Raw genomic sequence first — 57,671 nt, forward strand, 5'->3', positions numbered from 1 at the left:
AAGCGGCTGGCACTTATAGCTGTGGCAAACAAACTCATAAAGCAGGCTTTTGCCATCGCTACCAAAGGAGAGTATTACATGGAAAAATCATAAGCAAAATATTGCTTTTAAACACAGTTCATTTCGAACGCAGTGAGAAATCTGAAACATTGCGGGTACATGAAATAACCCAGATTTCTCACTGCGTTCGAAATGACAGTTTTAGTTACTGTTTCCCCTTAAGTTGACGGCATTGGGGGTTAGGGGTGGTTTGACCCGGAAAAGCAGAAACGAGAATGAGGATGTATGACAGTTTGAAGCTTAAGCAAGTTGTTGGTGAGAAACACCTACAACGGCGTCTACGGCAGCGTTGTCACAGTTTGCATTTTATTTTGACGGCATTGGGGAAGGAGTGATTAGACATTTTCAGGCAGAAACTCCTAAACATAAAAACTTTTAACCTAAACCTCCTCCTAAACCTTCGAAGCTGGCGAAACACTTTCCTTTACAAACTGCTCCTTCTTCAGGTTCAGCCATTCCAAAGCACTTCCATGTAACATGCGGTCTTTGGAGGCGCGGTCGTAGGGCATGGACTCAATGAGCTTGCCAGGTTCCAGTTCGCCCAGCGGGAAAGGGTAATCGGTGCCGAGGGCGATGCTGTTTGCCCCCACCAAGTCAACCATGTACTCCAGCATCTTTGGCTCATGCACCAGCGAGTCGAGGTAGAACTTACCCAGGTATGCGCGGGGGTTAACGTCATTGTCGACGGCACACAGGTCCGGACGAACCTCAAAGCCGTGGGCAATCCGGCCGATAGTAGCGGGAAAAGAACCTCCGCCATGTGCAAAAGCCACGCGCAGTTTTGGCAGGCGCTCAAACACTCCTCCGAAAATCATGGAGCAGATGGCCAGACTTGTTTCGGCGGGCATGCCCACCAGCCAGGGCAGCCAGTATTTGCTCATCTTCTTCTTGCCGTACATGTCCCAGGGGTGCACGAAAACAGCGGCACCCAGCGCCTCTGCCGCCTCAAAAACAGGGAAAAGAAGCGGGGAATCCAGGTTATGCTCGTTGATGTGCGTACCGATTTGAACACCGGCTAGGCCCAGTTCTTTTACGCATCGTTCCAGCTCCTTTACTGCCAGATCCGGAGCCTGCATTGGCAGGGTGCCTAAACCTACAAAGCGGTCGGGGTAATCTGCCACTACGCCTGCTATGTGGTCGTTCAGCATGCGGGAGAGATCGTACGTGTGTTCTGGCTTGGCCCAATAGTTAAACATGACCGGCACCGTGCTCAGCACCTGTACCCCCACCTGGTGCTGGTTGCATTCGTGCATACGCACCTTGGGGTCCCAGCTGTTATCCTGTATCTCCCGGAAGAACTTGTCATCCATCATCATGCGGGCACAGCAGGGCTTGTGGTGCTCCAGCCGAATAAAGCCGCCATAGCCGTAGCGCTCTCGCAGGTCCGGCCACGTGCGCGGCAGAATATGCGTGTGGATGTCGACCTTAAACAGGTTGGCACCAGCAGTAGATGAAGCATGAGACTTGTTCTTTTGCATGTTAACGAACAGAATGGAAACGGCCTGAATGCTGGCAGCGCAGCAAAGGGCAATCCATCAATATACAGATTTTCTCCTTTTTACACATGTTTAACAGCAAAAGCTTTTGGCAAAAGAGATGGGGCACGGCAAAATACTTTAAAAGCTACCGTTGGGCACTTACCCGCCAGATGGTGTTGCTGGTATCGTCTGCCACGAGCATTGATCCGTCGGGCAGCACTGCAATGCCTACCGGGCGGCCATACACTTCATCTTCTCCGCTATCGGCAAAAAAGCCTGTCAGAAAATCTTCCGGAGGACCGGCAGGCATACCGTTTTGATAAGGCACAAACACCACCTTATACCCCACCAGCTCTGAGCGCCTCCAGGAGCCATGCTGCCCCACAAATGCCCCGCCATGGTATTTCTCCGGAAAAGTGGCCTTATCGTAAAAGGCCAAACCCAGTGAGGCGGAATGCGACACCAGCGGTACATCCGGCACAATGGTTTGCTCTACCAGCTTTGGCTGCTGGCCCAACCACTCCGGGTCTTCGTTCGGACCGAAGTAGGCGTAGGGCCAGCCATAAAAGCCTCCGTCCTGCACACTGGTCAAATAATCAGGCACCAGCTCATCGCCTAAATCGTCGCGCTCATTCACCGATGTCCAGAGAGTGTTGGTGCCGGGTGCCCAGCCCATGCCCACCGGGTTACGGAGGCCACTGGCATACACACGCTCGCCCGTACCATCCGGGTTTATCTCCAGAATATTCGCCCTTCGCTCTTCATACTCCATTCCATGCTCCCCATGGTCGCTCGCGGACCCGACAGCCACATAAACCTTTGAACCATTCGGGTTGGCGATGATATTGCGGGTCCAGTGGTTGTTATAACCTCCTGCAGGCAGGTCCAGAATCTTTTCTCCCCTTGCTGTAATATTCGTCTGCCCCGCCTGGTAAGGGTAGCGCCATATGCCATCTGTGTTGGCCACATAAAACATATCATTCAGCACCAGCATACCCAGCGGCTGGTTTAAGTCGCTCAGAAAAGTCTCCCTGACATCCGGCTTCCCGTCCTTATCGGTGTCTCTGAAGAGCGTAATCCGGTTGGCGCTGTTACCTAAGGCCATGGACTTGGTGATGCCTACGATCTTAGCGCCGAGCCGCTTCCAGAAGCCCACCTCAGTGTTCGCCTCTGCTACCAACACATCACCGTTTGGAGTAACATACAGCCAGCGCGGGTTCTGTAGCCCATCGGCATACTTAGTTACAGTAAACCCTGCTGGTGCTTTCGGTGTTCTGCCGTCTTCCCAACCGATGACGTTGCTGAAGTTGCGGCCAGACTCTGTGGCATGTGGGGGTGGTAAAGTTACCTGCTGCCCTGCAGGCGTTTCTATTGTTTTAGGCTGTTCCTGCACCACCGGATGCTGTGAATTACAACCTAAAAGAATGATGGTAGCAGTGACAAAAGAGGCTATGTAGGTGCGGTTCTTCATAAAAGTATAATGTCTTATACTTACTAAAGCCGGGGGGTGATGGTTTTGTTCGGCGGCTGTACCTCTACAAAGCAAACACCCTCACGAAGATGCCTTCTTGTAAAGCGACCTTTGCGAGGGTGTTTCTGTTGATAAAATTCTTACTGTTTCGCCTCAGCAGGCTGCGCTGGCGGCTGCATTACTTCGCCACAGTTATTGCAGGTGCGGTGTTCCTCGCTCTTCCAGAAGTTGTCCATAATCACAGGCAGCTGTCCTACAATATCTGTAACATCAGCATACTCCTCATACAACTTATTGCCACAGTTCTCGCAGAACCACAGGAAACCATCTTTCTCCCCTGCTTTGCGGTAGCGCTCCACTACCAGGCCTACGGTGTTCGCAGGACGGCGCGGGGAGTGTGGCACGCGCGGGGGCAGCAAGAAAATTTCTCCTTCCTTTATAGGAATATCCACCGGCTTGCCGTCTTCTATTATCTTTAGTACAATGTCTCCTTCCAACTGGTAGAAAAACTCCTCGCCTTCATCGTAATGATAGTCTTTGCGGGCGTTCGGCCCACCTACCACCATCACAATAAAATCGTCGTTGCCTTTAAAAACCTGCTGGTTGCCCACTGGTGGTTTTAGCAGGTGGCGGTTTTCTTCAATCCACTTTTTAAAGTTGAAAGGTCTGCTTATAGCCATCGTTTTGTATCATTAGGTTAATAATGTTATTGAATTGAAGGTACGCAAAAGAGGTTAAAAATGGTAATGCCACTTGCACCCGCGGCGGGATTGCCCGGGCAAGTTTACGCTGTTTTCCGTACATTCAATTTATGAACTTAGACTTGAAAGACAAACGCGCCATTGTATGTGGCAGCACCCAGGGCATTGGTAAAGCCATCGCCATAGAGTTAGCCGCTTTAGGAGCCAGCATCACACTGGTAGCCCGAAACGAGGAAAAGCTAAAAGAAGTAACTCGGGAGCTTGACCAGGCAAATGGGCAGCAGCATGATTATTTAGTGGCTGATTTCTCGAATCCGGATGAAGTATACCTGCAGATTAAGGCCTACGTGCAGGAGCTGGATGAAATACACATCCTGGTTAACAATACGGGAGGCCCTCCGGGCGGCCTCATTACTGAGGCAAAGCCAGAAGAGTTTTTAAAAGCCTTCAACATGCACCTCATCAACAACCACCAGTTGGTGCAGGCCGTGGTGCCGCTCATGAAAAAAGCGGGCTATGGACGCATTATCAACATCATCAGCACTTCTGTAAAGGAACCCATTCCAGGCCTAGGCGTTTCGAACACCACCCGCGGCGCAGTAGCCAGTTGGGCGAAAACGATGGCTAATGAGTTGGGACAGTTCGGCATTACGGTCAATAATGTGCTACCTGGTTCTACTAAGACAGGTCGCATCTGGTCGCTGGTAGAGAGCAGGGCAGAGAAATCGGGGCGCAGCAAAGAGGCTGTGCAGGAAGAGATGGAAGCCGCCATACCAGCCCGCCGCTTTGCCGAACCGGAAGAAGTAGCCGCCGCCGCTGCCTTCCTGGCCACACCCGCCGCCGCTTATATCAACGGCATTAGCTTAGCGGTGGATGGGGGCAGAACGGGGAGTATTTAATTGGTGGTAGCTGGACATGTATTGTTCTGTAGAAGTAATCCAACCACCCCTAACCCCTCCTGGGGGTGCTGGGCCCCCTTTAGAGTCTAAGGCGGGGAATCTGCTTTTGCTTGAGCAAACCTATAGTTCTATAGTTGCTTCTTCAAAATCAATAGTAGTTATAGTGATAACATTATCTATAATGAACAAAGCTGGCATAAGAAAAGAAACTCCCCGCCTTAGACAGGAGGGGCTGGGGGTGGTTGGACCCGGAACTGATTATTCTTCTACCATATATAATTACAAACTCTAACTATTAGAGCAGTGAAGCAGCTACAAAATTACATCAACGGCCAACTAATAGCACCGGTGGCGGGGAAGTACATCGACAACTACAACCCAGCCGCTGGCGAAGTATACTCCCTTATCCCCGACTCAGATGCGCAGGATGTGGAGCTGGCGGTGCAGGCAGCACAGGCGGCTTTTCCAGCATGGGCAAAAACTCCGGCTGAAAAGCGGGGGCAGCTTTTGATGCGCATCGCTGACCTGATTGACCAGCACCATGAGCGTTTGGCCGAAGCTGAATCGGTGGACAATGGCAAGCCGCTGAAACTGGCGAAGACGGTGGATATACCACGAGCCAGCAGCAACATGCGCTTCTATGGCACCGCGATTCAGCACTTTGCCTCTGAGGCACATTATATGGAAGGCACGGAGGCCATTAACTATACTGTCCGGCATCCGCATGGCGTGGCTGGCTGCATCTCGCCATGGAACCTGCCGCTGTACCTGTTCACCTGGAAAATTGCTCCTGCGCTGGCAGCCGGCAATTGTGTGGTGGCAAAGCCTTCTGAAGTTACACCTATGACAGCTTACCTGCTCTCGGAGTTGTGCCAGGAGGCGGGGCTGCCGGCGGGGGTGCTGAACATTGTGCATGGCTACGGGCATAAAGTGGGCGCGGCCATGGTGGCGCACCCGAAGGTGCCGGTTATTTCCTTCACAGGGGGTACCGCAACCGGACGCTCCATTGCCGCCACAGCTGCGCCTATGTTCAAGAAGCTGTCGCTGGAACTGGGCGGGAAGAACCCAAATATCATCTTCGCCGATTGCGACTTCAACAACGCCCTTCATACTTCCATCCATTCCTCATTTGCGAACCAAGGGCAAATCTGCCTTTGCGGCTCCCGTATCTTTATAGAGCGCCCGCTGTACGATAAGTTTAGAGATGCTTTTGTAGAAAAGGTAAAGGTTCTGAAAGTTGGCGACCCGCTGGAGGATGCCACAAAGCAAGGGGCTGTGGTATCAGCGCAGCACATGCAGAAGGTGCTGTCTTATATAGAACTGGCAAAGCAGGAAGGTGGTACTATTCTGACTGGCGGACATCAGGTACAGGTAGAAGGCCGCTGCGCTAAAGGCTGGTTTATCGCTCCCACTGTTATCGAAGGATTGCCCTACAACTGCCGCACCAACACCGAAGAAATTTTCGGCCCTGTCATCACACTCACTCCTTTCGACACCGAGGAAGAGGTTATACAATACGCCAACTGCACCGGCTACGGTCTTTCCGCCACTATCTGGACGCAAAACCTCACCCGCGCCCACCGCATGGCGCACCAGGTGCACAGCGGCATTATCTGGGTTAACACCTGGCTCCTCCGCGACCTGCGCACGCCCTTCGGAGGCATGAAGAATTCCGGTGTTGGACGTGAGGGTGGTTTCGAGGCGCTGCGTTTTTTCACTGAGCCGCAGAATGTATGTGTGAAGCTTTAATCTAAAATTTTGGAAACAGAAAAGCTATCTTGCAGCATAAGACAAACTTAGAACTTGCGACCTCCCATTATAAAAAAAGACACTCCTGCCCGCAAAAAAAAAGCAAAGACCTACCTTTTCGGGTAGGCCTGTGCAGATAGATATTTACAGAAGCTTACTGATTTACTGAAGTTTCCTCTGGATTTATCAGCTTACGTTCCAGGAAATTTGTCATCATCTTAAAGCGGTGCATGTAAGTATTACCGCCGTAGATGCCATGGTTGCGGTTTGGATAGTAGAAACTCTCAAACTGCTTGTCTGCATCAATCAGGGCGTCCTGCATCGCCACCGCATTCTGGAAATGCACGTTGTCATCGCCGGTGCCATGAATCAGCAACAGGTCGCCCTGCAACTGGTCAGCGAAGGAAAGCGGTGAATTCTGGTCGTAACCGGCAGCGTTTTCCTGTGGTGTTTTCAGGTAGCGCTCGGTGTAGATTGAATCATAGAATCTCCAGTTAGTAACCGGAGCCACAGAGATACCGGCACGGAAGATACCATCGCCTTTTGTCAGGCCCAGCAGCGTCATGTAACCTCCAAAGCTATGGCCCCAGATACCGATGCGGTCTTTGTCTACGTAAGGTTGGTTTCCCAACCACTTAGCAGCCTCAATCTGGTCTTCAATTTCATACTTGCCCAGGTTGGCGTAGGTCACTTTCTTAAACTCAGCACCACGGGCACCTGTACCACGGTTGTCTACACTCACTACCATCACGCCTTTGTCGGCCAGTGTCTGGTACCACAGGTAGTTGTTGCCGCCCCAACTGTTGGTTACCGTTTGGGAGCCTGGCCCGCCATACACAAACATCAGCACCGGGTACTTCTTGTTCGGGTCGAAATCGGTTGGTTTGATCATCCAGCCATTCAGTTTTGTGCCATCTGCCGTGTTCATGGTAAAGAACTCCTGCTCTGCTATATCATACTGGGCTAGCTTGTTCTTCAGTGCTTGGTTATCCTCCAACATCTTAATCAGTTTACCGTCTTTGGCGGTATGCAAACTAACAGTTGGTGGCACATTGGCAGCTGAGTAATAGTCCAGGTAATACTTAAAGTCATTGCTCATGTTCACGCGGTGCGTACCGGCTTTCTCTGTCAGGCGCTTTTTATTCTTGCCTTTGCTGCTGATGCTATACAGGTGGCGGTCCAGCGGCGACACCTCCGTAGACATATAGTACAGGCGGTCGTTCTTCTCGTCGTAGCCCACATAGCTGCTTACCTCCCATTTCCCGTTCGTAATCTGGCGCACCAGCTTGCCGTTCATGTTGTACAGGTACAGGTGATTGAATCCATCCTTTTCAGATGAGTGGATAAAATACTTGCCGTCGTTCAGGTAGGTCAGGTCATCTGTAATATCTATGTAAGCCTTGTCTGTTTCTTTCAGCACTACATCCGCTTTACCAGTAGTGGCATTTGCGTGTAGAATCTCCAGGGTGTTCTGCAGGCGGTTCATCTTCTGGATAGACAGCAGGTTCGGGTTGTTTGTCCACTTGATGCGCGGGATGTAGATATCTGCCTCGTTGCCAGTATCCATTTTGACCGTTTTGCCGCTGGCTACATCATACACTGACACTTTTACCGCTGAGTTGGCCTCACCAGCTTTCGGGTATTTAAACTTGTTGTCCTGCGGGTAGAGCTCGCCCCACATCTGCATGTTAAACTCGGGCACGTTAGCCTCATCAAAGGTATAGAAGGCAATCTTCTTGCCGTCCGGCGACCAGTCAAAGCCTTTTGCAAAGCCAAACTCCTCCTCATACACCCAATCCGCATACCCGTTGATGATGGAGTTGAATTTGCCATCAGCGGTAATCTGCGTTTCCTGCATGTTGCTCAGGTCCACCACAAACATGTCGTTTTCGCGGGCAAAGGCAACACGCTTCGCATCCGGAGAGAAAGAAGCATATAGCTGTTTGCCGCCGTCGCTGAGCTTGGTCAGCTTCTTTGTCGGGATGTCGTAGATGTAAAAGTCTGCTTTGGAAGAGCGGCGGTAAATCTGTTCACTCTCTGTTGCAAACAGCACCTTCTGCTCATCAGAGCTGAAGGTATAATCGTCGAACTGGATAGGAGCATTGCCGCCAGCCGGTATAAGGTTTTCGCCTTCGATGATGGTGCTGACAGGCTGGCCGGTGGTGACGTTATACTTTACGATGTCATAGACCTTGTTTTTCTCGTCAGGCACCTGCGAGGTATAATACTGGCCGTCTTTCATCCAGTTTACCCCATATACCGACTCTGCCCGGAAAGTACCGTCACGGTAGATATCCTCCAGCGTAATATCCTTCTTCTGCTGCGCCTGCACCACAAAGGCGAAGCAAAAAAGCACGGCAGCTAAAAGGTTTGTCTTTAATTTGATTTGCATGCGATTTATTTATTGTTTTTTCCTTCCTCTAAATTATAGGAATAATATCGTTTCACCATACATCATAGCCAAAACCATACCTATACCTCCTGCAGTGGGCATAAAACCAGCCATAAACAATAAAAAAACAGGCAGCTCTTTATCAGAGCTGCCTGTTTTTTTGTTGTTTATGCTTTTGCTTAGAAGTTATACCCGATGGTTAGCAACACAGAGTTTTGTGTGTTGCTAATGTCTACCACAGGCTCACCACTGCCGGAACTAAACTGGTATGGCGAGTAACGGCTGTCGCTTGTGCTTCTTACATAAGCCATGTCGGCATAGTAGTTCAGCAAGCGTACTCCTGCTCCTACTGAGACAGAGTTAACGGCACCATTTAAGTCTGAGCTGGCATATGGGTCTCCTGTGTGTGCATATCCTGCACGCACCCTGAACGCCTCATAGCGGCCTTCAGCCCCTATTCTATAGCTCATAGCTGACTGGTACATATTGGAGATGCTGTTGTTCAGGCTTGAATAGAAATTACCTGAGCCATTTCCAAAATTGTCATCTGCTGAAAAACGGGTGCCTGCATAATTTACATATTCTATATCGCCGCTTACAAAGCCATATTTACCCAGGAAAACACCTACGCCACCAGACGCCCTGAAGGGTGTGGTAAGGCTATAGGAAAAATCTCCTGGCAGCTCAGAGGCACTAAAGTTTTCCGATGCTCCTGTATTCGGATTAATGGAGGTAGAATATAGGGAGCGCTGGTAAGTATCTGTAAGCGTATATGCTGTTGGCGTCTGCACAGACACTCCAATACGCAACGCATCAACTGGCCTGGCAATAACCCCAACTTTCAGGTTTACGCCTGCCCCGCGTGTAGTAAACTGGTCAAACAACTCTAGACTATAATTTCCATCTGCAAGCGGGTTGCCATTTTCATCATAAATGGGTTCACCATATTCATCCAAGCTTGCTACGTGATAACCAGATTCAAGAAATGTGCTTTCCTGCGTCAGATTTGTTGTTACGATACCAACAGATGCACCTACATATATCCTGTCACGGTAACTGGTACCCACACCAATATCAATTTGATTTTGTGAACCTCTGCGCTCAATCGTTTCGCTTTGGGCTACATCACCTAAATTATAAAGTGGAACTGCATACCGTCCTAAATCATTATCCAGTATATCGATGAGATAGTTGCTAAAAGCTAAACCTTCTATGCTAACTTCCTGCCCAAACTCGGCATCTAAGCTTTCTTCAAGCGTCTCGCCACCAAGCAGGGTTCTGTTATTTGCCTGATCCGCAAAGTAGTCGACAATTGTATTGGGCGGGGTATTGATATTGTTGTAGCTGATGCGCTGATTAAAGTTGTTAAGCCTTGTGAGGCCTATGCCAAAGTTAAGGCCGCGCCAATCACTTAAGTCCTCGTCTCCTTTGCGATTAGAGAGCACTATACCTGCCTGCGGAATGGTGAGCAGGTTGCGCTCATCTGACTGCCGTGCCCCGTTTATATTGGTATCTGTTGTGTTGAACTGTAATGCCGGTGTGAAACTGAACTCTGACCGGCGGAACATACCCAAACCGGCAGGGTTAGCTGAAAGGCTGGAAATATCAGCACCTAATGCGGTTTGTGCGCCTCCTAAGCCTTGTATACGTGCAGAGCCTGTTACGCCCAGTTGAGTGTAGCGCAGGGCATCCACCTCGGTTTGAGCAAAAGCAGTTCCGCTCCAGCCTAGCGCAAGCGCCAGACTGGCCAAAACTATCTTCTTCATGTTATCTTGGTTTTTGCTTTACTGATTAATTAATTTCCCCCTCTTGGTGGACGACCGCCTCCACCGCTGCTACCAGAGGAACCGCTGCTACGTGGCATTGGAGAGCTACGTACCGGGCTCTCGTAAGTACGGGTCGGACGACTTTCATACGTACGGGTCGGGCGGCTTTCAGTTGGGCGAACGCGCTGTTGCTGCTGCTGTCGCTGTTGTGGTTGTCTGTATTCCTGCGTACGGGTACGACGCTCAATTCTTGCTGGCGCAGCGCGTTGCTCCTGCTGGTTGTTGATGGCAGGTGTACGTCTGGTACGGCTTGGGCGATTTGGCAGTGCTCTTTTTTCTCCTTCAGTAGCCCTTACTCCTTCTGTTGTCCTCACGTTACCTTCTGTCCGTATCGGAGTAGTTACAGTTTCACCTCTGCGGGAAGGACGACCAACACTCTCTGAGCCTATGGCTTGCCTGCCGATGCTCTCTCCCTGATTCACGCCACCTCTTGTAGGTCTGCGTAAAGCCGGGTTGTCTGTTACCACCGCACTGCGGGAATTTCGTGGGCTATTCTGTATTCTCACAGGGTTTCCGATTATAACCGGACGGTCATAGAAGCCGCCATAGTAAGGGTTTCCTCCATAAAATCCGTTATTGAAGCCATTACGGAAGCCATTGTAGTAACCGTACCCGTAGCTGTTAGGCCACCAACCGCCCATGCCCATCATGGGTCGGTTATAAAAACCACCACCCCAGGCCATAGGCATACCCATACCCATTCCCATACCATAGCCGATGTTAATGTTTAGGCCGCGGTTCCAGCCCCCCCAATATGGGCTGCGACGGAATGAGTTGTAGTAAAACGGGTCATCAAAGAATGGGTCGTAAAACGGATCATGAAAAGCGTAACTGGACATACGAGGAGTAAAAGCTGTACCCCAGTATGGGTCTACAAAAGAATAGCTTGGCTGATACCAGTTATTACGGGCATCATATTCGCGTCCGTCGTAGTATTCGTCACCAACATAATCATCTGTTCTGGCGGTGCTACCTGAATATTCAGGGTTTATCACCTCTCCTTCGCCAAATGCCTCGTCTACGGTAAGGTCATCATATCTTTGAGATGTTGTCGCCTCTGGCGCCACATACTCGGTTTTATCTGATGAACTGTAGTACATATCATCATACTCCGTAGATTGCATGGCAATAGGAGTGCTACATCCTGCTGCCAATAGTGTGAGCATGGGGGCTATCGTAAGTAACTTATATTTTTTCATGGCCTGCTGCTGTAAAAGATTGTCTATTTTCAAGCTATATCAAAGATAAACACACAATGGTGCAAAACCTTATCTATAGTACAATATATTAACGTAATTTTGAGCCAGAATGATATGTGGCTTTTGTCTATAAAGATGCAAATTCTGTTCCAAAAGCCTTAAGAATAGGCTATTTATAATAAAATTAGTTTAAAAGATGAGTAAAGGGTTACCTAAAAGAAGCGAAGACTACTCCTTGTGGTATAATGAACTGGTAAAAAAAGCTGGCTTGGCCGAAAACTCTGCCGTCCGCGGGTGTATGGTCATTAAACCATACGGTTTCGCTATCTGGGAGAAAATGCAGCGCGTGCTGGACGATATGTTTAAAGCAACAGGGCACCAGAACGCTTACTTCCCGCTATTTGTACCCAAGAGCCTGTTTGAAGCCGAGGAACAAAATGCAGAGGGCTTTGCGAAAGAGTGCGCCGTGGTTACCCATTACCGTCTGCAAACTGACCCCGACAACCCCGGCAAGCTGCGTGTTGACCCGAACGCTAAACTGGAGGAAGAGCTGATTGTGCGCCCTACCTCAGAGGCAATTATCTGGAGCACGTACAAAAATTGGATCCAGAGTTACCGCGACCTGCCCCTGCTGATTAACCAGTGGGCGAACGTGGTGCGCTGGGAAATGCGCACGCGCCTATTCCTGCGCACAGCCGAATTTCTGTGGCAGGAAGGCCATACGGCGCATGCCACTGCCGAAGAGGCCATTGCCGAGACAAAGCAGATGATGGAGGTATATGCCACTTTTGCCGAGCAATACATCGCGCTGCCAGTAGTAAGGGGCGTGAAAACACCAAGCGAGCGCTTTGCCGGCGCCCTCGACACCTACTGCATTGAAGGATTGATGCAGGATGGCAAAGCACTGCAGGCCGGCACATCGCATTTCCTGGGGCAGAACTTTGCCCAGGCGTTTGACGTGAAGTTTGCCACAAAAGAAGGAGGCCTGGAGCACGTATGGGGTACATCCTGGGGCGTGAGCACCCGCCTGATGGGTGCGCTCGTTATGGCCCATTCCGACGACGAAGGTTTGGTACTGCCTCCAAAGCTGGCGCCTATACAGGTAGTGATTGTGCCGATTTACAAAGGAGAAGAGCAACTGGCCAAAATCAGCGAAAAGGTAAATGCTCTGAAAAAAGAACTGGAAAGCAAAAGCATCAGCGTGAAGTTTGATGACCGCGACACCGAGCGTCCGGGCTTTAAGTTTGCCGAGTGGGAGCTGAAGGGTGTACCGGTACGCTTAGCCATCGGTGCCCGCGACCTGGAGAACGGCACGGCCGAAGTCGCCCGCCGCGACACAAAAGAGAAGAGCACGCAGGCGTTTGACTCACTCGCCGACTATATCCCTGCCCTGCTGGACGAGATACAGGAGAACATCTACAACAGGGCCTTCACTTACCGGGAGGAGCATACCACCAAGGTAGTTTCTTATGAGGAGTTTAAGGAGGTGCTGGAAAGCAAAGGAGGTTTTGTGCTGGCGCATTGGGATGGCACCCCGGAGACAGAGGAGCGCATTAAAGAAGAGACAAAGGCAACTATCCGCTGCATCGCCCTAAACACGGAAGAGGAAGAAGGCGTGGACATGCTGACAGGCAAGCCAAGCAAGCAGCGCGTATATTTTGCTAAAGCATACTAATTTCGTTGTTCATAATCTGCCGTAGCAACAGCTTTGTACAAACGCCGCCTCCCTTACCCGGAGGTGGCGTTTTACTTTAGACTGAGTTCAAAATACTAGCTGCTTCATCTCATTATATTGACAAACTTTTTGAGTCTCAAGCGGTTCAACAATATCAGCTTGTAGCGCAAGCAGCCTCGTGAACAGGTAGACATTCTTAACTTAGCTAAAAGCAAGGCTTACCCATAAATATTCCCTCATCCTTATGAAGAATTCCCTATATTTACCTATATAAACGCACCGCACGATGTTACTGGACTGGGTTACAGTTGTATTACTCATTGGTATTGGCTTGCTCCTCATTATTGTGGAGTTAATTTTTGTGCCCGGCACTACCATTGTTGGTATAATAGGGCTTGTACTTGCTGCCATTGGCATCTGGATCGGCTATACTGCGCTGGGCTCCACTATCGGGCACATCATACTTGCATGCACAATATTAATAGGCGCATTGGCTTTTGTCTACAGCTTCCGCTCCGAAAGCTGGTCTCAGTTTGCTTTAAAAAACCAGAACCGCGGCCATGTAAACGAAGATAACCCCCATCTGCTGGAAGTAGGCGAGGTTGGCAAAACGGTATCAGCGCTGCGCCCACAGGGCACTGCGCTGTTCGCAGAGCGCCACCACGAGGTCCAGACCCAGGGCGAGTTTGTAGCGCCAAACAAGACAGTCCGCATCATTGTATTAAGTCAAAATAAGATTGTAGTAGAAGAAGTCAGCTAAACTAACACGCATGGAAAACCTATCGGTATTATTAATTATTGCAGGGGTCATTGTTGCCCTGATGATATTCCTGTACTTTGTGCCTATCAGCCTTTGGATCACGGCGTTGTTCTCCGGTGTAAAGGTTGGCCTGGCGGAGCTGGTATTCATGCGCATCCGCAAAGTACCGCCCAGCCTTATTGTCAACTCCATGATAAATGCCACCAAAGCGGGCATCGACCTGACCACCACTGAACTGGAAACACACTACCTGGCAGGCGGCAACGTACCTACCGTTATCAAAGCGCTTATTTCTGCTGACAAGGCGAATATTCCGCTTTCTTTCAAGCAAGCCACCGCCATAGACCTGGCCGGCCGTAACGTATTTGAAGCCGTAACCACCTCTGTTAACCCGAAAGTAATCAATACGCCTAACGTGGCCGCTGTGGCACAGGATGGCATTCAGCTAATTGCAAAAGCCCGCGTTACGGTGCGTGCCAACATCAACCAACTGGTAGGTGGTGCCGGCGAAGAAACCATTCTGGCGCGTGTGGGTGAGGGCATTGTCACTTCTATCGGTTCTTCTACCTCTCACAAGAGCGTTCTGGAGAACCCTGACATCATTTCTAAACTGGTTTTACAGAAAGGTCTGGATGCGGGCACAGCCTACGAGATTCTTTCCATTGATATTGCCGACATTGATGTGGGCGAGAACATTGGTGCCAAGCTGCAGATTGACCAAGCCGGTGCCGATTTAAAGGTGGCTGAAGCAAAAGCCGAAGAGCGTCGTGCCATGGCCGTAGCCGTAGAGCAGGAAATGAAAGCCAAGGCACAGGAAGCCCGCGCCAACGTTATACAGGCGGAGGTAGAAGTGCCGCAGGCCATTGCAGCAGCTTTCCGCAGCGGCCAGTTAGGCATCATGGACTACTACCGCATGCAGAACATCCAATCCGACACCGACATGCGCAACTCCATCGCTAACCCAGGGCAGGGCGGCCAGAACAAGCCTAAAGAATAGCAGGGAATTTAAAGACTTAAAATAAGCGGCTACACTTCGTCATGAGGTGTAGCCGCTTATTTTATAGGACTGGCAAGAGTTAAGGTTGTTTTTGGAAGTTTGAGAAGGAGATGCTTCTTAGTTAGCCTATAAGCCCGATTATGAACTGTGTTAAAAAGCAACTGTATTAGTGCTTATTTTTAGGTGCTGCGCTTAACAATTTTCAACATAAACCTCTCCGGATTTTACCATACCAAAGACCTGCTTTATGAGCTTGTTCATCACCGCTACCAAGGCTACCTTCTTTGCTTTTCCTGCCGCCACCATCCGATCATACAGCTCCTGGCAAGCCTTGTTGTGAACTTTTGCCGCCATGGCACACATGTAGAGCATGGCCCTTATGTTTTTGTCCCCGATCCTGCTGATCCCCCTATAGCCGCGGATGGAGGTGCCAGACTCATTGATGCAGGGGCTGATCCCGATAAAGGCGCTGAACTGCCTGGCTGATGTAAAGTTTCTGAACCCGCCAGAGACAATAATAAGCTCTATGGCAGACTTGGTGCTGATGCCGGGAATGGTCTGCAGCAAGGTAAACAGCTCCTGGCAGTGCTCTTCTGCCAGCTGTTGCATCTGTTCCTCTAGTCTCCCGATTTGTTTTTCTATGCTTGTCAAGACCGCTTTACAGGCCTTTAGAGCAGCTTTATCCGCTTCCTCCAATTGGGACAGGGCATGCAACTGGTTCAGGAAAGAGCGCTTGCTCTTGACAAGCAATTTCATTGACATGCGCTGTTGCTGCAGTTTCCTCATGAAGGGAGCTGGCGGCTCGTAGAGCTTTGGCTGCATGCGCTCCCCGTACTCTGCGATCAGCACCGCATCGACCTTGTCTGTTTTCGTCCTCTTTAACTTGGTCTGGGCAAAGCGCTTGATCTGCAAAGGATTCACCACCGACACCTTAATGCCTTTTTCATACAAGGCAATGGCCAGCTGCAGGCTGTAAACCCCTGTTGCCTCCATAATGCACCAGGAGTAATCTGGCAGACTTTTAAGAAAGCTGTTAATACCCTTCTTGTCGTTTTGGTGCAAGGAGGTGGCTACTTTGCCTACTAGTTTTGTAGCCACCACAAAACTATCTTTGGCCACATCGATACCGGTGTAAGTTTGTTCCATCATGCTGTGTTTATCATATAACTTTTGACAAAAGGTAGCTTCTCTTTCACTTAACATCCTGATGCAGGCTCTGAGCCTAATGAACTGTTCAAGGTAAAGAAGCCGGGTAAGGGGATTGTCATAAGGCGCGGGTTTAGCTAACCCTTGATAAATAGGAATCTTATTCCTTACCCAGTTTTCTTGTCTACAGCTTAGGTACTTGTTTTATCTGTTTTAGATAATTTTTTCTCTGATTAACAAAAGGGAAAAAAGAGTAGCTAAAACATTGAGAACAAACATAGGATGATAAATAGGAGTAGCTAATTTAGGCTCATTAGGCTCAGCTCGCAGCTAGAAGAAAATGATCAACTGAGGAATAAAGAAACTAATATTATTTACTTTGATAGTTGCAACTTACATACCCATAGTTAAGTATAAGGATATTTATATATAACGTAATTTATTGAGATATTAATTCTAGTTTCCTCTCATTCATACCTGATAGTAAAACCTAAGTAGATCATATATGAAAAAACTATTTCTGTTGCCTGTTCTATTAACTTTATTCCTCTTCGTTGGGTGCGATAAAGAAGAAGCGGAAGAACCCGACTCAATGGCTGAACTTGTGAAGGGGGAATGGGTAAGGAATTTAGTCACAAATGTGTATTACAATTCATCGGGTGCTGTAGAATACAGCGATAAAGAGGTAGGGGTAATAAACTATACAATAACTGAAGGGAACATAACTACTTTATATAAAGCAGCTGCCAATCAGGTAGCAAATTATACCTATACAATAAGCAAAGAGGATGGCAAGAGGCTTATAAACCTTACTAATCAGAGTGGTAGAACTGAGACCTACGAACTTGTCTCCGTCACAGAACAAAAGATGGTTTGGCGGGTAGAGGAAACAGACCATACGTATACTAAAGCAGGCGGATGGAGGCAAGCAGCAAAGTATGTTAGAACGATTGAATTTGAGAAATAAGCACATAAGCAAAAAATGAATTCTTTTAGAAGGGAGGAGTCTTTCCGAAAGAGCATTATAGCATGTTAGCCTCTCCAGAAACGGAGGGGCTTTTAACTTTCTCTTCAAGCAAGGCTTTACCACAGTAGAACAGCAGCGAACACAAAAGAAAAAGTTATATCAGCTTATACCTGTTACACCCTTACGAGTCATTAAATCTTCTAAAAATATTAAGTTTTTTCAGAAGGTATTTTTCTGCACCCCGTGAAAGTACCAAAACCCCTACCCCCTCCAGGAGGCTCTTGAGCGTGTTTCTCTTATAACCAATGATATGTTAAATAGCAGCCATTTCTGGGAAGAGTTCAAATTGACTGCAATGAAATATGGCACAAACTTTCTTAGCCTTAAACTACAATTCTAAGCTAGTCACAATTGCTTATACCTTGCCCCAAAGAGTTACAATTAGTAATACCGCCCTACTTTCTCCACTATCGTTTTCTTCATCTCAGCAGGTACGATAGTGCCTTGCTTACGGTACAGCACCTTGCCACCCGGCTCAATTAAGAGCGTGTAAGGCAGCGCTCCCTGCCACTCTGGGTCAATGGCCTCTATCAGTGCATACTTGTCTTCTGAGTTGAAGAGGTAGTTGGTGTTGGATGCTTCTAGCTTCTTCAGAACAGCCAGGGCTTTATCTTTTTTATCCGGCTTATCAGCACTGATGGTGATGAACTCAAAATCGCGGTTGCGGTACATGCGGTTGATGTCCACAAAATCCGGCAGCTCCTGCACGCAGGGGCCGCACCAGGTGGCCCACACATTTACCAGGCGCACTTTATCTGTGTCATTCTTCAGCAGGGCTCTCAGCGCCGGCTCGTCAATCAAACTCAGCGACACTTCTTCCTTTGCCCATTGCGCCCTTGCCCGCTCCGCCATTTCTTTCTTGTCGGCCCATTTAATAGAGCAGCCAAATGTTTTTGTTTTGGCAACAGGCACCGGTTTACCTGCCAGCAAAGCGTCTATGGCATTCCGTGCGTCTTCCGCATTAGCAGATCCTGGTTTCTCAGAGGCATCGAGCCTACCGTTATATTGCAGTTTACGCTGCTTATCGAAGATGAAAACATGCGGCGTAGCGGCCGGCCCGTAAGCCATCGACATTTCCTGAGTATCGCCGTCGTAGAGGTAAGGGAAGTTATAGTTCTTCTCTTTCGCCCGAGTTTTCATTTCCTCAAATGTGTCCCCCATGTCGCTGTAACCCAGCTCGTCCAGGCTTACTGCCTCCGGATCGTTAGGGGAAACAACTACCACCGCCACTCCTTTATTTTTGTAGTCTGCCGCTAGAGCCTTCATACGGTCTTCGTAAGCCTGCGCCGTTGGGCAATGGTTACAGGAGAAAATAATCGCCAGCACTTTGGCGTCCGCAAAGCTCTTCAGCGTATAGGTCTTGCCATCAGTACCCGGAAGGCTGAAATCAGGTGCCGGTGCTCCAATCTCCAAGGGCTTGGGATCGGCTGCAAAGCCTTGGGTAGCCAGCAAAAGGAGGAAGGACAGCAGGAGGCTTCTTTGTAAAATAGTTCGTATCATAATCATTCTCGTTTAGGAGTCTTTAATTCAGGCAAATCTTTAATTTTCAAATGAATATATCAAAATTATACCCTGCCACCAAACTCCTGCAGGTTTAATATCTTCTGTTATGGTATGTATCTGTGTAGAGAACTCCCCTTTTATAAACAAAACGCCCGCGCCAAGTAGTATGGCGCGGGCGTTTTGTTGTTGATTAGCGAACAGCTATGCTGCCGGCTTGAGTGTAAATGTACGGGTTACGGTGTTAAAAGGACCCGGAATGACGTTCCCGTTGTTGTCTATCAGTTCCAACTGAATGGTATTCTCTCCCATAGGAAGCCCTTCCATTATATACGGCAGCCATCTGTTCAGCACAAACTCAGTACCGTTGATGGTAGCGCGGACCTTGTTGCCATTGGCAGAAAGGTCAGTATTCACCAGGTAGAAGTCCAGCATCACCTGCTCTGTATCTGCTCCTGTATACTCCCCTTTCGGACGGCTGTAGAACATGTGTGGAGCGTTGGTATCAAAATCCATTCGCTCTGCAGGTTTGCCTGCTGTCACAACACGCAAATCATAGGCACCTTTGTGCTTTAAGCTCTCATGGTAAGAGCGCGACAGGAATGACAGGATAACATGGTCGCCTTCCTCCAAATCCTTCATAAACTCCGTTTCATAGTGCGCCGTGTACGGTTCGTTGTCCACGATGTTATGGATGTGCTGCCCCTGCCCGGAATTTGCCAAATGCTCCGAATTGGAGTGCGGCGTCATGCGAGTCAGCTGATAATTCGAAAGGTCATAGTCAAACTGCACCGGACCTGGCTCTACCACTCCTCCTGCAGGCGGCACATTCAGGCGCAGCATCGACTCCGGGTAATTCTGAGAGTTGTCGAAAGCAAACACGCGCAAGCCGCCTTTGCTCATTACAGGCCCTGCAGGCACTGGTCCTGCTCCTCTGATCGGTGTTGTAGTTGCTTGTGTATCGGTGTCTTGTGTCTGGCGGGCAGTATCACAGGCTGTAAAGCCTATCATAAGGGCTGATGCCAGCAGTAAGTACGTTTTTTTCATCTAATTGTAGTTTGGTTTAGCAATTGAGCTAATTTAGCGATTTTATTTTTTCGTATATTGCGAACTACGTAAATATCACTAAAAAGTATACAGTTATTACTATATGAGCGAAATTTTGTTTGATGAGGTTCCCTCACTGGATTTGGCGGATTTTACATCAGGTGATGCTGAAAGAAGGGCGCGGTTTGTTAACCAACTGAGCGATGCCTACCAGAATATTGGCTTTATCGCGCTGCGCAACCATGGTTTGAGCGATAAACTGACCCAAAGGCTGTATGCTGCCACTAAGGCCTTTTTTGCGCTGCCTGACGAGGTAAAGCAACAGTATGAAGTACCTGAACTGGCAGGCCAGCGCGGCTATGTGGGTAAGGGAAAAGAGCACGCAAAAGGCCGCAACACCGGCGACCTGAAAGAGTTCTACCATGTAGGCCAGGAAGTAACGGACAACGACCCAATCAAAGAAGAATACCCGGACAATATTTTCCCGAAGGAGATAGCAGAGTTCAGAGAAGTAACACTGGAGGCATATCAAAAGCTGGAAGCAGCCGGCAAGCAGGTGCTGAAGGCCATCGCCATCAACCTTGGCCTCGACGAAAATTACTTTGACGATAAGGTGCACAACGGCAACAGCATTCTGCGCCCTATCCACTATTTCCCTATCGAAAACCCGGACAGCGTACCGGCTGATGCCGTTCGCGCTGCCGAGCACGGTGACATAAACCTGATTACGCTCCTGATGGGTGCCAGTGCCGATGGCCTGCAGGTGCTGCGCCGCGATGGCAAGTGGATTCCGATAACAGCGCTGCCGGAGCAGGTGGTGGTAAACGTAGGCGACATGCTGGCCCGCCTGACCAACAACAAGCTGAAGTCTACTATCCACCGTGTGGTGAACCCGCCGCGCGAGCTGATGAACACTTCCCGCTACTCTATTCCGTTCTTTATGCACCCGCGCTCCGAAATGGACCTGACCTGCCTGGAGAGCTGCATTGATGCGCAAAACCCGAAAGCATACCCTGATGCCACTGCAGGAGAGTACCTGAACGAGCGCCTGATTGAACTCGGCCTGAAGAAAGCATAAGCGGTTGTAACATTTTGTTTTGAAAGCGCGCTTTTGCAGCTCAAAAACAAAGTTCAGACAAGCTTTAAAAGTAAAAAGCAATATTAAAAAAGAGAGATAGTTAAAACCTGTCTCTCTTTTTTTACTTTTATGCCCACATGAGTTTGCGCTACTACATCTTTCTCAGAGACGTTCTGACGCTGGCCCTCACTGCTTTCGGGGGGCCGCAGGCGCATATTGCACTTATGTTTAAGCTGCTGGTGGACAAACGCCGTTATTTAACAGAGAAGGAGCTAATAGAGCTTAATGCGCTTTGCTCCATTCTGCCAGGCCCCACCTCTACCCAAACCATCACCGCCATTGGGTTTAGAATTGGCGGCCCTAACCTGGCATACCTCACCCTAATTGTCTGGGTAGCACCTGCCGCCACTATCATGGCGCTGGCTGCCTTGGGCATATCATACCTGCAGGAGCAGGGCATATCGCTGGACTTCCTGCGGATTATCTTACCCATGGCCGTAGGCTTTGTGGCTTATGCCGCCTATGTCATCAGCATAAAGGTGGTGCACACGAAAACAGCTATTGTGCTGCTGGTCATCTCTTCAATACTTGTTTATTTTTTCTCCTCTCCCTGGGTGTTTCCCGCTTTGCTGCTTGCTGGAGGCGCTGTTACAGCGCTACGTTTTAAACAGCAACCCATGGAGGAAAACAAGCATTTGCATATACAGTGGGCTAACTTTATACTTTTTGTGGGAGTGCTCATAACGGCGGCAGTGTTAGGCGCTACCACTTCTTCACTGCCTGTCAGGCTCTTTGAGAACTTTTACCGGAACGGCACCCTAGTATTCGGCGGCGGTCAGGTGCTCATCCCCCTGCTCTACACGGAGTTCGTTGATTTTAAAGGCTACCTTACCGGCGAAGAGTTCTTATCTGGCTACGCGATTGCGCAGGCACTGCCAGGGCCGACTTTTTCTTTCTGCTCCTTTGTTGGTAGCCTCGCAATGCGGCAGTTTGGCTTGCCTGGGCAGTTGTTAGGTTCTTTTGTAGCCACGGCAGGTATCTTTCTGCCTGGCACCTTTCTCATTTTCTTTGTTATCCGGTTTTGGGACGAGCTGAAGAAGTACAGAGTAGTTCGGGCCTCATTGGAAGGCATCAGCGCCGTAAGCTCAGGCATGGTAGTGGCCGCAGCCATACAGCTGTATCACCCCATCGAGAATACTCCCCTGAACTTCGGCATTGTGGTAGCAACTTTCTGCCTGCTCCTCTTCACAAAGATACCGGCCCCTGTGCTTATCTTTACGGGGCTGGTGCTGGGACTTATTATTTACTAAACAGAAACGTCCGGCCAGGTTTCCTCAGCCAGACGTTTCTGCTAAAGTATGCTGTTGCTATCTACTTTATGAGTCGCAGCAGGTATTCGCCATAGCCACTCTTAACAAGCGGCTCCGCTACGCGCTGCAACTGCTCTGCATTGATGAAGCCCATACGGTAAGCCACCTCTTCTATACTACCGATCTTCAGGCCCTGCCGCTCCTCTATTACCTGAACAAAGGTAGCAGCCTGCATCAACGACACAATGGTACCTGTATCGAGCCAGGCAGTTCCCCTATCTAGGATACCAACCTTCAGCTTACCTTGCCGCAGGTACTCTCTGTTCACATCCGTTATTTCGTATTCGCCGCGGGCGCTTGGTTTTAGGCTCTTGGCTATCTCTACTACATCATTGTCATAGAAATACAGGCCCGGCACCGCAAAGCTAGACTTTGGCTGCTTCGGCTTTTCTTCTATAGAGATAGCCTTGTTATTCTCGTCAAACTCTATCACGCCGTAACGCTCCGGGTCGTGCACGTGATAGGCGTATACCACACCGCCATCCGGATTGTTGTTGGCCTGCAGCAACTTGCTCATGCCCGAACCATAGAAAATATTGTCGCCTAATATCAGCGCTGCTTTGTCACCACCAATAAACTCCTCCCCAATTACGAAGGCCTGCGCCAGTCCGTTTGGCTCTTCCTGCACGGCATAGCTGAAGTTACAGCCAATCTGGCTGCCGTCGCCTAGCAGGCGCTCAAACAACGGCAGGTCATGCGGTGTGGAGATAATCAGGATATCCCGGATGCCGGACAGCATGAGCGTAGACAGCGGATAATAAACCATCGGCTTATCGTACACTGGCATCAGCTGCTTGCTCACGGCAATGGTTAAAGGGTGTAAACGGGTGCCGGAGCCTCCGGCAAGTATGATTCCTTTCATGCTTTTATTGTTGGTTGCTGATAGTTGATTGTTTTAAAGCCATCAACTATCAACATTTGTATACTTATATATTCTGCTAATTGCTTTTCGAACAATCAACAATATAACAATCCCGCTCTTATGCGGCTTTAGCGGCTGGTATACTGCTCTTCGTAATAGCTTTGGTAATTACCCGACGTTACGTTCTCAAGCCATTCCGGGTGCTGCAGGTACCAGTCCACCGTTTTGCTTAAGCCTTCCTCGAAAGTTACAGACGGTTTCCAGCCTAGTTCATTCATCAGTTTAGAAGAGTCGATGGCATAGCGCAGATCGTGGCCGGCACGGTCTTTTACAAAGGTGATGAGCTTACGGGAGTGCCCCTGCTCACGGTTCAGTTTTTCATCCATCTGGTCACATAGCAGCTCGATCAGGTCGAGGTTCTTCCATTCGTTTACGCCACCGATGTTATAAGTCTCCCCAACCCTTCCTTCATGGAAAATTACGTCAATGGCGCGTGCGTGGTCAATAACGTACAGCCAGTCGCGCACATTCTCGCCTTTGCCATACACCGGCACAGGTTTCTCGTTGCGGATGTTGTTTATGGCCAACGGAATCAGTTTTTCAGGAAAGTGATTCGGGCCGTAGTTGTTGGAGCAGTTTGATATTTTTACCGGCAGGCCATAGGTATGGTAATAGGCACGCACAAAATGATCAGAACTTGCCTTGGAAGCCGAGTAAGGCGAGCGCGGATCGTAGGTTGTCTCTTCTGTAAAGAGGCCTTCTTTGCCTAACGAACCATACACTTCATCTGTGGAGATGTGGTAGAATACGTGATCCTGCAGGTTATCTGCCCACTGCTTACGGGCCGTGTTCAGCAGGTTTACCGTTCCAATCACATTGGTGTACACAAACGCCAGGGGATCGGTAATAGAGCGGTCCACATGCGACTCCGCCGCCAGGTGAACCACGGCATCAAACTGATGTTCGTTAAAGATGCCATCCACGTATGCTGCATCCACTATATCTCCTTTCAGGAAAGTATAGTTCTCCTTGTCCTCAATATCGGCCAGGTTTTCCAGGTTACCGGCGTAGGTCAGCTTATCGAGGTTAAAAATCTGGTAATTCGGGTACTTGTTTACAAATAGGCGTACCACATGCGAGCCGATAAAGCCGGCGGCGCCTGTAATCAATATTTTCATGCTTATTTTTTTGATTTGTCTTGAAGGGAAAGTTGCCAATCCCAGGCGCTCTTCATGGCTTCATCGAGGGTACTGGTGGTTTCAAAGCCTAGTACTTCGGTGGCTTTGGTTACATCAGCATAAATCTTCGGCACATCACCAGCACGGCGGGGGCCAATCTTGTAGTTCAGCTTTTCGCCGGTAGCACGCTCAAAAGCCTGCACCGCCTCCAGCACAGTGTTTCCCCGGCCGGTGCCTACATTAAAGAACTCTATCGCCTCTACCTTGCCTCCTATCATTCTTTCTACCGCCACCACGTGCGCTTTGGCAAGGTCCACTACGTGCACATAGTCGCGGATGTTAGTGCCATCCGGTGTATCGTAATCATCGCCAAAAACAGTTAGCTGCTCCCGGATACCGGCAGCTGTCTGGGTAATGAACGGCACCAGGTTACTTGGCACGCCCAGCGGCAACTCCCCTATTTTAGCAGATGGATGTGCGCCAATCGGGTTGAAGTAGCGCAGTGCAATGCTCTTGATACGGCTGCCACTGTTGGCCAGGTCGGTCAGAATCTCCTCACAGATTTTCTTTGTGTTTCCGTAAGGGGAATTTGCTTTCTGCACCGGCGTCTGCTCTGTTACCGGCAGGCTTTCAGGTATGCCATATACCGTGCAGGAAGAAGAGAACACCAGGTTAGTTACTTTGAACTCGCCCATCACCTGCAGAAGCGCTACAAGAGAGCCCACGTTGTTATGGTAGTACTTTAGCGGCTGTTCCACCGACTCACCCACGGCTTTGTAGGCCGCAAAGTGAATGACACCCGCAATGTTCTGCTCTTGCTCAAACACACCTCTTAGTGCGGCCGCATCCGTACAATCGATGCGGTGGCACGGTACGCTGCGGCCCACTATTGCCGCGATGCCTGCCAGTGCGCTTTCTTCAGAGTTTGAGAAGTTGTCTATAATTATAGGCTCATAGCCTGCTTCTATTAACGCTACCACCGTATGCGACCCGATATAGCCAGCACCTCCGGTAACCAGTATTTTTTCTTTTGCCAAAGTTCTATTAAGTTTATCTTGAAAATTATGTTCTTAAAACCGCTGTATATTTAATAATAAATATATAATATTAATATTATATATACGCTGTTCTAGTTATAAAGGTACAAATTCTGTTTTTTTATGCAACTACCTTAAATACAGCAGCTTCAAACTCTCAATTACTTCACCGCCCGCACCATCCGGTCTTTGCCAAACAGGTCCTGCACCACAGCAGCATCTGTAAAGCCAGCCTCCAGCAGCAGCTCCTGCACTTGCTTTCCGTAGCGTTCGTTTATTTCAAAGTACAATTTACCTGTTTCCTTTAAAAGCCCCTTTGCTACCGCTGTTATTCTTCTGTAATATTTCAGCGCATCCGTGTCGGGTACAAACAACGCGAGGTGCGGTTCATACTGGAGCACGTTTGGGCGCATCAACTCTTTTTCTTCTTCCAGCACATAGGGCGGGTTGCTGGTAATGATATCCAGAGAACCGGCCGCTATGCCTTGCACCGGCTCAAAAACATCCTGCTGCAGCCACGCTATCGACAACTTATATTTTTCGGAATTGGCCTTTGCTACCTCCAGTGCTCCTGCTGATACCTCCAGCCCATACGCTTTTACCGCCGAGAGGTTAGCCGCCAATGCCAGTGGTATACAGCCGCTTCCGGTGCAGATGTCCAGCACCTGCAGCCCCTGCTGCCCCTTGTGCTCCTTCAGCACAAGGTCTACCAGTTCCTCCGTCTCGGGCCTCGGAATCAGCACCCGTTCATCGACCTGCAGCTCTAAGCCATAAAAATGGGCCACGCCCAGCACATACTGCACCGGCTCCTGCTGTTGCAGGCGCGCTATTGCCTCCTGCACCTGCGCCTCTTGTGCGCTGCTTACTACCTCCTGCTGCTGCAGGCTCAGTTGCATTCGCGACTTCTGCAGCACATGCTCCAATAACAGCTGTGCAATAGCTCCTGCTTCCGGCTCCGGGTAGGCATCGCGTATACTTTGCCGAATAAGTTGCTGAATTTCCTGGACTGTGACCACAGATATGCTTTCTTTAAATTTTAGGTATCTTTGCAAAAGTAACTCTTTTGAATCAGAGAGATAAGCTCTAGTTAAAAGTTAGAGGGTTAGAAAGTTAAAAAGTGAGTACCATCATGGTATATCCCATAGTATTAATTTGATTCACGCACTTTTTAACTCTCTAAATATCTAAATTTCTAACTTAAAACATGTCCGACGAAAGATACATGCGCCGTGCTCTGGAACTGGCCCAATTGGGCAGCGGCTTCACCTATCCGAATCCAATGGTGGGCTGCGTGGTGGTATATGAAGGGCAGATAATAGGCGAAGGGTGGCACAGGGCTTACGGAGGTCCACATGCGGAAGTAAATGCCATTGCCGCTGTGAAGGATAAAAGCCTGCTGCCGAAGAGCCAGATATATGTTACCTTGGAGCCTTGCTCTCATTTTGGCAAAACGCCTCCCTGCGCAGATTTACTTGTGAGCAGCGGTGTAAAGGATATAGTCATTTGCAATACCGACCCAAACCCGCTGGTGGCTGGCCGTGGCATTAAAAAGCTTTTTGAGGCAGGGGCGCAGGTAAAAGTGGGTGTGCTGGAGGAAGAGGGCCTGGAGCTTAACAAACGCTTCTTCACCTTTCTAAACCAAAAGCGGCCGTTCATCCTCCTGAAGTGGGCCGAGACAGCAGACGGTTTTATAGCCGCAGCCGATTATAAGCAGGAGCAGATTAGCGGTAAACTGGCACAGCGGCTGGTGCACAAGTGGCGCTCCGAAGAGCAGGCTATCCTGATCGGCAGCCGCACGGCTCTTTACGATAACCCACGCCTGAACACCCGCCTCTGGACCGGTAGAAGCCCACTGCGTGTGGTCATAGACAAGAACCTGCTACTACCCAGGCACCTGCACCTGTTTGACAAAAGCCAGCCAACGGTAGTATATAATTATCAGAAGCAGGAGGAGCAGGAGAACTTATACTATGTCCAACTCCAGGAACAGGAACTTATGCTTCCGCAGATAATGCAGGACCTGCACCAGCGCAATGTACTGTCGGTGATGGTGGAGGGGGGAACGTTTCTGCTGGAAAGCCTGCTGCAGGCAAACCTCTGGGACGAGGCACTGGTTTTCAAGAGCCTGCACAAAACGCTTCCTGCTGGCATAAAGGCTCCGGGTATGGCTTATGGCCAGCTACAGGACATTCAAACTTTAGGCCCTGATAAGTTGTTCCACTACCGCAACAATAAATTTAGCAGTTAACATTTGTCAGTTATCAGAAGGTGAAATCACTTCACATTTCTAATTATTCAGTCATTCAAAATTCAGTTATTCAAGATTCACTTATGGCAGAATCACTTTTAGTTGATGCAAACCTCAGCAAAGAGGAAAAGTATAAAGCCCTTGTACCACAGATAGAAGCGTTGGTAACAGGCGAGACAGACCTGATTGCAAACTTATCTAACATGATGGCGGCCCTTCGGCAGGGTATGGGTTTCTTTTGGGTAGGCGTGTACTTTAACAAAGAGGGAGAATTGGTGCTGGGGCCGTTTCAGGGGCCGGTGGCTTGTACCCGCATTCCGTACCATCAAGGGGTATGCGGCGCCTGCTACACCCGACAGGAAACGATTCTGGTACCAGATGTAGAAGCCTTCCCCGGCCACATCGCCTGCAGCAGCGATTCCAAATCAGAGATTGTGGTTCCCGTTATCAAAAACGGTGAAGTAAAACTGGTGCTGGATGTAGACAGCGACAAACTCAACGACTTTGACGAAGTAGACCAGAAGTACCTGGAGCAACTGATGAAACTGGTGGAAAGCTGGTATTGATTTTTGATGAAGGACGGTTAGACAAAGGATAAAAAACTTTTTTTGCCTGTATGCCAGTTGAAAACCGGCTCTATGAAAACCATAAGACGAAAGCTTGTGGTGGTGAAAACAGAGGGGCCGCTGCAGTTAACATCTGCAGCGGCCCCTCTGTTTTCACAAATCTTTTGTCCTTTATCAAAAAGTCCTTTGTCTTTCAACTTACCCAAAGAAAGTCGGTGTCTGTGTTTTCAACTGAGCGATAACGGTCTGGCCACCTTTGGTCTTCTGGCCGAGTTCTACTTTGATAACGGTATCCAGGGGCACAAACACATCTACGCGGGAGCCGAACTTGATGAAGCCGAACTCCTCGCCCTGGCTTACTTCATCTCCCTCGTTTACATACCATACAATGCGGCGCGCCATGGCTCCGGCAATTTGCCTGAAAAGCACCTCCGGGCCGGCAGTAGACTCTACCACCACGGTAGTGCGCTCGTTCTGCGTGCTCGACTTCGGGTGCCAGGCCACGAAGTAGTTGCCGGGGTGATACTTGAAATACTTTACGATGCCTGAAACCGGGTTCCGCGTGATGTGCACGTTAATCGGCGACATGAAAATAGAGATTTGCTTGCGCTTGCCCTGAAAGTACTCCGGCTCCTCCACCTCCTCAATCACCACTACTTTCCCATCGGCAGGGGCCGTAATTAAATCTTCGTGCAACAGCAGGTTACGGTAAGGGCTTCTGAAAAACTGAAGAATCAGGAGAAAGAGCACGACAGAAACAGCTGAGAAAATTCTGTTAAAGGTTCCGTTCTCAGCGTTGAAGTAGTAGAGCAACAGGTTGAGCACCAGCAAAACCAACAATGTAATAAATAAAATTCTCCGTCCTTCTTTATGAATCTTCATCCGTGTTTTGGGTTATCCGCAGGTACTATCTATTTAACAATAGCCCATCCATTTTGATGGACGGGCTATTATCCTGCTTCAAAAATAACAAACTTACGTTTATTGTTACAATAATTTAATATTTAGAATCCACCACGGTACTTATACGTCATCGCTACTTTATCGATTGCCACGATATAAGCCGCAATACGCATAGGTACGTTATATTTTTGTGAAGCTGCATAAACACGCTCAAATGCCTCGTTCATGATGCGCTCGGCACGCTCGTTTACGCGCTGCAGGGTCCATTTAAAACCCATACGGTTCTGTACCCACTCAAAGTAAGAAACGGTTACACCACCCGAGTTCGCTAGGATATCCGGCACCACCATAATGCCTTTTTCGTTGATAATGCTGTCGGCTTTGTAGGATGTAGGGCCGTTGGCACCTTCCACAATCAGGCGTGCCTGAATCTTATCCACATTATGAATTGTGATAACATCTTCCACAGCGGCAGGCACCAATACATCTACTTTGGCTGTCAACAGCTCATTTGGATCCATTAGTTCAGCGCCTTTGTAGCCTTCCAGACGGCCGTTATGCTCGTTCTTGAACTCAATTGCTGCTTCAATGTCAATGCCATTGTCGTTCCAGTAGGCGCCGCTCACGTCGCTGATACCCAGAATCTTCACGCCGCGTTCCGCCATCAGTTTAGCAGCCCAGGCTCCCACGTTACCAAATCCCTGCACCACGGCTGTAGACTTATTAGGGTCCATACCCAACTTGTCCATGGCAGCCATAGCAGACACCATCACCCCGCGACCAGTAGCCTCTACACGGCCGAGGGAGCCACCTAGCACCAGCGGCTTTCCCGTTACCACCGCATGTTCTGTAGAGCCTCTTGTTTTAGAGTATTCGTCCATCAGCCAGGCCATTTCGCGCGGGCCGGTACCCATGTCAGGCGCTGGAATGTCACGGTCCGGACCGAAAATATCGATGAGCGAGTTTGTATAAGCTCTTGTTAAGCGCTCAATCTCACCTGCAGACATCGAGTAAGGGTCGCAGATTATACCGCCTTTGGCACCGCCATAAGGGATGTCAACCACAGCACACTTCCATGTCATCCAGGCAGCAAGGGCTTTCACCTCATCCAGGAACACGTCCGGTGCATAGCGGATACCGCCTTTAGAAGGGCCCAGGATGTTGGAGTGCATCACCCGGAATCCTTCGAACACACGTACTTTCCCATCATCCATTGTAACAGGAATATTAACAATTACCTGGCGGGTAGGCGACTTCAGGACGTTGTACACTTCCTCATCCAGCCCCAGTACCTCAGCTGCCACGTTAAAACGCGACATCATCGATTCAAAAGGATTTTCTCTGTCCTTGATCGGTGCAGGCTCTTTATATAGCATCATCTACTATGTATAATTTATAGTGAGTAATCAATTATTCGGCAAAGTTGATAATATTAGTTGCAACCTCCTAAAGGCCGCACGCAATTTTTTTAGAAGACTTTAAGGAAGACAACGATGAATGGAATTGCCATTAAAAGACTATCAAAGCGGTCTAACAAGCCTCCATGGCCGGGAAGCAATGTTCCGGAGTCTTTTACCCCCAGGCTGCGTTTCAGCATAGATTCCGTCAGGTCTCCCAGCACCCCGAACACCGAGACAATCGTCGCTACCCCAACCCACTGATACACCTGCAGGTCTAAAAGAAAAAACGATAGCACATACCCTACTGCTATAGAAAACAGGGTGCCGCCCAACCATCCTTCCCAGGTCTTACCCGGTGAGATGCGTTCAAACAGCTTGTGCTTCCCAAAGTTTTTTCCGGCAATATAGGCGCCCGTATCAGCGGCCCAAATCAGCAGCATCAGGCCCAAGATAGGTTGCCAGGTATATACCCCCTCCAGATAAGCCAGCAGGTGCAGCAGACCAAACGGACCAGCCACGTACACCATACCTAATATAGTAAAGGCTATATTTGTGAATGGCTGCGGCCGTTTGCGGTAAAGTTCATTGATGAAAATAAAAAAGAGCACCGGCAGCGACAGGTACAGCAGTTCGCCGGGCATTACCTCTGCCTGCACTAAAAACATGGACACGAAGAACAAGCCACCCAGCAGAAACCCGACTCCCCGGTTTGCGTGAATGCCCTGCTCATGCACCATACGGTAGAATTCGGCTATACCCAGGAGCGTAAGCCCCAGGAAAAGCAGGAAATAAGTCCATTCGCTAAAGCAGATACTCCCGATGAAAACCGCGGCACCCAGCACCCCGACAATGATACGTTGACTTAAATTACTGAGGGTGGATACTTTTTTTCTCATGGATTGCTTTTGTGTCGGCAGGGCGACAGCTCGTGTGTTTTTTAGGAGTTAAAGTGGCTCTGTTCTTCTTCTATAGCCTCTGCTGCACTTTCCGGGCGCACCGGCAAGGCGGCAAACTGCTGATAAAGAAAATAAATAATAGCTGCACTCAAAATTAAGGAAACTGCGATAGCGTACAAAGGCATCGCCTCCGTACTTTCTATATCCGTTTCAATGGTCCGGGTTTGGTGCAGGTACAGCATAAACACTGTAAAGCCGTTGTTCACAAAGTGCGCCACCATTGGGATGATGATTCGGCCTGACCAAAAATATAAATACCCGAACAAGGCCCCAAGCAAAACCCTCGGGAAGAAACCGAAGAACTGCACATGAATAGCACCAAAGATGATAGCTGCCAGCCAGATGGCCAAATGCTGATTATCTAACCAGCGGAAGAACTGCCGCTGCAAAATACCCCGGAACACCAGTTCTTCGCCAACAGCAGGTATAAGGGCAAACACCACCAAACCTATCATCAAGCTGCCAACTGTATCGAACCGGGTGATGAGCTTCATAATCTCGGCCAGACTATCTTCCTGCTCCCGCGCCCAACGCTCAAACCCCTCCATAAAGTCAGGGAAATCGAGGTTGGCATTCCAGTTAATGATAGCGGAGTTGGCGGGCATGATGGTGATGATCAACAGGCCACTCAGCAGCACCAGCAATAAAGTCGCCCGTATTTTCCAGTTTAAGTAATTACCGATGTTATAACCAAGCACCCGGAGCAGTATGAGCGGGCCAATAATAAAAGAGGTGAACTGCAGCACCGCCTGCAGCAGAATCATCACGTTCGGCCCCTGCGGATGCGAGGCAGGGTTAGCAGCCACATCCATCAACTCAAAAATACCAACTCCAAAAAGCCAGTCAGCCAGTAAAGTAACTATAAACGTGGCCACAAAGTAGCCCCCAAACATAAACGCCAGCAGCAGCAATACTACCCAAAATGGGTGCAGACCTTTGGAGATGAAACCTTTCATACAGAAGATTAGGTTTAATTGACGTAAATTTACGCGAAAAAATAGATTTAGCTGTGGTAAAGATAGCGAACATAGAGTTGGGGGAGTTTCCGCTGCTGCTGGCACCGATGGAAGACGTAAGCGATCCGCCGTTCCGGAAGGTGTGCAAAGCGAATGGCGCAGACCTGATGTATACTGAGTTTATCTCGTCGGAGGGCCTGATACGTGATGCGGCGAAAAGCATTCAAAAGCTGGATATTTTTGATTACGAACGCCCTGTCGGCATTCAGATTTTCGGCTCTGACATTGATTCAATGCGGGAGGCGGCCATTGTCTCTTCGCAGGCCGGCCCTGATTTAATTGACATTAACTATGGCTGCCCAGTTAAGAACGTGGCCTGCAAAGGAGCCGGCGCCGCCTTGCTGCGTGACATACCGAAAATGGTGAAGATGACGGAGGAGATAGTGAAGGCGACGCACCTGCCGGTAACGGTGAAGACTCGCCTGGGTTGGGACGAGAGCACCAAATACATTGTTGAAACAGCCGAGCGGCTGCAGGACATTGGTATTCAGGCCCTCAGCATACACGGCCGCACCCGTGTACAGATGTACAAAGGCGAAGCCGACTGGAGCCTGATTGCCGAGGTGAAGAACAACCCGCGTATGAAGATACCTATCTTCGGAAACGGCGACATTGACTCACCGCAGAAGGCGCTGGAGTATCGCAACCGCTATGGCGTAGACGGCATCATGATTGGCCGCGCCAGCATCGGCCACCCCTGGATCTTCAACGAGATCAAGCATTTCATGAATACAGGTGAGTTACTGGAGGGGCCAACACTGGAGGAGCGTGTGGAAATTTGCCGCCAACACTTCACGCACTCGCTGGAGTGGAAGGGCGATAAGTTGGGCATCTTTGAGATGCGCCGCCACTACACCAACTACTTCCGTGGCCTGCCGCACTTTAAGCCACTGCGCATGCGCCTCGTGCAGTCCGAAGACATAGCCGAAATCTACGACACGCTGGACGAGATTGCCCAGACGATGAGCTATGTTTGAGTTTAGGAGTTAGAGGGTTGAGGAGTTTGGGAGTCTATTGAGTTAGAAAGTTAAAAAGTTAAAGAGTTTTAAAATTCTGAAGTCGGAGTTACTGATGTTCGATTTCAAAGCTCCCATTCTTTTAATTTCTCAGCAATCTGATTTGCTTTGGTGCCAATCAATTTTAACCCTCTAACTCCTAAACTCCCAAACTCTCTAACTGAAGAGACTTTCTAACCTTCTAACTCTTTAACTTTCTAACTTATCAAGACCGAAGCTGCTCCCGCGCAGGAAAAAACCGCTACCCCGGCGCTGACCTGGCTGTTGATTGTGGTACTCACGTTTATCTGGGGTACTTCTTTTATTCTTATCAAGAAAGGGCTAGTTGTCTTTCGTTCTGATGAGCTGGGGGCACTGCGCATTGTAATTGCCTGCCTCTCACTCCTGCCTTTTGCTATTGCCAACCTCCGGAAAGTGGAGCCGCACCGCTGGAAGTTTTTAGTGGCCAGCGGCCTGCTCGGCAACCTGTTCCCGGCTTTTCTGTTTGCCTACGCCGAAACTCAGCTGGCAAGCGGACTGGCAGGTGTCCTTAACTCGCTCACAGCCCTGTTTACACTTTTGATTGGCGCTATTTTCTTTCAGCAGTCGATCACCTGGATGCGCATGGCAGGCATACTGGTAGGCATAGCAGGTACTGCCATGCTGATTTTTACGGGTAATGGCAGTGCTGATTTCAGCAATGCCTTTTATGGCTTGTTCATCGTGCTGGCTACTATTTGCTATGGCGGCAGCGCCAACATCATCAAGTATCGCCTGCGAGGCATCAAGCCGATTGTGATGTCGAGCCTGGCGCTGCTCACAGTGGGGCCTATGGCCGCAGTATACCTAGCTACTACTGATGCCATCCAGAAGCTGCAGTATGCACCTGGCGCGTGGGAGGCGCTGCTATATATTGCGCTGCTGGCTGTTTTCAGCACAGCCGTTGGCCTGATTCTGCTCAACAAGCTCATCCATATTTCCACCCCCCTTTTTGCCAGCACTATCAATTACCTCATCCCGATTGTGGCCCTGATGTGGGGCGTACTGGACGGTGAAACCATACATCTGTGGCACTATGTGGGTATGGTGGTGATATTGGCAGGTGTGTTTATCGTGAATAGGGCCAAATAACCCTTGCCTGAACTTTGGTTGTAAAAGAGCCTCTTTGCCAGGAGAAGCAACTCCCAAAAACCAATCACAACTCTGGATACTTCCCAAAGCTTCCAGCTCGCTGGCACCATGGCAAATTTCCGTTTGTCCCCTTTTTTTGCTTACTTGAGAGTTTTTAAAATACGCTACGCCCAATAAATGAAGCTATATAAGTCCCTGCTGAGCCTGATGCTGCTCCTGCTGCTAAGTTTTCAGACTCAGGCTCAGGAAGCGATAGATAAGGCCGCTATTGAAGAGCTTACCCTGCAGGCCATTAACGATACTGCCTTCACCCTCCGCACGACGAATGAGGCCGGAAACTTAGTTAAGTACACTGGTACACTGCCGCTCCGGGTCAACGGAGAGCTGCAGGAAACTACACTTGTTGATGGTGAAACTTTGCTTGCATTACCTGAAGCGGCTGCATTGGTACAGGTAAGTGCTAATTTAGGGACACACACGCTGGCGCGCCTTTACCGGCTTGATAATGAAGCGGAAGGCGGTTTGCGTGAATTTCCGATGTGGCTCTCTATTCTCCCGCCGCTCATCGCTATTGTGCTGGCACTCATTTTCAAAGAAGTGTTACTGGCACTTTTTGCTGGCATCTGGGTTGGCGGCTTCGTTATCTATGGCTTGTCTTTTAAATCCCTTTTCACGGGCCTGCTGGCTGTTGGCGACACCTACCTCGTGTCGGCGCTCACAGACGCAGACCATGTTTCTGTTATACTTTTTTCGATGCTGATTGGCGGTATGGTGGCTATTATCTCTAAAAACGGGGGTATGGCCGGCATCGTGAACCTGCTCTCCCGTTATGCAAGATCGGCTAAAAGCTCGCAGGTTGTAACATGGGCGTTGGGTATAGCCATCTTCTTCGACGACTACGCCAACACCCTAATTGTAGGAAATACCATGCGCCCTGTTACAGACGGGCACAGGATATCCCGCGAAAAACTGGCTTACCTTGTAGACAGTACTGCTGCCCCGGTAGCGTCCATCGCTTTTGTGACAACCTGGGTGGGTGCCGAATTAGGCTATATAAAAGATGCAGCCGCCTCATTGGGTATAGAAGAAGGCGCTTATTCGCTGTTCTTTCACTCGCTGGAGTACGCGTATTACCCGGTGCTAACGCTGGTGTTTATGCTGATGCTCATCCTCATGAACCGCGATTATGGAAGCATGCACCGCGCAGAAGTACGCGCCCGCAGCACCGGCGCCGTCACTTCTGCCAGTATGGACCCGAAAGGGGAAGCGAGGCAACAGCAGGAGATGGCCGAGTTTGAGCCTGTTGACATCACCCGCACGCGTGCTGTAAATGCGCTGCTGCCGGTACTGGTGGTTATTTTCGGCACGCTGGTGGGGCTGCTTTATACCGGTTACAACCCCGACACATGGGCAGATACCAACCTCAGCTTCGTTCGCAAACTCTCTATTACCATTGGGGATTCTAACTCTTATACTGCCCTTATCTGGGCTTCGCTTTCCGGGGTAATTGTGGCAGTTATACTTACGGTGAGCCAGCGCATTATGAGCCTGACGGAGACGATGGAGTCGCTGGTGACCGGCTTTAAAACCATGCTGCCGGCTATCCTTATCCTGGTGCTGGCCTGGTCGCTGGCAACGGTAACGCAGCAGCTTTATACCGCCGAGTACCTAACATCGCTTTTTTCAGGTAATATCTCCCCGCACTTCCTGCCGGAGATTACGTTTTTCCTGGCCGCAATCATTGCATTCTCTACAGGCTCCAGTTGGGGCACCATGGCGATTCTATACCCGCTGATGCTGCCTGCTGCCTGGTATGTATGCCAGATGCAGGGCTTCACGCTGGAAGAAACAATGCCGATTATCTACAATGTCATCTCCGTGGTGCTGGCAGGTTCTGTGTTCGGCGACCACTGCTCACCTATTTCCGATACCACTATCCTAAGTTCGCTGGCATCCGGCTGTAACCACATCGACCACGTGAAAACGCAGTTGCCCTATGCTGTTACAGTAGCTCTGGTTGCCAATGTAGTCTGCACGAATTTATCGACACTGGGTGTACACTGGCTGTTGGTTTACCTCATAGGGGCGGGCATACTGTGGGGTTTTATAAGGTTGTTCGGCAAGAAAAACGAAGTGGAAACGGTACCTGCCGCAGAAGCAGAAGTAGCTTGATCAGACAGAACACAAAGAAAGGCTGCTCCGGATAAGAGCAGCCTTTCTTTTGGACTACATAAAGCTAGAACAACAGCTCATAAAAGTCATGCACCACCGTGCGGGCACCATAGCTTTCCTTGTTCCGGACCAGCCCCTCATTCAGGTACTGCCCCTGCTGCTCCGTAGAAATGCCAAAGTCGAAGTATTTTTTGTGAGGGTATACCTTGGTGATCAGGAAGTTTGTTAAAGCATCCAGTGCAGAGATACTTCTGCCATGAGCTGTTGATGCCGTATACTGGCAATGCGCCACTGTTTTAGTCTCATAAACGATAATGCCCGCATGCATTTCGCCAGCCTCATACGCACCATAGAGCTTGATTTGCTTTGGAAAAGCAGCCGCCAAATGCATCATTTCTGCTGCGGTATGCACCGGTAGTTTGTAGTACTTCTCCATCAACAGCGCACGCTCCATCTCCATAAAGAGAACAAAGTCATCAGACTGCCTAAGCTCAAGATCTGCGTTTAATACTTTTGCCAGGCGCCACCTTCTATCGCGGTCATAGTTTACAGCCTGCTGCAACTCCACCACCGAGCTCACATCACGCCTATACATCTTGGCACCGCAGCGGAACAAAGCATACAGGTCCTCCTCTGCCGGCACCTGGTGGTATATGTGCGGTATGGTTTTATACAACATGCGCCGGAAACCTTGATCTTTAAAGTAACCCTTCATCGTCTCGAACACCTCCAGCATCACCGAAGCCTTTATGCGGCTGTCGCTGATGATGCCTCCATACGTCAGGCCGCCGTGCGAATGCACCTCCTGCCCCACCTCGTTGGCTGGCAGCAAAGCAAGCAGCTTGTTCTTGCGGTAAAAAAGCAGCGAATGATCCGTGAACCTGTCGGCGTGATATTCCATATAGTCGCGGTGCAGCAGAAAGGTGCCGTTCCTGGAGCCTGCCACAAAGGCATCCCAAACAGCTTTCTGCGCTAAGCTATACTTTACCACTTCTACCATTTTTCAGACAAAGGATTTTTTTGATGAAGGACTACTAGACGAAAGACTTTTAGATGAAGGACGAAAGACAAAAAGAACAAAGGAGGAAACCTGTCACTAAAACATCACTTTCTAATTCCCTAACTTTTCAACTTTCTAACTTTCATCTATTTAGCACAATCCTGAAAGTCGTGCCCTTTCCTACCTCCGACCATTTCACGTAAAGCCTACCTTCGTGGTAGTTATCGATAATACGCTTGGCCAGCGCCAGGCCAAGGCCCCAGCCACGCTTTTTAGTGGTAAAGCCTGGCAGAAACACAGCGGCCATTTTACTTTTAGGAATACCTTTGCCTGTATCGGTAATATCCACGGCTATACTGCTTTTACCGAGCAACGACAACTGAATGTCTATATTTCCCTTTCCCTCCATAGCATCCACAGCGTTCTTGCAAATGTTCTCAATCACCCAATCGTAAAGTGACACGTTCACCTTCGCTGTAATATCCGGAGAGAAATTAGAGGTGACAGAAAAAATGACCTTGCGCGAGATACGGTTCTGAAGGTAGTTGATGGCGTTTTCCGTTACCTGCAGAAGGTTCTCGTCGCGGAGCAGCGGCACAGACCCGATGTTGGAGAAACGTTCCGTAATTATCTCCAGCCGCCGCACATCCTTGCCTAGTTCATCTATGATGGGCTCATTCTCAAACTTCGGGCTCGCTTTGATGTACTCGTACCACGCCATTAAAGAGGAAAGCGGCGTGCCTAACTGGTGCGCCGTCTCTTTGGCCAGGCCCACCCACACCCTGTTCTGCTCGGCACGGCGGGAGTAGCTGAAGGCAAAATAGGCCATAGACACAAAGCACGCGATAACGATGAGCTGCACGTAAGGGTAAAACCGCAACTGGGAGAGCAGAGCAGAATCTTTGTAAAATACATAATTAACAGATCCTTCGGCCCAGGGCACCACAATAGGCGCGTGCTGCGTTTTCATCTTTTCTATCTCGCGCTGCAGCAATTGATTGATTTTATCTGTGTCTCCCGAAATGTTTTCTGGAATATTTATGTTCTTAGAATCAAGGATGTTCTCATTCTCATCAGTAAGTATAACAGGAACCGTATGATTGGAAGAAAGTATTTCTTCTTCAATAAACACAATATTGTCGTCGCTGGGCGCATTAATCATATAGCGAAGGCCTTTGGCATAGAGTTGGACAAGTTCCTGCTCCCGCTCAGACAGCCTGCTGACTAATATATTAGTGTAGGTGATGGTGGCAGCCCCAATAATCAGGGCAACAATAACAAAAACGAGTTTTATCCTGTTCTTTTGAGAGTAAATGGGAATCATGCAGTTTACACGAATTTTATTTGAAATTAGTATAAATTAAACAATGAGCGCAAGTAAGTTTTATTTTAGTAAATTGAAGCTTACCTTTGCACTCCAGTAGACACACGTTACTATGCTTCAGAATTTCAAAGCAATCAGCTTGTCTTATAAGAAAGCACCGCTGGATATCAGGGAACTGATTGCCTTAGATGAAACTTCCTGCAGGCTATTCCTACAGACGCTCAAGAGCTTTATTCAGGCTTCTGACATACTGGTGCTTTCTACCTGCAACCGCACCGAAGTTTATTATAATGCCGACGATGACCACAGCACAGAGATTGTAAAGCTGCTGGGCATTACCAAAGGCATGGAAAATATCTCCCAGTACTTAGACTATTTTACCATCCTGACGGAGCACGACGATGCCGTACAGCATCTGTTTGATGTATCGATGGGGCTGGAGTCGCAGGTGGTGGGCGATATGCAGATTTCTAACCAGGTGAAGCAGGCTTATCAGTGGGCAGCCGACAACGAGACTGCTGGTCCGTTCCTGCACCGCCTGATGCACACCATCTTCTTCACGAACAAGCGCGTAGTGCAGGAAACTGCCTTCCGCGACGGTGCTGCCTCTACCTCTTATGCTGCTATTGAACTGATTGAGGAGCTGACAGCGGAGGTAATGGAGCCTAGTATACTGGTGGTGGGTTTGGGTGAGATTGGTGCCGATGTGTGCCGTAATCTAAAAGACAGCGGCTTTAAGAACGTAAAAATCACCAACCGCACACAAGCCAAGGCAAAAGTGCTGGCAGAAGAGTGCGGCATGGAAGTAATTCCGTTTGAGAATATTGTGCAGGGCATGAAGGAGGCAGATGTTATTATATCATCTATCGCCCACGAAACACCTTTCTTCACAAAAGAGATGGTGAAGCGCCTGAATGTGCTGTCGTTCAAGTTCTTTATTGACTTGTCAGTGCCGCGCAGTGTAGAGGCAGAGGTAGAAACAGTACCTGGCGTACTGGTTTACAACATCGATACAATCCAAAACAAAGCTTCTGAGGCGCTGCAACTTCGCATTAGCGCTATCCCGAAGGTAAAGGAGATTATCACCGAGTCTATTGACCAGTTTAACGACTGGTCTAAGGAAATGATGGTGTCGCCGACTATTAACCGCCTGAAGAGCGCGCTAGAAACAATCCGTCAGGAAGAAATGGCGCGCTACATGAAAAAGCTCGGCCCGAAAGAAACTAAGCTTGTAGACAACATTACGAAGTCTATGATGCAGAAAATAATCAAACTCCCGGTGCTGCAACTGAAAGCCGCCTGCAAACGCGGTGAGGCTGATACTCTGATCGACCTGTTGAATGACCTGTTCAACCTGGAAAACCAGCATATAGACACAAATCATTAAATTGGGTGAACGACCCTTTTTTCTTAGTTAAAATAAAAGCCTAAGGCCTCCGCGGAATTCATTTAGAAACAAAATGCGGGGGCCTTAGGCTTTTATTATACATACCATGGCTGCAACCAGGCAGAGCAAAAGCTACTTAAATATCAACGCAGCACTCTTCCAAGCAGTCAATCACATCGATTAACTTTGGGATAGCCAGGGAATAATAAATCTTTGTTCCCACTTTAAACGAGGACAAAACGCCCTTGTCTTTCAGTGTAATGAGGTGTTGCGATGCGATGGCCTGAGGGAGATCTAACTGTTTATATATCTCAGTAACAGTCATTTTATCCTCTTTCCCAAGCAAATCCACTATCGCCAATCTCTTCGGGTGGGCCAATACCTTCAGCATGGCCGCTGCCTTATCTATCTTCTTAGATTCTACTCTTGACAACAAACTTTTCATAATTAATAATTATACCTTACAGTTTCTACAAATCAATTTACATTCCTAATCTTATTCATATTCAGATATATACGAAGCCTACACTATTTGGCTGACATACAGTGTCTAGTATTTAGTAGTATTTACTATTTTTGGTAATGGACACTTCATATCATGTAATCGGCCTCATGTCGGGCACCTCTTTAGACGGCCTCGATATAGCGTATTTTAGACTTACGTATACAAACGAAAATTGGATATATAAAATACTACATACTAATACATTAACATATTCAGATATTTTAATTGAATCCCTCCGTGATGCCGAAACTTCTAACGGTATGGAACTCATCCGGCTACACCATGCTTACGGCAAGTATATAGGACAACAAGTTCATACTTTCGTACAACAACACGATATCCGACCTGATTTTGTTGCCTCCCACGGACATACTATTTTCCATCAACCGGAAAAGCACGTTTCCTTTCAACTGGGAGACGGGGCCTACATTGCGGCCAGCGCTAAATTTCCCGTAGTCTGTGACTTCCGGACACTAGACATTGCCTTAGGAGGGCAGGGCGCTCCACTCGTGCCTATTGGAGATAAACTGCTCTTCCCGGAGTACGACTACTGTATTAACCTTGGAGGTATTGCCAATGTTTCCTTCTCGCAAAACGACAAGCGGCTGGCGTTTGATATATGCGCCTGCAATATGCTCTTAAACACATTGGCCAACAGCGTGGGAAGCGCCTATGATAACAACGGAGAAATGGCAAAGTCTGGTTCCCTGCAGCCGGACCTGCTACAGCAACTGAATGCACCGGCCTATTTCGCTGCACCAGCGCCCAAGTCCTTGGGCAAAGAGTGGGTACTGGAACACAGCCTGAAAGCTATCGCCGCACATCAATCCAGTGTGCCTGATAAACTCCATACTACCTGCCATCATATTGCCTTTCAGATAAGGCAGGCGTTGCCCAAGCTGCATGATGGGCAGCACCGGGTACTGCTAACAGGCGGCGGCGCCTTTAACCTATACCTTGTCCAGCTGCTACAGGAGTATCTTGGGGAGCAGTATAGCGTAGATGTTCCGGAGCCGGAGCTCGTATCATTTAAAGAAGCGCTTATTTTTGCCTTTTTAGGAGTACTGCGCTGGCGCGGAGAGCACAACTGCCTCCGCAGTGTAACGGGTGCTGCGCAGGATAACATCGGTGGATCCATCTACCTTTGTTAAGTTTCCTTTGCCTGCACGCTCTCATCTTTTTTGTACCTTTGCGAAACGTTAGCAAAGACGAGCAGAACAGATGAAAGAGTTACTTGAAAAGTTTGAAAATAAACGACCTGAGATTGTTTTCGAGTGGAAAGACTCTGAAACAGAAGCAGAAGGCTGGGTAGTCATCAACTCGTTGCGGGGAGGCGCCGCAGGTGGAGGCACCCGCATGCGCAAAGGCCTGGACAAGCGCGAAGTAGAATCGCTGGCTAAAACAATGGAGGTAAAGTTCACTGTGTCCGGGCCTGCTATCGGTGGTGCCAAATCAGGTATTAACTTCGACCCTGCCGACCCGCGCAAACGCGGTGTGCTGGAGCGCTGGTACAAAGTTGTTATTCCCTTGCTGAAGAACTATTACGGCACCGGCGGCGACATGAACGTGGACGAGATACACGAAGTGATTCCTATTACTGAAGATTACGGCCTCTGGCATCCGCAGGAAGGCATTGTGAACGGGCATTTCCACGCCACCGAACCACAAAAAATAAACAAGATAGGGCAGCTGCGCCAAGGGGTAGTGAAGGTAATCGAGGACCCGCATTACTCCCCCTCCACCGCACGCAAGTATACCATTGCCGATATGATTACGGGCTACGGTGTAGCGGAGTCTGTGTGCCATTTCTATGCTATCTGGGGAGGGCAGTATAAAGGTAAAAGAGCCATCATACAGGGCTGGGGCAACGTAGGCGCCTCGGCAGCATACTACCTTGCCTCCAAAGGCGTTAAAATCGTCGGCATCATCGACAGGCCCGGTGGACTGATAAAAGAAGAAGGCTTCTCGCTTGAAGAGGTAACGGAGCTATTCATGAACCGCCAGGGCAATACTCTTAACCCAAATGGGCTGCTGCCCTTTGAGGAGGTAAACGAGCGCATATGGTCGCTCCCAGCCGAGATATTTGTACCTGCCGCTGCTTCCCGCCTCATATCCCGGGCACAGGTAGAGCAGATGATCAATAGCGGCATGGAAGTGATTTCCTCCGGTGCCAACGTACCGTTCCAGGACCCCGAGATTTTCTTCGGCCCTACCGGTGAATTCGCTGACAGTAGACTAGCCGTAATCCCGGACTTCATCGCCAACTGCGGCATGGCCCGGGTGTTTGCGTACCTGATGGAGAGCGAAGTGGAAATAACGGATGAGGCTATCTTCACCGATATCTCTGCCACTATCCGCGCAGCGTTGGAAAAGGCACACGAAAAGAATGCACAGAAAACAGCTATCGCCAAAACGAGTTTCGAGATAGCGCTTAGCCAGCTGCTATAAATAGAGCATATGAACTGGAGAGATATCTTCTATATGAACTGGAGAGAAGTCCTCGCCTATGAGTTTTTAGGAAACACAGTAGCAGAGTTCCTGATATTTGTAGGCATTCTGCTGATCGGTCTCCTCTTTAAAACTATATTATCCAGGCTGCTGTCCCGGCTCCTGTACAAGCTTATAGACCGCTTTACAGAGGGAGACGACCAGGCAGCTTTTAAACGCCTGCTGCTACAGCCACTGGAGGTGTTGCTCCTGCTAGTGTTTCTGTACTTCGCCTTCCTGGTGCTGAACTACCCTTTAGACCCCACCGAGATACGTGAAGGCGACCACTTCCTGAAAACTTTTGCCTTCCGAACCTACCAGGTATTCGTAATTGTGGCCCTGACGTGGGTTATCCTGCGCTTCGCTGATTTTGTCGGAATGGTATTCAAAATCCGCACTGAGAAAACCACCTCCAAGCTGGATGACCAGTTGGTGCCTTTCTTTAAGGATTTCGCAAAAGTGCTCATCGTCATATTTGCCTTCCTGACGATGCTGGGGGCTGTGTTTGGCGTGAATGTTGCTGGCCTGGTGGCAGGTTTGGGAGTGGGCGGCTTAGCCATTGCCTTTGCCGCCAAAGAAAGCCTGGAGAACCTGCTGGCATCGTTTACCATATTCCTGGATCAGCCCTTTGTGGTAGGCGACCTCGTGCAGGTAGGCGAACTGATAGGCGTGGTAGAAAAAATAGGGTTCCGGAGCACCCGCATCCGGACACTGGAGAAAAGCTTCGTGACGCTGCCCAACAAGCACATGATTGATAAGCCGCTGGACAACCTGACACTCCGCACTTTCCGGCGGGCAAAGTTCGACATCAACCTAACGTATGACACTACCTCTGAGCAGATACGTGCCATCACCCGTGATATTCAGGATTTCATTGACCAGCACCCCCGCACGAACCAAGACGGGCGCATTCGTTTCCTGAGTCTTGGCGCACACTCCAAAGATGTGATGGTGCTGTACTTTGTAGACACTATGGACTGGAACGAGTATATCGACATCAAAGAGGAAATTAACTATAAGATTGTGGATATCGTGGAAAGGCATGGGGCAGAATTCGCCTTCCCTACTCAGACGCTACACCTGCAACGTGCAGATCCAAAAAGACTACAAACCACTGATAACGATACCTACTTCAGTGAATCAGACCTGAAATAAAGGGAAATAAAAAAGCCGGGGAAGCCCCGGCTTTTTTTCACCCTTATATCATTAAGTTCTTTCAATTAATCCAATTTCTCAAAACACTTTAGTATAATTCTTAAACAACGTTTAGTTCTTCAAGCCTTAATTATTTTTAGCTGCACATCCTGTTTCTTGCAGTTTTGATTTCTTTAACGACCTAACAGTGTCACAGTTACAAGTAAACACTGATTTCCATTGACAAGGCATCAATTTTAACGTGAACGACCTATAACAGCAAGTGTAGGTTAAATGCAAAATTCAAGATATAATAACATCTCTGCCGGATAGGATATAAAAAAGGAGAAGCTGTTTCAGAAAGTAAGCTTCTTTTAATTTAGCAGGCCTAGGACAGCCTAGTTAAAATCGAAGTACTCCCCCTCCTGCAGCTCCACTTTTTTCTCTTCTTTTGATTCAGGCTTTTTGCCCCGCAACAGGTCTTTTAATTCCTGCCCCTCGTCCTTCAGGTCTGCTTTCACTTTCTGCCGCACCCGCGCATTGTCATATGCAATTTTGAAGTCGTCTTCGTTGCCTTTCAGCGTCAGAAACAGGCTGCTGTTGCCAGCATCCGGATCATCCGCCACCACTCCGAATACAGCGTCTTTGTCCGGTCGGCGGCTACCGAAGAGCGGCAGCTTTATCTTGTAATCCATCAGCTGATCAAAAGTGTGGGTACCGGAAATGGATACCACAGGGGCAGCCGATACGTTGGAGCGGATGTCCATTTCAGGAATGTAAATGGTGCGCTGCTGTATCCAGAAACTATTGTGCAGCTCTGCAAAACGCATATTAGCCAGCTCAGAGCGCTTTACGAACGCTGACATCTTCTGCATAGGGGCAAAGTTCACAAGCTGCCCGTTGCGCACTGTAGCGTCTATTTCTGCCTGCAGCAGGTTCGTCTTCGGGTTGAGCTGGCTGTCGAAGAACACATCAGACACAATACTGGCAGTTAGCTGGCCCCGCAGGTGGCGTTCTTCTATAAAGTCCTGATGGAAGTTCTCAAAGACATAAAAGAGGCTGTCCACGCTCATATTGTTGAGCTTTGTGGCCGTGCTAACCTTTATATGGTCTCGGGCCCGGGCATCGAGAGTGCCGCGCACGGCAAAATCACCGCCGATGGCCCTGAAAGAGATGTTGGGAGTAGACAGCACCTGGTTGCGCAGCTTTACCTCTCCTTGCACGTTCTTGCCCCTGAAGCGTCTGAACCGGAGCCGGTCGATAGTTGCGCTCAGGTCAAAGGCGATGTTCGGGGAGATGGCAAATTTATAGCTGTCGCTACTGCCTGTCCGGTCAGCCTCGGCTGTGTTAAGTTCCTCGCTCAGCAGTTGATTAAAGTTAAGGTAATTGCTTTTAAAATCGGCCTCCACCAACAGGCGCTGCCGCTCCAAAAGCAGCCAGGCCATCATGTTCTTAAACATCCCGTTCACCACGAAGTCAGACTCGCCCAGCTTGCCCTTGAAATCAGATACGGCCACATCGTTGCGCTTGAACATCAGGTTACCACTCAGGTTCGTGACTGGCATCGGCAGGTCCTGCATATTAAGCGACACGTTGTGCAGGGTAATGTCTCCGGTCGTGTTGAGGGTGCTGTTGCCCGGGCGGGCTTTAAACTCGTTCAGGTTACCAGCAAAGGCAATGCGTACATCTGCCAGCCCGCTACCGCTGCGCAACTGTTCTATTTTCGCCAGACCCAGCACATACCCCACATCCAGCATCCCCTGCACGTCAAGCGCTATGTTGGGGTTGTCGAAGTTACGGTAGGTCAGGTTTCCTTTAAAAGGCCTGCCGTTAAGCACACCGCTCAGGCTTTTCAACTCCAGTGCCGACGTGCTGGCATTCTGTTTTTCGCCGTTTGTAAAGCTGCCTGTCAGGTTTATCTTCTCTACCCGCTGCTTTACATCGGGGTGATAGAAAGAGGCGTCGCGGGCACCAAAGCTGAAGCTTATCAGTGGTGTTTCCTCTGCTGACATACTTCCTTTAACCGTTCCGTTAAAATAAATGTCGCCTTCGCTGCGGTACTGCCGGAACTCCTGCGTGATGTCGTGCGGCAACAAAGACAGCAACGATTGAATGTTGGTGTTTTTCCCCTCTAAGTTCAGGTCTAAGGTTGTGGTGCCGGCGTAGCCAACGGTGCCGCCCACTTCGTATGCCGCGCCTTCTATGAGCACCATAGACGGCTGTAGCAAAACGGTCTCTTCCGCACGGTTTATTTGTAGCGCTGTGGCTATATCTACCTTCTTGCCTTTGAAGTACTCCCCTGTGCCTACTTTAATTGTGTGGATGGTGGTATTGCCACTCGCTTCAATGTCTATCGTCTCAGAAGAGATGGCCAGAGCTGCCTCCATCTCGTGGGCATCTACTTCATATGTTTGCTGCAGTTGCTGATCGATGTAATGCACGGCTACTTCGCTGAGGCTGATCTTCTCAAGGTCGAAGGAGAAATCCTCTTCTTCTGAGGAGGTGGTATCTGAATTGATAACCTGGTAATTCACACTTCCGTCTGGCAGCACTTTCACGTATACCTCGCCCTTCTCCATATAGAACTGCTTTACACTGTACTTGCCCCGGAGCACATCCAGCAGGCTAAAGGTAAAGTAGAGTTTGTCGGCCCGCGCCAGCGACTCCTCGCTCTCCGGCAAGCCCTCGTGCACGTTTACCTGATCGAGGCTGACGGCCACATGCGGAAACTTATCGAACAGGGAGAGTGAAATCTGCTCTACCTCTACTTTTGTTTTGATATGCTTATTGGCCTCCGTTACAAAAAGTGCGATTATTTTATCTTGATAAGTGTACACCAACGCCAACGCCATGCTCATAACGGCCACCACTCCGATAAGCGAATAAAATAGCACTTTTTTAACAACTCCTTTTCTCACCAAGCGAAAGTTCAGATTTATAGCACCTTATAAAAAGCTAAAGGTACTGCAGTTATAATAGACGAACAATAGGCGCTACACGCAGAAAAATTTTTTAAGATTTTTTTTGCGAATGTTTTGCAGTTAAAAAAATATGCCCCATATTTGCATCATCAAACGGGGACAAAAGGTCTTCAGAAAGAAAAAAAGGGGTGTTAGCTCAGCTGGTTCAGAGCACCTGCCTTACAAGCAGGGGGTCACTGGTTCGAATCCAGTACGCCCCACAAAAGGACAACTGCAAAGTTGTCCTTTTTTTATGTCTATACTTTTTGTGCGAACTCCTGCACACTCCCTCTTTCCCCATTCTTTTACCGCAGCCCTACTTAGGCAACGCCGGGACGAGAGCATTAGTATTCTACTCCGCTAATACCTTAGCGGGTACAGAAGTCATGAATCCGAAAATCTTACCTGGTATTTTGTGTTGCGGTTAGCTGCTCATGCAACTTCAGCACCTGCGGGATGACAAGCTGCTGATCGTTGTTAAAGATGATGTGTTCCGCGCGGGACATGCGTTCCTCCTCGCTCAGCTGTTTACTTATAATATTGCGGATGTCTTCCTCTGTTCGGTGGGTATCGCGGTGCAGTAGCCGCTTGATGCGTATCTCCATGGGTGCAAACACGGTAATGATTTGGTCCATCTGCTTCCAGGCCTCAGACTCATACATCAGGGCTGCTTCTTTTAGTACATAGGGCTTGTCAGCATGCAAGGTGGCCCACTTTTTAAAGTCGTTATGCACGTGCGGATGCACTAGTGCGTTCAACTGCTCCAGGCGCTCCGGGTTGTTGAAAACGACAGAGGCCAGGTACGAACGGTTCAGCTCTCCTTCTGCTATGAAGGCTTCCGCTCCATAGGCCGTTATAAGCTCCTGCCGAAGCACCTCATCATGCCGCATGACCCATTTGGCACGAGCATCAGAATCATAGACAGGCACACCCAGAAGCGCAAATACACGGCTAACCACTGTCTTGCCTGTACCTATTCCACCGGTTATACCTATCTTCAGCATGTTTTATCTTTCTACCTCTACCACCTTAAAACGATCTGGCCACACCAACAGGCGGCGGGTGCCTATTGGCTTTTGCACCAGTTCTGGTACAATGGTAGAATCCTGCGGGTTAAGTTTGCTATAGTTTAAAATTACTCTGAAAAGGTTCCGGTTTAGCAGCGGCACAGAGTCCTGCAGCACCTGATAACGCACCATGGCGAGCGGTGGCCTTATTGAGACCCGTACACCCTCCGGCACATTTATCAACTCCGGTGTCAGCTGCCGCTCCTGTTGTACAAGGGTTTTCACCGTTACGGCTACTTCCGCTTCCTCTACACTTGAGTTTATCAGCGACTCATAGTTATAGTCAATCGGCACAGAGATGCTGGAAGTCTCCGTAAGTTCTTCACCCTCTGGCAGGCGCAGTGTGAAAGGGTTTGGCAGACTATCTACAAGGGAGGAGGGCCCTGTGAAAGTGACGGAATCCGGGGTGATGCGCACCGGCCCGACAACAACATGATTTTCATCTGTCAGGGTCTGGTTAGGTTCCAGGCGCAACGGAATACGCTCACTCACCTTAGCATCAAAGTTAAAGTAGACTGTATCCGTAACCACAAAGTTCAGCTGTAACCCATCAAGCGCGTTTACTAAAGCAGGGCGCAGTGCAGAGCCTAGCAGGAAATTGTTCCGAGGCACACTGCGAATATAGATCTCAGCCGGCTGCAGTTCCAGCCGCAGCGTCTTGCGCAGCAGCTTCCAGCCTGTGCCGGTAACATTGATGTTTACCTCCTGTGGCAGTGGCGTTACAGGAATGAGCCTCCTTTGATCATACACAAACCGGATAGGGTAAGAGGTTTGTGTGGAGTAGCTTTTATTTAGCGCGTTGAGCAGCCAAAAGGTAGAAGCCGCCACAAAACAAAGCAATACTATTCTCCAGTATTGCTTTGTCCGTGGCTGAAATGGCCTCATAAACCATCCAACTATATTTTTTGCTTTCTCAACCGGCAATGTCTTTAGGTTTTTGCATCTTCATGGTGGCTTCCATAGAGATAGAAGCTTTGTCAAACATTAAACGTACACCTCTGTCTACCTCTAACGTTACGGTCTCGCCCTCTATTGCTACCAGTTTACCGTGCATGCCGCCAATCGTGACAACATACATGCCTTTAGTGAGCTCTTCTCGAAATTTTTTCTGGTCACTTGCTTTCTTTTGCTGTGGCCTGATCATGAAGAAATAGAACACGAGAATAATTGCTCCGAACATGAGCAATTGTGGCAGCATACCCCCATCGGGTGTCTGCAATAAAATATTTTTCATATAATAGCGTGTGTCGCTGAAATCAGCGGTGCAAAGTTTAGTTGCGGCGTACAGGTCCGTTGGCACCGGCAGTTGGTATACTGCTGGACTCAACGTTACCTTTCATGGATACTTTAACAATATCCGGCTGTGTATTGGCACGCACCGTAACAGTAGGGTTTTGCTGTCCCATTTTGCCTGTGGTGTTAAACTGAACAGCAATCTGCCCTATTTCGCCTGGCGCCACTGGCGTACGTGTCCAGTCAGGCACAGTGCAACCGCATGTTGCAGAAGCGTTCTCAATAATAAGCGGTGTACTGCCGGTATTCGTAAATTCAAACGTATGGTTTACCACTTCGCCCTGCTTTACAGTACCAAAATCATACTCCGTCTGCTCAAAGCTCATAACCGGCGCATTTGCTGATGGCGCTGCTGCTCCCTCACCCTCTGTGGCAACATTAGGGTTTAAAACCGGCTGTGCCGCCGCTGGTTGCTGCTGCGTAGCTGCAGTTTCATTGTTGGTTACTACTGCATCGTTTCCTGCAGTGTTATCGCAGCTTGTTGTGAAAACAGCTACAGCAAAACTTGCTGCTAAAATCAGGCTCTTTTTCATATAAATTAAATGTAAAGTATTCAGCAATTATAATTTCGCAATGATGTTCTGCGCAAACTGCATGGTATTCGCTTTACCACCCAAATCGCCAGTGCATTCTTCTTTGTTCGCCAAAGTTGCCTCCAGGGCCGCTTCAATGCGGTTTGCCTCGTCTTTCAGGCCCAGGTGGTGCAGCATCATAATGGCAGAGCGCAGTAACGCTGTAGGATTAGCAATTCCCTTGCCAGCAATGTCCGGAGCGGATCCGTGTACGGCCTCAAAGATTGCCATCTCATCCCCAATGTTGGCTCCGGCCACTACACCAAGACCACCTACCAGACCAGCGCAAAGGTCTGACAGGATATCACCGAAAAGGTTCGTGGTGACAATCACATCGAACTGCTCTGGCTTCACTACCAGTTGCATGCACATATTGTCGATGATGATGTCGTCGGCTTGCAGATTTGGATAGTCTTTGGCAATTTCTCTGAACACGCTCAGGAACAGAGCACCTGCGTGCTTCAGGATGTTTGCCTTGTGCACAGCAGTTACTCTTTTGCATCCGTGCCTGGTGGCATACTCAAATGCGGCACGCACAATTTTCTCGCAGCCTTCGCGGGTAACGCGGGAAATAGAATCCGCTATCTGCAGGCGCTCATCAAATATCTCCAGGCCGGAATACAGTCCTTCGGTGTTCTCGCGGAATAATACGGAGTTCACGTTCTCGAAGCGCGTGTTCACGCCTGGTGTGGTTTTGGCTGGCCTTACGTTTGAGTACAGGTCGAACATCTGGCGCAGCTGCACATTTACGCTTTTAAAGCCTTTCCCAACTGGTGTGGTGATCGGTCCTTTTAAAGCGACTTTGTTCTTATTAAGAGAGGCGATCAGCGTTGATGGAATCAATTCACCGATAGCATCAAAAGTAGTTTGCCCAGCATTTTCTTCTTCCCAAGTTATGGGCACGTTGGCTGCATTAAAGATAGTTTTTACAGCTTCTGTAATTTCAGGGCCAATCCCGTCTCCGGGTATAAGGGTAACTTGTTTCATGCTTTATAGTTCTTTCCGGCTGTTAATCTCGTTGATAAGTGAATCTACATCTCCAAGTAACTTTTCTGCTTTGTCTTTCGCGTCTTGTATTACCCGCTGGCCTTCTGATTTAGCATTGGTTGGCAGGTTATCACTTTTAGCCATTAACTGCTGCGTTAGATCAGCCAGGGTATCACGGTATTTCTCTAAGCGGTAGCTTAGCCAGTAACGGGTTTCTCTTCCTTTTTCGGGGGCAAAAAGGATACCAGCTACGGCCCCTACGGCCGCACCCGATGTAAAAGCCATTAGTACGGTTGTCTTTTTACTCATAGTTTGTATATGCTTGTTAACTTCAGGGACGAATTCTCCTTTACTTACGGCAATTCCGGCATAGAGGTCACTCTAGCCCAATCTGCGTTATTTATTATCGATCAGGCCACGGCCTGATTTACGAATTTCACCTTTAGTGGTCAATTCCTGTGCCATTTTATCCAGCACGCCATTAATAAACTGTTTGCTCTTCGGGGTACTGTACAGCTTCGAAATCTCAATGTATTCGTTGATGGTTACCTTTACCGGTATGCTGCGGAAAATGTGCATTTCGCAAAGCGCCATCTTCAGAATGATCTTGTCCAGCATCGCCACACGCTCCACATCCCAGTTCTTCACGCTTTCGGAGATCATGGCTTCATACTTCGCTTCCTCCTGCACTGTCTGAAAATACAAATCTTCAAAAAAGGCTTTGTCGTCTTCCCAGTTAGCTGACAGGTCCAGCAACTGCACCTCTTCTTCTGCCTCTTCCCCTAAAATCTTGATGGTTTTGTTTACAAGGCTTTTTACGATTGTTTTGTTTTCAACCCAGTTCAGATCCTGCTCTTCAAACAAAGATTGTAAGTTTTTTTCTTTAAAGATAATGTTTTTGAAAATATGTTTCACTACCTCCAGGTCGTCCTCGAGGGTTGAATTCGGCAGCGCCAGGTAGTTCAGAAAGGCCTCATCCTGCTTCAGAATATTCTTGTAAACGGCCCTGATCTCGCTGATGTCGGAGCCCCAACTGATGTTGCGTCGAATAATGTGCTGCTGGTATGATTTGTTCTGGAGCAGGCGCTGCACCACACGGTTCTGCAGAAATTGCTTCACATCAGGGCCACTTGCAGCCGTAAAGCGCTTCTCTTTTTTTTCTTCCTCCTCCTTTATCAGGCTTACCAGCACCTCCAGTATCTGCAGTGTGCCCAGATAGTGGTCGTAAATACGCTCCACAGCACTCAGCATCTGGTTGCCGTAATACGTGTAATCCTTTTTAATGAGGTTCTTATAATATACGATGGCTCTGTTAACCGCATCAATCGTCTCCTTGTCTGACTCTTCTGTTTCGAACTGCTGAGTCTCGTACCACTCCTTAAAGAGCAGCGTGGCAATCTGCCTTCTGCCTTCCAACAGCTTCCTGTCCTGCACCTCCATGGAATTCAGGTCCGGAGCAAAGTCCTCGCCTATCTGGTCTAAGGCCAGTAAATAATCGGAACCTACGGCTTGTTTATAGGCATAAATTGCCTGCATCGCCTTAATTCGTAGTGTTCTGCGGTTAAGCATATTTGAAAGAACGTATGTTGGGTAAAAATCTCTTTTAAATCAGGCGCATCAAGCCTGGCAATTTTATTTTGACAGCTCTCCTTTAAAGAAAAGAAAGCCCGCTATAGTTCCGCAAATGCCGGAACCAATGTAAATGCATTTTTAAACGAAGCCTTGAGCTGCAAATTACGTCTTGCACTTAGAAAGTAGAACGCACTCTGCCGATGCTCTCAATGCGTTTTTCTGCCAGCCTCATAGCTGCCTGCTGGTTGTGGATGCCTTCTTTCTCGGCAAGGGCGAAGACATCTAATGTGTACCCGTAGATACGCTCTGTCTGGGCATAGGCGCTGTCGCGGTTATAACCTACCAACTCAGCGTAAACATTGATCAGACCACCGGCATTAATCAAAAAGTCAGGCGCATATACAATACCTTTATCCGCCAAAGCCGGCCCGTGCACCTGTTCATCACGCAGCTGGTTATTAGCGCAGCCGGCAATTACCTTACACTTCAGGCGGTTGATGGTGTTGTTGTTGATGGTGCCCCCAAGCCCGCATGGCGACAAGATATCTACATCAAGTTCATATATGTCCTCCATGCTGACCACCTTGGCGCTAAACTTCTTTGCCACTTCCCGCAGGCGGTCTTCGTATATATCAGTAACAAATAGTTCGACGTTCTCTTTCGTCAACAGTTCTACCAGGTAGGCGCCCACATGGCCCACGCCCTGCACCGCGATTCTCTTGCCTTCGAGGGAATCTGAGCCGAAAGCCTTCTTTGCAGCCGCTTTCATCCCCATATAGGTGCCATAGGCCGATACCGGAGATGGGTCGCCACTACCCCCCCTAGACTCAGGCAAACCGCATACATGCTCCGTTTCCATACGGATAAATTCCATGTCCTTAGTGGTCATGCCCACGTCCTCGGCTGTGATAAAACAGCCATTCAGGTTTTTAACGAAACGACCAAACCTGCGAAGCAGGGCCTCATTTTTGTCTTTTTTGGCGTCCCCGATAATCACAGCTTTCCCTCCGCCCAGGTTAAGGCCGGAAATAGCCGCTTTATAGGTCATTCCCCTCGAAAGGCGCAGTACATCATCCAGGGCTTCTGCCTCCGAAGCGTAGGACCACATCCGCGTGCCGCCTAAGGCCGGCCCCAGCACTGTATTATGGATTCCGATAATGGCCTTCAAACCAGTATCTTTGTCGTGGCAGAAAACAACTTTCTCGTGGTTGTGTTCTGAAACCAGATCAAAGACTGACTTGTCTTTCTTCCGCTCAACTTCTTTTAATGCGACCATTTATAGAGTTTGATTATGGGTTGTTTTATCTTTGCGAATGAGGCACCTAGTACCCCCTCCCCTTTTCGCGCTGCGAAATTAATTCTTTTTTTTTGTAATTCAATTTGTACTTTGTCAGACTACGTAAAAGCCCTAAGGCTTTAAATCTATACTGTGAAATCATTACGTTACATAAATAAATACTTACTCCGATATAAATACAGGCTTCTCCTGGGTATTGTATTTACTATTATTTCTAACTTTTTCCAGATTTTACCTGCCCAGGTGGTGCGCCACGCCTTTAACCTGATCAAGGAGGGTATTAACCTGTACGGCCTGTATGAGGGGCTGAGCCAGCAGGAACTGGTATATGATATTTTTGCTAACAGCATTCTGGTATACGGCCTTATTATTTTAGCCATGGCTTTGCTGCGCGGCATCTTCCTGTTTTTTGTGCGCCAAACTATTATTGTGATGAGCCGCCTGATTGAGAACGACCTGAAGAACGACATTTACGCGCACTACCAGAGCCTGCCACTCAGCTTTTACCGCAAAAACAACACAGGAGACCTCATGTCGCGCATCTCGGAGGATGTGAGCCGCGTGCGGATGTATGTTGGCCCGGCCATTATGTACGGCATCAACCTGATTGTGCTGTTCCTGATGGTGATTCCATACATGCTTTCTGTGAACGTGAAGCTGACGCTATATACCCTGATTCCGCTGCCTGTGCTGGCTATCAGCATTTACTACGTCAACAACATTATCCAGCGTAAGTCAGACGAAATACAAAGAAGCCTATCCGGCATTACCACGTTTGTGCAGGAGGCCTTCTCCGGTATCCGGGTGCTGAAATCCTTTGTGCGCGAGGAGGACTCCCACAATAATTTCACTACGGCCAGCAACAAGTACCGGGACAAATCATTGGAGCTAAACTTCGTGAACTCGCTTTTTTTCCCGCTCGTACTGTTCCTGGTGGGCCTCAGCACCATTATCACAGTCTACATCGGGGGGCAGGAGGTCATCAACGGCAGCATCACGACTGGTAACATCGCGGAGTTCATCATTTACGTGAACATCCTCACCTGGCCGGTTACCTCCCTAGGCTGGACAGCCAGCCTGGTGCAGCGGGCGGCAGCATCGCAGCAGCGTATCAACGAGTTCCTCAACACCAAAAACGATATCGTTTCCCGTAAGAACATCAGCAAGCCTATTGAAGGGGATATCGTGTTCGAGAACGTAGATTTCATTTACCCTGACACAAACATTCATGCGCTAAAGGGCGTGTCGTTTAGCATTAGCCATGGCGAGACACTGGCCATTATCGGCAACACCGGCTCCGGGAAGAGCACTATTGCCAACCTGCTGCCGCGCATGTATGACACCACCAGTGGCCGCATACTGATTGACGGAGTGGATGTGCGGGACTATAATATCAAAAACCTCCGCAGCCAGTTTGGCTATGTGCCGCAGGACGTTTTCCTGTTCTCCGACACCATCAGCAACAACATCGGCTTCGGCTTGCCGGAAATTACGGAAGAGCAGATGCTGCAGTCTACCAAAGACGCTGACGTGTATGAGAACATCAAACGCTTTCCGGAACAGTTCGAGACAAAGCTGGGGGAGCGGGGCATTACCTTGTCTGGCGGACAGAAGCAGCGGGTGTCTATTGCGCGGGCACTGGTGCGCGAGCCAAGCATCCTCATCCTCGACGACTCCCTCTCAGCAGTAGACACAAAAACGGAGAATGCTATCCTCAACAGCCTGCGCCGCATTATGCACAACCGCACGAGCATTATTATCTCGCACAGGGTGTCGTCGGTGAAACTGGCGGATAGTATCCTGGTGATGGAAGACGGGGAGATAGTGCAGCATGGTTCGCATGAGGAGCTGATAAACCAAGAAGGCCTGTACAAGGTACTGTACGAGCGCCAACTGCAATCAGAGGATACAGCATAGTTTTGCCATTTTTTTCCTGCCGTTTACCCTAGCAGGAGCATCATAGGCTACGGAAATCGGTTCGAGGGATTTTTTTGGGACAAATTCTGTTATATCCTCGTATAGCAAGTTTAAAAACTAAAATAACCCCTTTACATATGGCTGTTGACCTACAACAAATCGGTAAAAGATTCCGATTTTACACCAACCTGAAAGAGCTGGAAATGGAGCAATTAAAATCTATGACCGGCAGCGACGAGGAAACTCTTTCGAACATAATTTGCGGTAAAAATTACGCTTTAGATGAGTTGGTGGCCATTGTGAAGCATTTCGAAGACCTGAACCCGCAGTGGCTCATTTACGGCGAAGGCAGCATGTTTAAGCCGATGAGCGAAGACGGCACCTGCCAGGATGGCCAGAAAGGCTGCTTGAAGAAAGACAAAGCTGCTTACCTGGGCCAGATGAAGAACATGCTGCAGGAGCTCGATGCCGCCGAAGTAGCCAAAGGGCATCATGCCGATGTAGAGGCGCTTAAAGCAAAACTAGACGCGTATAAGGCGACACACTAAATGGTTGAATGGTTTAATTGTTGTGGGTTTAATCTCTCAACAATTAAACAATTCAACAATCAACTCTGCTGCTGATACCGTTGAGGACAAGTCCTATCGTAAACAGGACATCCCGCTCTATTTTTCGAAAGTCGATGGAAGGCAGTTTATGAAAATCAGCCCGCTGGAACTCCTCGAACTGGATAAGGTCTTTCACGACCATAATGGAATAGCCCACGCGATCTGCCTCGCATGGCAGAAACATTCCGTTGCTGATGCCTTCCTTTATCACGGAGGCATAGTAGTTTGACTCTTTGCCTCTCGACTCCCGGAACAGCTCCTGGAAAGTAACACGCGTCTCGATCAGCACCCGGATAGAAATAGTGTGCTGCGTCACAATTTCCTGGTAGTAGCGCAACGAAGATCGGATGTACAGCAGCAGGCGCTCGTGCGGGTTTGGCTCCTGGTCGGCAATACGCTTGATGCGCGACAGGCTATCCCGCCATTCCTGCGAGAAAGCTTCTATAAACAGCAGCTCCTTACTTTTGTAGTAATAGTACAGCGAAGGCTTCTTCATGCCAATGGACTCGGCAATATCGTCGAGTGTGGCTTTGCTGTAGCCTAGCTTGCCAAATACTGCTTTCGCTGACTGCAGTATCTGTTCTTTTTTAGCCTCTGCTTTTTTGCTCAAAGTATATTGTTCCTGTTGTGGCCGGACGCAATAGCCGCATGGCTACTCCTTCCCTCAAAGATATACTTTTTCCTTTATTGGCAAGCTCAAATATTACTGCCTCACCGGCACC

Annotated in this window: 50 protein-coding genes and 1 tRNA gene (1 of these 51 running past the window's edge); 20 read left to right on the forward strand and 31 right to left on the reverse strand. The window is 49.0% G+C overall.

The window, feature by feature from the left end:
- Positions 1–452: 452 nt before the first annotated feature.
- The 3 genes from E1919_RS13585 to E1919_RS13595 all read right to left on the reverse strand — a co-directional run bounded on the left by E1919_RS13585 (position 453) and on the right by E1919_RS13595 (position 3,689).
- Positions 453–1,538: an amidohydrolase family protein gene (locus E1919_RS13585; protein ID WP_162053952.1), complete on the reverse strand. Its 1,086-nt coding sequence runs from the start codon at positions 1,536–1,538 to the stop codon at positions 453–455.
- Between the two features lie 145 nt (positions 1,539–1,683).
- Positions 1,684–3,009: a PQQ-dependent sugar dehydrogenase gene (locus tag E1919_RS13590; protein ID WP_162053953.1), complete on the reverse strand. Its 1,326-nt coding sequence runs from the start codon at positions 3,007–3,009 to the stop codon at positions 1,684–1,686.
- A 140-nt stretch (positions 3,010–3,149) separates the two neighbouring features.
- Entirely contained in the window at positions 3,150–3,689 is a 540-nt protein-coding gene (locus tag E1919_RS13595; protein ID WP_162053954.1) for a 3-hydroxyanthranilate 3,4-dioxygenase, read from the reverse strand.
- A 131-nt stretch (positions 3,690–3,820) separates the two neighbouring features.
- Between E1919_RS13595 and E1919_RS13600 the strand changes: the two genes are divergently transcribed.
- Both E1919_RS13600 and E1919_RS13605 read left to right on the forward strand, forming a co-directional pair.
- Positions 3,821–4,609: an SDR family oxidoreductase gene (locus E1919_RS13600; protein ID WP_162053955.1), complete on the forward strand. Its 789-nt coding sequence runs from the start codon at positions 3,821–3,823 to the stop codon at positions 4,607–4,609.
- Positions 4,610–4,912: 303 nt separating this feature from the next.
- Positions 4,913–6,358, forward strand: a complete 1,446-nt coding sequence (locus E1919_RS13605) for an aldehyde dehydrogenase (RefSeq protein WP_162053956.1) — start codon at positions 4,913–4,915, stop codon at positions 6,356–6,358.
- Between the two features lie 154 nt (positions 6,359–6,512).
- On the opposite strand, the gene E1919_RS13610 is transcribed toward E1919_RS13605, so the two are convergent.
- The 3 genes from E1919_RS13610 to E1919_RS13620 form a co-directional block, all read right to left on the reverse strand.
- Complete coding sequence (locus E1919_RS13610; protein WP_162053957.1) at positions 6,513–8,750, reverse strand: S9 family peptidase; 2,238 nt, start codon at positions 8,748–8,750, stop codon at positions 6,513–6,515.
- 179 nt (positions 8,751–8,929) lie between these two features.
- On the reverse strand, positions 8,930–10,516 hold the full coding sequence (locus E1919_RS13615; protein ID WP_162053958.1) for an OmpP1/FadL family transporter: 1,587 nt from the start codon (positions 10,514–10,516) through the stop codon (positions 8,930–8,932).
- Between the two features lie 29 nt (positions 10,517–10,545).
- Positions 10,546–11,775 (reverse strand): hypothetical protein, encoded by a 1,230-nt coding sequence (locus tag E1919_RS13620; protein ID WP_162053959.1) that lies wholly within the window; start codon positions 11,773–11,775, stop codon positions 10,546–10,548.
- Positions 11,776–11,971: 196 nt separating this feature from the next.
- Between E1919_RS13620 and proS the strand changes: the two genes are divergently transcribed.
- The 3 genes from proS to floA all read left to right on the forward strand — a co-directional run bounded on the left by proS (position 11,972) and on the right by floA (position 15,207).
- Positions 11,972–13,450, forward strand: a complete 1,479-nt coding sequence (gene proS / locus E1919_RS13625; protein WP_162053960.1) for a proline--tRNA ligase — start codon at positions 11,972–11,974, stop codon at positions 13,448–13,450.
- Positions 13,451–13,736: 286 nt separating this feature from the next.
- Positions 13,737–14,210 (forward strand): NfeD family protein, encoded by a 474-nt coding sequence (locus tag E1919_RS13630; protein WP_162053961.1) that lies wholly within the window; start codon positions 13,737–13,739, stop codon positions 14,208–14,210.
- A gap of 10 nt (positions 14,211–14,220) precedes the next feature.
- Positions 14,221–15,207, forward strand: a complete 987-nt coding sequence (floA, locus tag E1919_RS13635; protein WP_162053962.1) for a flotillin-like protein FloA — start codon at positions 14,221–14,223, stop codon at positions 15,205–15,207.
- 192 nt (positions 15,208–15,399) lie between these two features.
- Here the strand turns inward: floA and E1919_RS13640 are convergent, their stop codons facing one another.
- On the reverse strand, positions 15,400–16,356 hold the full coding sequence (locus E1919_RS13640; protein WP_162053963.1) for an IS110 family RNA-guided transposase: 957 nt from the start codon (positions 16,354–16,356) through the stop codon (positions 15,400–15,402).
- A 502-nt stretch (positions 16,357–16,858) separates the two neighbouring features.
- On the opposite strand from E1919_RS13640, the gene E1919_RS13645 reads away from it, so the two are divergent.
- Positions 16,859–17,320, forward strand: coding sequence for a hypothetical protein (locus E1919_RS13645; RefSeq protein ID WP_162053964.1), 462 nt, complete (start codon positions 16,859–16,861; stop codon positions 17,318–17,320).
- 441 nt (positions 17,321–17,761) lie between these two features.
- On the opposite strand, the gene E1919_RS13650 is transcribed toward E1919_RS13645, so the two are convergent.
- Positions 17,762–18,880, reverse strand: coding sequence for a redoxin family protein (locus E1919_RS13650; RefSeq protein WP_162053965.1), 1,119 nt, complete (start codon positions 18,878–18,880; stop codon positions 17,762–17,764).
- Positions 18,881–19,084: 204 nt separating this feature from the next.
- Positions 19,085–19,927, reverse strand: coding sequence for a hypothetical protein (locus E1919_RS13655; protein WP_162053966.1), 843 nt, complete (start codon positions 19,925–19,927; stop codon positions 19,085–19,087).
- 103 nt (positions 19,928–20,030) lie between these two features.
- Here E1919_RS13655 and E1919_RS13660 point away from each other — a divergent pair, with 103 nt between their 5' ends.
- Together E1919_RS13660 and chrA are read left to right on the forward strand one after the other, a co-directional pair.
- Complete coding sequence (locus tag E1919_RS13660) at positions 20,031–21,005, forward strand: isopenicillin N synthase family dioxygenase (protein WP_162053967.1); 975 nt, start codon at positions 20,031–20,033, stop codon at positions 21,003–21,005.
- A gap of 137 nt (positions 21,006–21,142) precedes the next feature.
- Positions 21,143–22,315 carry a chromate efflux transporter gene (gene chrA, locus E1919_RS13665; RefSeq protein ID WP_162053968.1) on the forward strand — a complete coding sequence of 391 codons (1,173 nt, stop codon included), beginning with the start codon at positions 21,143–21,145 and terminating at the stop codon, positions 22,313–22,315.
- A 61-nt stretch (positions 22,316–22,376) separates the two neighbouring features.
- On the opposite strand, the gene rfbA is transcribed toward chrA, so the two are convergent.
- From rfbA to prmC, 4 genes are all read right to left on the reverse strand, one after another.
- Entirely contained in the window at positions 22,377–23,237 is an 861-nt protein-coding gene (gene rfbA / locus E1919_RS13670) for a glucose-1-phosphate thymidylyltransferase RfbA (protein ID WP_162053969.1), read from the reverse strand.
- A 128-nt stretch (positions 23,238–23,365) separates the two neighbouring features.
- On the reverse strand, positions 23,366–24,415 hold the full coding sequence (gene rfbB / locus E1919_RS13675; RefSeq protein ID WP_162053970.1) for a dTDP-glucose 4,6-dehydratase: 1,050 nt from the start codon (positions 24,413–24,415) through the stop codon (positions 23,366–23,368).
- 2 nt (positions 24,416–24,417) lie between these two features.
- Positions 24,418–25,452 (reverse strand): UDP-glucose 4-epimerase GalE, encoded by a 1,035-nt coding sequence (galE, locus tag E1919_RS13680; protein ID WP_162053971.1) that lies wholly within the window; start codon positions 25,450–25,452, stop codon positions 24,418–24,420.
- A 161-nt stretch (positions 25,453–25,613) separates the two neighbouring features.
- Positions 25,614–26,468: a peptide chain release factor N(5)-glutamine methyltransferase gene (gene prmC, locus E1919_RS13685; RefSeq protein ID WP_162053972.1), complete on the reverse strand. Its 855-nt coding sequence runs from the start codon at positions 26,466–26,468 to the stop codon at positions 25,614–25,616.
- A gap of 188 nt (positions 26,469–26,656) precedes the next feature.
- Between prmC and ribD the strand changes: the two genes are divergently transcribed.
- Positions 26,657–27,700 (forward strand): bifunctional diaminohydroxyphosphoribosylaminopyrimidine deaminase/5-amino-6-(5-phosphoribosylamino)uracil reductase RibD, encoded by a 1,044-nt coding sequence (ribD, locus tag E1919_RS13690; RefSeq protein ID WP_162053973.1) that lies wholly within the window; start codon positions 26,657–26,659, stop codon positions 27,698–27,700.
- A gap of 83 nt (positions 27,701–27,783) precedes the next feature.
- Positions 27,784–28,266, forward strand: a complete 483-nt coding sequence (locus E1919_RS13695; protein WP_162053974.1) for a GAF domain-containing protein — start codon at positions 27,784–27,786, stop codon at positions 28,264–28,266.
- Between the two features lie 198 nt (positions 28,267–28,464).
- Here E1919_RS13695 and E1919_RS13700 read toward each other — a convergent pair whose 3' ends face one another.
- From E1919_RS13700 to E1919_RS13715, 4 genes are all read right to left on the reverse strand, one after another.
- The gene (locus E1919_RS13700) at positions 28,465–29,148 is read right to left on the reverse strand and encodes a phosphatidylserine decarboxylase family protein (RefSeq protein WP_162053975.1); all 684 of its coding nucleotides are present in this window, start codon (positions 29,146–29,148) and stop codon (positions 28,465–28,467) included.
- Between the two features lie 122 nt (positions 29,149–29,270).
- Entirely contained in the window at positions 29,271–30,545 is a 1,275-nt protein-coding gene (locus tag E1919_RS13705) for a Glu/Leu/Phe/Val family dehydrogenase (RefSeq protein ID WP_162054063.1), read from the reverse strand.
- 92 nt (positions 30,546–30,637) lie between these two features.
- Positions 30,638–31,465, reverse strand: coding sequence for a phosphatidate cytidylyltransferase (locus E1919_RS13710; protein WP_237144359.1), 828 nt, complete (start codon positions 31,463–31,465; stop codon positions 30,638–30,640).
- Between the two features lie 41 nt (positions 31,466–31,506).
- On the reverse strand, positions 31,507–32,481 hold the full coding sequence (locus E1919_RS13715; RefSeq protein ID WP_162053976.1) for a CPBP family intramembrane glutamic endopeptidase: 975 nt from the start codon (positions 32,479–32,481) through the stop codon (positions 31,507–31,509).
- Between the two features lie 53 nt (positions 32,482–32,534).
- Here E1919_RS13715 and dusB point away from each other — a divergent pair, with 53 nt between their 5' ends.
- From dusB to E1919_RS13730, 3 genes are all read left to right on the forward strand, one after another.
- The gene (gene dusB, locus E1919_RS13720; RefSeq protein WP_162053977.1) at positions 32,535–33,518 is read left to right on the forward strand and encodes a tRNA dihydrouridine synthase DusB; all 984 of its coding nucleotides are present in this window, start codon (positions 32,535–32,537) and stop codon (positions 33,516–33,518) included.
- A gap of 309 nt (positions 33,519–33,827) precedes the next feature.
- The gene (locus E1919_RS13725; protein WP_237144386.1) at positions 33,828–34,667 is read left to right on the forward strand and encodes a DMT family transporter; all 840 of its coding nucleotides are present in this window, start codon (positions 33,828–33,830) and stop codon (positions 34,665–34,667) included.
- A gap of 177 nt (positions 34,668–34,844) precedes the next feature.
- A complete protein-coding gene (locus E1919_RS13730; protein WP_237144361.1) occupies positions 34,845–36,839 on the forward strand; it encodes a Na+/H+ antiporter NhaC family protein in 1,995 nt (664 codons plus the stop codon).
- 64 nt (positions 36,840–36,903) lie between these two features.
- Here the strand turns inward: E1919_RS13730 and E1919_RS13735 are convergent, their stop codons facing one another.
- Positions 36,904–37,839 (reverse strand): GNAT family N-acetyltransferase, encoded by a 936-nt coding sequence (locus tag E1919_RS13735; RefSeq protein WP_162053978.1) that lies wholly within the window; start codon positions 37,837–37,839, stop codon positions 36,904–36,906.
- Between the two features lie 142 nt (positions 37,840–37,981).
- Entirely contained in the window at positions 37,982–39,163 is a 1,182-nt protein-coding gene (locus E1919_RS13740; RefSeq protein ID WP_162053979.1) for an ATP-binding protein, read from the reverse strand.
- A 112-nt stretch (positions 39,164–39,275) separates the two neighbouring features.
- Here E1919_RS13740 and hemA point away from each other — a divergent pair, with 112 nt between their 5' ends.
- On the forward strand, positions 39,276–40,550 hold the full coding sequence (gene hemA, locus E1919_RS13745) for a glutamyl-tRNA reductase (RefSeq protein WP_162053980.1): 1,275 nt from the start codon (positions 39,276–39,278) through the stop codon (positions 40,548–40,550).
- Positions 40,551–40,686: 136 nt separating this feature from the next.
- Here hemA and E1919_RS13750 read toward each other — a convergent pair whose 3' ends face one another.
- Entirely contained in the window at positions 40,687–40,995 is a 309-nt protein-coding gene (locus E1919_RS13750; protein ID WP_115566850.1) for an ArsR/SmtB family transcription factor, read from the reverse strand.
- Between the two features lie 137 nt (positions 40,996–41,132).
- Between E1919_RS13750 and E1919_RS13755 the strand changes: the two genes are divergently transcribed.
- The 3 genes from E1919_RS13755 (at position 41,133) to E1919_RS13765 (ending at position 44,697) form a co-directional block, all read left to right on the forward strand.
- A complete protein-coding gene (locus E1919_RS13755) occupies positions 41,133–42,206 on the forward strand; it encodes an anhydro-N-acetylmuramic acid kinase (RefSeq protein ID WP_162053981.1) in 1,074 nt (357 codons plus the stop codon).
- 70 nt (positions 42,207–42,276) lie between these two features.
- Complete coding sequence (locus E1919_RS13760) at positions 42,277–43,503, forward strand: Glu/Leu/Phe/Val dehydrogenase dimerization domain-containing protein (RefSeq protein ID WP_162053982.1); 1,227 nt, start codon at positions 42,277–42,279, stop codon at positions 43,501–43,503.
- Between the two features lie 9 nt (positions 43,504–43,512).
- Positions 43,513–44,697: a mechanosensitive ion channel family protein gene (locus E1919_RS13765; protein WP_162053983.1), complete on the forward strand. Its 1,185-nt coding sequence runs from the start codon at positions 43,513–43,515 to the stop codon at positions 44,695–44,697.
- A gap of 377 nt (positions 44,698–45,074) precedes the next feature.
- Here the strand turns inward: E1919_RS13765 and E1919_RS13770 are convergent, their stop codons facing one another.
- Positions 45,075–47,570 carry an AsmA-like C-terminal region-containing protein gene (locus E1919_RS13770; RefSeq protein ID WP_237144369.1) on the reverse strand — a complete coding sequence of 832 codons (2,496 nt, stop codon included), beginning with the start codon at positions 47,568–47,570 and terminating at the stop codon, positions 45,075–45,077.
- A 212-nt stretch (positions 47,571–47,782) separates the two neighbouring features.
- On the opposite strand from E1919_RS13770, the gene E1919_RS13775 reads away from it, so the two are divergent.
- Positions 47,783–47,857, forward strand: a tRNA-Val gene (locus E1919_RS13775).
- 180 nt (positions 47,858–48,037) lie between these two features.
- Here E1919_RS13775 and coaE read toward each other — a convergent pair.
- The 8 genes from coaE to E1919_RS13815 form a co-directional block, all read right to left on the reverse strand.
- The gene (coaE, locus tag E1919_RS13780) at positions 48,038–48,640 is read right to left on the reverse strand and encodes a dephospho-CoA kinase (protein WP_162053985.1); all 603 of its coding nucleotides are present in this window, start codon (positions 48,638–48,640) and stop codon (positions 48,038–48,040) included.
- Between the two features lie 3 nt (positions 48,641–48,643).
- Positions 48,644–49,588: a YbbR-like domain-containing protein gene (locus E1919_RS13785; protein ID WP_237144370.1), complete on the reverse strand. Its 945-nt coding sequence runs from the start codon at positions 49,586–49,588 to the stop codon at positions 48,644–48,646.
- Between the two features lie 28 nt (positions 49,589–49,616).
- The gene (gene yajC / locus E1919_RS13790; RefSeq protein ID WP_162053987.1) at positions 49,617–49,937 is read right to left on the reverse strand and encodes a preprotein translocase subunit YajC; all 321 of its coding nucleotides are present in this window, start codon (positions 49,935–49,937) and stop codon (positions 49,617–49,619) included.
- Positions 49,938–49,974: 37 nt separating this feature from the next.
- Positions 49,975–50,529 (reverse strand): DUF1573 domain-containing protein, encoded by a 555-nt coding sequence (locus E1919_RS13795; RefSeq protein WP_162053988.1) that lies wholly within the window; start codon positions 50,527–50,529, stop codon positions 49,975–49,977.
- 27 nt (positions 50,530–50,556) lie between these two features.
- Complete coding sequence (locus E1919_RS13800) at positions 50,557–51,555, reverse strand: isocitrate/isopropylmalate dehydrogenase family protein (protein ID WP_162053989.1); 999 nt, start codon at positions 51,553–51,555, stop codon at positions 50,557–50,559.
- 3 nt (positions 51,556–51,558) lie between these two features.
- Positions 51,559–51,864 (reverse strand): YtxH domain-containing protein, encoded by a 306-nt coding sequence (locus E1919_RS13805; protein ID WP_162053990.1) that lies wholly within the window; start codon positions 51,862–51,864, stop codon positions 51,559–51,561.
- Positions 51,865–51,951: 87 nt separating this feature from the next.
- A complete protein-coding gene (nusB, locus tag E1919_RS13810; protein ID WP_162053991.1) occupies positions 51,952–53,124 on the reverse strand; it encodes a transcription antitermination factor NusB in 1,173 nt (390 codons plus the stop codon).
- Positions 53,125–53,302: 178 nt separating this feature from the next.
- On the reverse strand, positions 53,303–54,403 hold the full coding sequence (locus E1919_RS13815) for a Glu/Leu/Phe/Val family dehydrogenase (RefSeq protein WP_162053992.1): 1,101 nt from the start codon (positions 54,401–54,403) through the stop codon (positions 53,303–53,305).
- Between the two features lie 153 nt (positions 54,404–54,556).
- Here E1919_RS13815 and E1919_RS13820 point away from each other — a divergent pair, with 153 nt between their 5' ends.
- Together E1919_RS13820 and E1919_RS13825 are read left to right on the forward strand one after the other, a co-directional pair.
- Complete coding sequence (locus E1919_RS13820) at positions 54,557–56,341, forward strand: ABC transporter ATP-binding protein (RefSeq protein WP_162053993.1); 1,785 nt, start codon at positions 54,557–54,559, stop codon at positions 56,339–56,341.
- 137 nt (positions 56,342–56,478) lie between these two features.
- Complete coding sequence (locus tag E1919_RS13825; RefSeq protein ID WP_162053994.1) at positions 56,479–56,889, forward strand: hypothetical protein; 411 nt, start codon at positions 56,479–56,481, stop codon at positions 56,887–56,889.
- A gap of 52 nt (positions 56,890–56,941) precedes the next feature.
- Here the strand turns inward: E1919_RS13825 and E1919_RS13830 are convergent, their stop codons facing one another.
- The gene (locus tag E1919_RS13830) at positions 56,942–57,559 is read right to left on the reverse strand and encodes a TetR/AcrR family transcriptional regulator (RefSeq protein WP_162053995.1); all 618 of its coding nucleotides are present in this window, start codon (positions 57,557–57,559) and stop codon (positions 56,942–56,944) included.
- 93 nt (positions 57,560–57,652) lie between these two features.
- Positions 57,653–57,671, reverse strand: the end of a protein-coding gene (locus E1919_RS13835) for a GyrI-like domain-containing protein (RefSeq protein WP_162053996.1). 503 nt of this gene lie beyond the right edge of the window; the window shows 19 of its 522 coding nt (coding positions 504–522); its start codon lies off the right edge, out of view; the stop codon is at positions 57,653–57,655.

The sequence above is a fragment of the Pontibacter pamirensis genome (genome assembly GCF_010015475.1).
Lineage (GTDB): Bacteria > Bacteroidota > Bacteroidia > Cytophagales > Hymenobacteraceae > Pontibacter > Pontibacter pamirensis.

Bases quoted from the DNA above. Each gene is read 5' to 3' on its own strand.
- E1919_RS13585 (WP_162053952.1), bottom strand. From the start codon at position 1,538: ATGCAAAAGAACAAGTCTCATGCTTCATCTACTGCTGGTGCCAACCTG.
- E1919_RS13590 (WP_162053953.1), bottom strand. From the start codon at position 3,009: ATGAAGAACCGCACCTACATAGCCTCTTTTGTCACTGCTACCATCATT.
- E1919_RS13595 (WP_162053954.1), bottom strand. From the start codon at position 3,689: ATGGCTATAAGCAGACCTTTCAACTTTAAAAAGTGGATTGAAGAAAAC.
- E1919_RS13600 (WP_162053955.1), top strand. From the start codon at position 3,821: ATGAACTTAGACTTGAAAGACAAACGCGCCATTGTATGTGGCAGCACC.
- E1919_RS13610 (WP_162053957.1), bottom strand. From the start codon at position 8,750: ATGCAAATCAAATTAAAGACAAACCTTTTAGCTGCCGTGCTTTTTTGC.
- E1919_RS13615 (WP_162053958.1), bottom strand. From the start codon at position 10,516: ATGAAGAAGATAGTTTTGGCCAGTCTGGCGCTTGCGCTAGGCTGGAGC.
- E1919_RS13620 (WP_162053959.1), bottom strand. From the start codon at position 11,775: ATGAAAAAATATAAGTTACTTACGATAGCCCCCATGCTCACACTATTG.
- proS (WP_162053960.1), top strand. From the start codon at position 11,972: ATGAGTAAAGGGTTACCTAAAAGAAGCGAAGACTACTCCTTGTGGTAT.
- E1919_RS13630 (WP_162053961.1), top strand. From the start codon at position 13,737: ATGTTACTGGACTGGGTTACAGTTGTATTACTCATTGGTATTGGCTTG.
- floA (WP_162053962.1), top strand. From the start codon at position 14,221: ATGGAAAACCTATCGGTATTATTAATTATTGCAGGGGTCATTGTTGCC.
- E1919_RS13640 (WP_162053963.1), bottom strand. From the start codon at position 16,356: ATGATGGAACAAACTTACACCGGTATCGATGTGGCCAAAGATAGTTTT.
- E1919_RS13645 (WP_162053964.1), top strand. From the start codon at position 16,859: ATGAAAAAACTATTTCTGTTGCCTGTTCTATTAACTTTATTCCTCTTC.
- E1919_RS13650 (WP_162053965.1), bottom strand. From the start codon at position 18,880: ATGATACGAACTATTTTACAAAGAAGCCTCCTGCTGTCCTTCCTCCTT.
- E1919_RS13655 (WP_162053966.1), bottom strand. From the start codon at position 19,927: ATGAAAAAAACGTACTTACTGCTGGCATCAGCCCTTATGATAGGCTTT.
- E1919_RS13660 (WP_162053967.1), top strand. From the start codon at position 20,031: ATGAGCGAAATTTTGTTTGATGAGGTTCCCTCACTGGATTTGGCGGAT.
- chrA (WP_162053968.1), top strand. From the start codon at position 21,143: ATGAGTTTGCGCTACTACATCTTTCTCAGAGACGTTCTGACGCTGGCC.
- rfbA (WP_162053969.1), bottom strand. From the start codon at position 23,237: ATGAAAGGAATCATACTTGCCGGAGGCTCCGGCACCCGTTTACACCCT.
- rfbB (WP_162053970.1), bottom strand. From the start codon at position 24,415: ATGAAAATATTGATTACAGGCGCCGCCGGCTTTATCGGCTCGCATGTG.
- ribD (WP_162053973.1), top strand. From the start codon at position 26,657: ATGTCCGACGAAAGATACATGCGCCGTGCTCTGGAACTGGCCCAATTG.
- E1919_RS13695 (WP_162053974.1), top strand. From the start codon at position 27,784: ATGGCAGAATCACTTTTAGTTGATGCAAACCTCAGCAAAGAGGAAAAG.
- E1919_RS13700 (WP_162053975.1), bottom strand. From the start codon at position 29,148: ATGAAGATTCATAAAGAAGGACGGAGAATTTTATTTATTACATTGTTG.
- E1919_RS13705 (WP_162054063.1), bottom strand. From the start codon at position 30,545: ATGCTATATAAAGAGCCTGCACCGATCAAGGACAGAGAAAATCCTTTT.
- E1919_RS13710 (WP_237144359.1), bottom strand. From the start codon at position 31,465: ATGAGAAAAAAAGTATCCACCCTCAGTAATTTAAGTCAACGTATCATT.
- E1919_RS13715 (WP_162053976.1), bottom strand. From the start codon at position 32,481: ATGAAAGGTTTCATCTCCAAAGGTCTGCACCCATTTTGGGTAGTATTG.
- E1919_RS13730 (WP_237144361.1), top strand. From the start codon at position 34,845: ATGAAGCTATATAAGTCCCTGCTGAGCCTGATGCTGCTCCTGCTGCTA.
- E1919_RS13735 (WP_162053978.1), bottom strand. From the start codon at position 37,839: ATGGTAGAAGTGGTAAAGTATAGCTTAGCGCAGAAAGCTGTTTGGGAT.
- E1919_RS13740 (WP_162053979.1), bottom strand. From the start codon at position 39,163: ATGATTCCCATTTACTCTCAAAAGAACAGGATAAAACTCGTTTTTGTT.
- hemA (WP_162053980.1), top strand. From the start codon at position 39,276: ATGCTTCAGAATTTCAAAGCAATCAGCTTGTCTTATAAGAAAGCACCG.
- E1919_RS13750 (WP_115566850.1), bottom strand. From the start codon at position 40,995: ATGAAAAGTTTGTTGTCAAGAGTAGAATCTAAGAAGATAGATAAGGCA.
- E1919_RS13755 (WP_162053981.1), top strand. From the start codon at position 41,133: ATGGACACTTCATATCATGTAATCGGCCTCATGTCGGGCACCTCTTTA.
- E1919_RS13760 (WP_162053982.1), top strand. From the start codon at position 42,277: ATGAAAGAGTTACTTGAAAAGTTTGAAAATAAACGACCTGAGATTGTT.
- E1919_RS13765 (WP_162053983.1), top strand. From the start codon at position 43,513: ATGAACTGGAGAGATATCTTCTATATGAACTGGAGAGAAGTCCTCGCC.
- coaE (WP_162053985.1), bottom strand. From the start codon at position 48,640: ATGCTGAAGATAGGTATAACCGGTGGAATAGGTACAGGCAAGACAGTG.
- E1919_RS13785 (WP_237144370.1), bottom strand. From the start codon at position 49,588: ATGAGGCCATTTCAGCCACGGACAAAGCAATACTGGAGAATAGTATTG.
- yajC (WP_162053987.1), bottom strand. From the start codon at position 49,937: ATGAAAAATATTTTATTGCAGACACCCGATGGGGGTATGCTGCCACAA.
- E1919_RS13795 (WP_162053988.1), bottom strand. From the start codon at position 50,529: ATGAAAAAGAGCCTGATTTTAGCAGCAAGTTTTGCTGTAGCTGTTTTC.
- E1919_RS13800 (WP_162053989.1), bottom strand. From the start codon at position 51,555: ATGAAACAAGTTACCCTTATACCCGGAGACGGGATTGGCCCTGAAATT.
- E1919_RS13805 (WP_162053990.1), bottom strand. From the start codon at position 51,864: ATGAGTAAAAAGACAACCGTACTAATGGCTTTTACATCGGGTGCGGCC.
- nusB (WP_162053991.1), bottom strand. From the start codon at position 53,124: ATGCTTAACCGCAGAACACTACGAATTAAGGCGATGCAGGCAATTTAT.
- E1919_RS13815 (WP_162053992.1), bottom strand. From the start codon at position 54,403: ATGGTCGCATTAAAAGAAGTTGAGCGGAAGAAAGACAAGTCAGTCTTT.
- E1919_RS13825 (WP_162053994.1), top strand. From the start codon at position 56,479: ATGGCTGTTGACCTACAACAAATCGGTAAAAGATTCCGATTTTACACC.